This is a genomic window from Phyllobacterium lublinensis (genome assembly GCF_020164435.1).
Taxonomy (GTDB): Bacteria; Pseudomonadota; Alphaproteobacteria; order Rhizobiales; family Rhizobiaceae; genus Phyllobacterium; species Phyllobacterium lublinensis.
Genome location: NZ_JAIUDQ010000001.1, coordinates 115,344 through 172,681 on the forward strand (window position 1 = coordinate 115,344; position 57,338 = coordinate 172,681).

Below are 57,338 nucleotides of genomic sequence, written 5' to 3' on the forward strand. Positions count from 1 at the left end.
CCATCTCGATGTGCAAGCTCGTCTTCGGCGAACATTTTCTCGATCAGAACACGGTCTTGACCAGCCTGATCAATGCGAACTCGCCGATGGTTTTCGATGAAACCATGGTGGGGGCCTTGAAGGTCTACGCGCGCAACAACCAAGCGTGCATCGTTACGCCATTCATTCTCGCCGGTGCCATGAGCCCGGTGACGGTGGCGGGAACATTGACCCAGGTTCTTGCCGAGGTGCTTGCTGGCGCGTCGTTCACGCAGTTGATCCGCCCAGGAGCCCCGGTCATTTTCGGTACGTTTGCATCGTCCATTTCGATGCAGTCGGGCGCGCCGACGTTCGGTACGCCAGAGCCGTCGCTTGTTTCCTATGGCGCGGCACAATTGGCGCGCCGGCTCGGCTTGCCCTTCCGTACCGGTGGTTCACTCTGTGCATCCAAAGTATCGGATGCCCAGGCTGCCTATGAGAGCGCCAACACACTCAACTCGACACTTCTTGCCGGTACGAACTTCGTGCTGCATTCGGCCGGATGGCTCGAAGGTGGCCTGGTCTCGTCCTATGAAAAATTCATGATGGATATCGATCAGCTCGGCATGGCGCAGAAGCTTGCGGCTGGTGTCGATCTTTCGGAGAACGGCCAGGCCATGGACGCCATCCGGCAGGTCGGACCCGGAAGCCATTATCTCGGTTGCGACCACACGCAGGCAAACTTCCAGACCGCGTTCTACCGTTCGAACATTGCAGACAACAATTCCTATGAGCAGTGGCTGGCGGAAGGCGAGAAGCGCGCGGACCAGCGGGCGAATGAACTTGCTCGTCGCTGGCTGGAAACCTATGAGGGGCCGTATCTGGATCCGGCAATCGATGAATCATTGAAGGAATTCATCGCTAAGAAGAAAGCTTCGATGCCCGACGCCTTCACTTGAAAGAAGCCCGAGGATGGCCGGGCTAAAGTGGCCAATCTGATCCATAAGGAAGTCTGGGCCTCCGCGGTAAAGGGTTCAGATGAGGGATGACGCTGCCGTAGGGATGCCCGATCAAATCGCCGCCGCGCTCGAGCCATATGGTCTGGTTCAGCGCGGCGGTTTTGTTTTCGATGAAGGAAACGCGTCTTCACTCTCGGCCCGAGGATTTCGAAGCGTTGTCCTGATCGGTCACCACGGATCATCCATCTGGCCGCATTTCACAGGCTGGCGGCAGGACCATCCGGACGTGGTAGATCCGCTTGATCAATGGTCCAAGGATGTTCTGACTGCCGTGGCAGCCGAATTTGACGCAACGGCGGTGTTTCCCTCTGACCGGCCATATCTTCCGTTCCAGCAATGGGCGATCCGCGCCGAGAACTTGCGCCCTTCGCCCCTCGGAATATTGATCCATCCACTGTACGGCCTTTGGCACGCCTATCGCGGTGCGCTGCTGTTTGATCGTGTGCTCGAATTTCCTCGCAACGGCCCGCAACCTCATCCCTGTGATGACTGCCAAGGCAAGCCGTGCCTCTCGAGGTGTCCGGTGCATGCTTTCAGCGATGGCGGATATGATGTCGTTCGCTGTCGTGGCCACCTTGCTTCTGACGAGGGGCAGGCTTGTCTGCATGGCGGTTGCCTGGCGCGCCTGGCGTGTCCTGTCGGACGCGAGCACAACTACAATGCGCCGCAGATGCGCTTCCACATGGATGCGTTCGCCAAAGGCTAGAGCTTATCTACGATATAATAATACACGTTATCTTTCAATAGCTTATCATGTATATCGTTGAAAAGATATATCTTTGCCTTGATAAAAGATATATCTTTGTATAGATATTGCTTATGAAAGATATAACTAGGAGACATTCCATGTATGGTCATTGCAGTAAACATCACAACCACGGCGATCATTTTTCGCGCTTTGAGGCAATGTCAGGTTCGCATGAAGGTGGCGGCCGGTTTGGCGGGCGCGGGCGCGGCGGCCCGTTCGGACGGCATCGAGGCGGGCCATTTGGCGGCCGCGGTCCGCGCATGTTCGATCCGGGCGCGCTGCGCCTCGTCGTGCTGGGTTTGATTGCGGAAGAGCCGCGTCACGGCTACGACGTCATCAAGGCGTTGGAGGCAAAGTTCCAGGGCGCCTACAGCCCGAGTGCTGGTGCAATCTATCCCATGTTGCAGATGATGGAGGAGGCTGATCTCGTAACGTCGACCACCACCGGCAACAAGCGGCTCTATACGATTACAGACCAAGGCCTTGCCTATCTCGATGAAAACCGGGTGGAACTGGACAAGATCAATGCCCAACTAGACAACGCTTCAGGCGAAATACGTGGTGCCGCTCTGGGTGAGGAGATGCATGCGCTGAGCTTTGCGCTTCGCTCGAAGCTTCGCAGTGGCTCGCTGACGCCCGAAAAGGCAGATCAGCTACGCGAGATTCTTAAGAAGGTTCGTCGCGAGATCGAGGACCTATGAGGCCTAAGGCGTGAACTAAAAAAACCGGCGGGTCAAACCGCCGGTTTCTACGTGAGATTGGGTTAGCCCCGGCGTCCGCGACGTTCGCGCTTTGGCGTATCGTCGGCGTGTGCCGCAAGCTTGTTGCGCATTGGGCCAATCGTTTCAATGATTGTTTCGACCGTGGGGCGGGGTCCATGGATGTGGCTGTCGAGTGCCTTGCGCATCGCGGCCAGATGCTCGAACGACGTCCCACAGCAGCCGCCAACGATCTTGGCGCCACCATCAATCGCAAGGCGTGCATAGTTGGCCATCAGATCGGGCGTGCCGGAGTAGAAGATCTCGGATCCCCGAAACTCTGGTATGCCGCAATTGCCCTTGATGACGATCGTTGCCGAAGGATTGGCTTCGCTCATGTCGAGAAGCGAGGCGAGGATATCCGATGCGCCGACGCCGCAATTGGCGCCCACCGCAACCGGCCGCGCATCCAGCCCATCGACCACGCCATGGATTTCCTTGGGTGGCAGGCCCATCATTGTCTTTCCTGCAGTGTCGAACGAGCCGGTATAAACATAGGGCAGGCCAACCTTGACGGCGGCTTCTGCTGCAGCCCGGATTTCGCCAGGCGCTGACATGGTTTCAATCCACGCCACGTCAACGCCGCCAGCCTTCAGGCCCTCCAACTGTTCCGTGAATGCCGCAACCGCATCTTCTTCGGTCAATGCGCCCAGAGGGACAAGCAGTTCGCCAGTCGGGCCAACCGAACCAGCGACGATAACTTTGCGGCCAGCCTTATCAGCGACACTGCGCGCAATTTCCGCTGCCTTCTTGTTGAGCTCAAATACGCGGTCCTGTGCATGATGCAGCTTCAGGCGATGACGCGTGCCACCGAAAGAATTGGTCAGGATGATGTCTGCGCCGGCATCGACAAACCCCTGGTGCAGCGCGGTGATCTTCTCGGGCTGAGCCTCATTCCAGAGCTCGGGTGCTTCCCCTGCTTCCAATCCGCTGGCAAAGAGATTTGTGCCGGTCGCACCGTCAGCCAAAAGAATGCCCTTTTCGGCAATGAGATCGGCGAGGGGATTTGCAGCGGTCATGGCACTTCTGTTCCTGTGGGATTAATTGAATAACGATATAAAGAAGTCCTTATGTGTGGTCAATGTTCAATTGCGACAAGGGTTGCCGCTCAAGCAACCTTGAGGGAAGAGACGAAGGCCGCAACTTCATGGGCATTCACCTTGGCCACGCGGATCAACCCGTCGAAATGCCTCTGCATGGTTAGCACGGCTTCGGTCGTATAGAGCACCAGATACATTTCGCCGACGAATATGGCGGCGCGATAGGGGCCGAAGACCGTGTAGGGAACCGAATAGCGTTCCCTTCCGTCGAACAGGTAAAGCCGGAACGATGGGTAGAGTTCGTCGAGTAGCGATGCCATGTGTTGCAACTGTTCAACGCGTGCTTTGCGGGGAAGGTCACCCCAGATGCCAGAGCCGGCTGCGAAATCCTGGACAGTCTGGAACGGCATGCAGGCTTCCATGTCGGTGCCTGGCTGGCGGTTATAGTCCAGACGGAAAGCGGTCTCGCTTATCTGCGTTGTCGGATCACGATGCACCATCGACGTCTCGTAGGCGATTACAGTCTGCGTCCGCAAGAGATCGGGAATGCGTGCAGGTACATAGCGTATCTTGGTGCCGGTTGCCTCCGCATGCCATTTTACCAAAAGTGTCTGATTGTCAAAGCCTTGCTCGATCTCGAGACTTGGCCGCAATTCGCCGGTGATGCCTTCGTCCTGACTGAGCCCAAGTAGCCAGTCGAGCGAGACCGCATGGCGCTCTGCGATGTTAAGGAGGGTCTCGACGCGGGGGAGTCTCGTGGATTGCCCCGACAGAAGCTGTGAGAGTGCAGACCGGTCGATTCCGACCGAAGCAGCGAACGACGATTGGTTCTCGCCGCTACGCACCAGCAAGCTCTTGACACGCTCCTGAAACAGGCGCGAAAGATCGCGTTTGTCCATTTTTGTACTGCTTTGTTTACTTAGTACAACATTTGCGCTATTTGGTGCGCATAATCAACACTTTCTAACTAAAATAGCGTTGCTGACAGTTCCTGACAATGAGACCATGAAAAACATGGAATCAGAAAGACATACCGACATATCAGCATCCCAGTCAGCGCGACGGCGCCTCGGCATTGAGTGGCCAACCATTGGCCTGATGACCGCCTGCTACGGACTTTGGTTCATCTCTGGATACTATCTTTATCCCAGCTTGCCCCTACTGGCATTGGCCCTCATGGCGATTGCAGTTGCGTTCCATTCGTCTCTCCAGCACGAGGTACTCCACGGCCATCCGACGCGCAACGGCGCCGTGAATGAGCTCCTGGTCTCTCTGCCAATCGGTCTTGTCTTCCCTTATCGCCGCTACAAGCATCTGCATCTGAAACATCATGCAGACGAGCGGCTGACCGATCCTTACGATGATCCGGAAAGTTACTACAAAGCGCACGGGGATTGGGAAAAGCTGCCGGCACCCGTCAAAATCCTGCTCAACTGGAACAATTCGCTGGTCGGGCGCATCGTCATCGGACCTGCCCTCATGGTCGTGGGGTTCATTGTCAGCGAGGCAAGGCTGGTGAGCGGCCGCGACAACAAGGCGAGGACGGCCTGGTTGCTGCACGCTGCGGGCTTGGCGCCGACATTTGCAATCATATGGTTCGTGTTTGGCATTCCACTATGGATCTATGCGTTGACGGCGGTTTATTGGGGCCTCTCGATCATCGCCATACGGAGTTACTGCGAGCATCAATGGTCTGAGCGCCCCGATGGCCGAACGGTTATCGTGGAAAATTCACCATTGGCGCTGATCTTCCTCAACAACAACCTGCATTTTGTCCATCACAAGAAGCCGACTGTGCCGTGGTATGATCTGCCGCAGCTCTATCGAGAGCAGCGTGAGGAATGGCAGCGCATGAATGGCGGTTATGTTTTTCGCAACTATTTCGAGATCCTGCGGGCCTATGCCTTTCGCAGGAAGCAGGACGTTATCCACCCGGTTCTCCGACGGGAGCCGGCTCCAGCACGGGCCTTCCGTCCGCGGCGCCATGGCATTAGCATGCAGGGCGGCTCCACCGTTCCGATTCCTGCCGAGCCGCCGACAGAGTAAACCTACGATATGAAATTAGTGGCGGCTTTGCCGATGTATGACTGGCCGGAACGGCGCGCTGCGGTTGATGCGCAATGGGCGGGCATGCGCGACAGGTTTCGTTTGCACGGCTACGAAGCGCCCGAATATCTGACCCGCCGCAACGCTGATCTTCCGGCGGTTCCCGGCGGTATCAGGGATGCAGCGGGTACGCTTATCGCGCCTGATCCCGCCACTCTCCCGCCTGAAGAACTTGATCTGCCGGCGCTCTGGCGTCATCCGGCGCTGTTAATCGCCCAAGCCTGTTGGGGCCCAATGGAGTTGGGCCTTGGAGCGCAGGTGCGCTTCGCGGGCCAGGACGATTATACCGGAACGGAAGGCGGCGACGGCGCGTTTTACTCCAGTGCGCTCGTCATGCGGCGAGGCGAGGGTGCGATGGTTGCACCTGCGGCCGACGGCAAGGCGAATCTGCCCGTGGCGCTGATGCGGCAGAAGCGGCTTGCCTTCAACAGTCTGGACTCAATGTCCGGTTATCTGGCGCTGCAACGCGACCTCGGGCAGACGGGTGAAACCTTGGATCTGTTCGCGAGCCTTATAAGAACTGGCGGTCATCGCGAGTCGATCAGCGCGGTTGCGGCGGGTCGCGCCGACATCGCCGCAATCGACTGCAAATCCTGGGCACTGGCCCAGCGTTATGTGGAGGCGGCGAGCGCATTGGTCGTTGTCGGTTGGACGGGCAGGCGCAAGGGCCTGCCCTTCATCTCAGCATTCGAACTACCCTCGCATCTTTTCCCCTGAGGGGTCGAATGGCGGGTCGATATTCATGCGGGCCGGGCGGCGTATGCCGAGGATCTCTACCTCGAACAGTCCATTGTTTTCATTGGATGCAAGCTCGGCCGGAACGTAGCCCTGAGCCATGGAATGGCCAACATAGTGGGCATAGCCGCCGGATGTCACCCAGCCGACAACCCGCCACTCACCTTGGACTGCCCCCTTGTCGCCCTCGAAGGAAACAACGGCACCACTTGCATCAAAGCGCGGCGCGCCGACCCCATGACCCGCCTGGACGGTCCCGTAATCCTTCGGGGTCTTCGCCCAGATCGGCTCGTCGCCCATCACGTCCGCAGCGCCTTCGCCATTGGGCACATCGATCAGGAAGGAAACGCGGCGCAGCTTCGTGCTGGTGCCGGCATCAAGCTCTGCCTTTTCCCTGGCAGCTATCTCCCGGCCGATGAAATCGTTCTTGGAGAGCTTGATAAAGCGGTCCATCGACCCTTCATATGGCCCGTAAATGGGGCGCAGTTCACGGAACCATGTGGGGAAATTCTTCTCAAGGCGCATCGAAAGGAGCGCACGCATGCCGAAGTCAACGATATCAAATTCGGCTCCTTGATCCTTAATGGCCTTGTAAACCAGACGCTGGTAGGCAGGTTCCATCCAGATCTCGTAGCCGAGATCGCCGGTGTAGGAGATGCGGTTGACCTTGCACGGCGCCCCCCCGACGGCCATTTCGCGAAAATCCATGAACCGAAACGCGGTATTGGAGACGTCCTCGTCGACAAGCTTGGCCAACAGGTCGCGCGATCTTGGGCCTGCGATCGCCAGGCCGACAAGTGTCTGGTCGAAGCGGTGGATATGGACCGAGCCGTCCTTGGGCTGCTGCTTCTGAAACCAGCGCATGTGATACCGTTGCGCTGCGGACGATCCCCAGATCAGGAATCGACCATCGCCAGCCTTGGCGATGGTAAAGTCGCCAATCAGCTTGCCATCCTCGTTCAGCATCGGGGTCAGGACCAGTCGCCCGGTCTTCGGCATGGTGTTGGTCATCAGGCGCGACAGGAAAGCCTCGGCACCGTTGCCCGTGACTTCATACTTGGCAAAATTGGCGATCTCGGTAACACCGACGCCGTTCCGCGTCGCACGTACCTCATTGCCAATATGCTCGAAGTCGTTCGACCGGTGATAGGAAACGATGTCACGCGGTTCGGTGCCTTCGGGAGCGAACCAAAGTGGAGTTTCGAGGCCCCATGAATCCCCCATGACCGCGTTCTGCGCAAGCATGGTTTCGTAGAGCGGGGTGGTCTGCTGTGGCCTCGCGGCGGGCAATTCCTCGTTGGGGAAACGGATCGAGAAGCGGCGGGAATAATTCTCTCGCACCTTGGCGTTGGTATAGCGTAACGTCGCCCATTCGCCAAAGCGTGCGACATCCATGCCCCAGACATCGAAACCGGGCTCGCCGTGCACCATCCAGTTGGAAAGGGCGAGGCCAACGCCGCCACCCTGGCTGAACCCGGCCATCACGGCACATGCCGTCCAATAATTGGTGAGGCCGGGAACAGGTCCAACGAGCGGGTTGCCGTCTGGCGCGAACGTGAACGGGCCGTTGATGATCTGCTTGATGCCAGCCTTCTCGATGCCAGGAAAATGCTTGAATCCGACTTCGAGCGAAGGGGCAATGCGGTCGATATCCGGCGCCAGCAGTTCGTGACCGAAGTCCCAGGGTGTATTGACTGGCGACCATGGCTTGGCTGCCTTCTCATAGGTGCCGAGCAATATGCCGTTGCGCTCCTGGCGAGTATAGATCTCGCCCTTGAAGTCCATAACGCCGATCAGTTCACGTCCGGTGGATTTGTTGAAATCCATGACTTCCGGTACATCCTCGGTGAGGAGATACATGTGCTCCATGGCAAGGACAGGCAACTCCAGACCAACCATGCGGCCGACTTCGCGCGCCCATAGACCGCCGCAATTGACGACGTGCTCGGCCTTCACCGTGCCTTGTTCCGTAATGACATTCCAGGTTCCATCGGATTCCTGCGTCAGTTCGACGACGCGGTTGCGCAGCGTGATTTCGGCTCCCAGTTTGCGTGCGGCCTTGGCATAGGCGTGCGTTGTACCAGACGGGTCCAGGTGCCCCTCGACCGGGTCCCACATGGCTCCGACGAAGTTTGTCTCGTCCATCAATGGAAACATTGCCTTGGCTTCAGACGGGGTGATCAGTTCGGTATCCATGCCAAGATAGCGGCCGCGCGCGTGCGCCAGACGCAGGAAATCCATTCTTTCGGGCGAATCCGCCATCATGACGCCGCCGGTCAAATGCAAGCCGCACGATTGCCCCGAGAGTTCCTCGATCTCCTTGTAGAGACTGACCGTGTAGGCCTGAAGTTTGGCGACGTTGGGATCGCCATTGAGGGTATGAAAGCCGCCAGCTGCATGCCAGGACGAGCCGGATGTCAGCTCCGAGCGCTCGATCAGCATGACGTCCGTCCAGCCGGCGCGTGCGAGATGGTAGAGCACGGAGCATCCGACAACGCCGCCGCCTATGACCACTGCTTTAACGTGCGATTTCATGCGCTTATGCCTCTTTGTCGTAAATGTGATTCAATGCGTTGAGAGTTTGATTCAACTTGTCAGAAATCGGTAGGCGCGCCGCCTTCGGCCTTGCGCCTTGCGACGAAGCCATTGATTTCTTCTTCAATCGCCGGATCGATCGCCGGTTTCTCATAGGTGGCCAGCCGTTCTTTCCAGATGCGGTTGGCGCGCTCGATCGCGGTGGGCGAGCCGGCTTCCTGCCAGGTTTCGTAGTTGCGCCAGTCGGAAATGATCGGGGCATAGAAGGCAGTCTTGTAACGGGACTGGGTGTGGGCCGTCCCAAAGAAATGGCCGCCCGGGCCGACATCGCGCATGGCGTCAAGTCCAAGCGCATCCTCGGAAAGATCGAGAGGTGTCAGGAATTCGGCCACCATCTGCAGCAGATCGAAGTCGAGAATCATCTTCTCGTAGGAGCAGCACAGGCCGCCCTCCAGCCACCCGGCCGAGTGCAACATGAAATTGCCACCGCCCTGAATGGCTCCCCACAGCGAGAATACGGATTCGTAGGCCGCCTGGGCATCCACGGTGTTGGCCGCGCAGACATTGGAGGTCCGGTACGGGATCCCATAGCGTCGGGCAAGTTGACCGCCAACCATCTGGGCTTTCATATACTCGGGAGTTCCGAAAGCTGGCGCACCGGATTTCATATCCACGTTGGAGGTGAATCCGCCATAACCGACGGGAGCGCCCTTCCTGACCATCTGGGTGAAGGAGATGCCAGCCAAGGCTTCGGCATTCTGCTGGACCAGCGCCCCTGCGATCGTCACCGGAGCCATGGCGCCAGCCAATGTGAACGGTGTGACGATGACGATCTGGCCATTGCCCGACATCTGAATGATGCCTTCCAGCATTGGGACGTCGAGCTTCAGGGGTGAATTGGTATTGATGATCGTGTAGCACGACGCTTCGTTCTGCAACTGTTCGTGGCTGACACCACGGGCGAGGCGGGCTATCTCAATTCCGTCCTGATTGCGCTCCTTGCCGAGCGAATAAATGTGAAACGGCTTGTCGGTCAGCGTAGCGAGATCGCGAATACATTCGAGGTGGCGTACCGAAGGATGGATATCGATCGGCTCCACCGGATAACCGCCTGTCGCATTGATGATATTGTGCATCTGCGCCAGTTTCAGGAAATTGCGAAAATCTGCCTGATTGCCCGAACGCCGGCCGTTGTCGGTATCAGAGCAATTGGGTGCTGATCCCATCTGGGCGAAAATGAGGTTGTTTCCGCCGAAGCGGACATTGTGCGCGGGATTACGCGCATGCAATGTGAATTCCGACGGTGCATGGCCGACATATTCGAGGATCATGTCCTTGTCGAAACGAACGCGCATCGTGCCGGGCGCGACATGGGCACCCGCCTTCTTCATGATATCGCGCGCTCCGTCATGAAGAACGTCGACGCCGATTTCCTGCAATACCTTGAGTGAGGCATTGTGGATCGATTCGAGTTCGTCATCGGAAACGATCTTCGTCGGCGCGAATGGAATATTCAGCTGGCGAGAGGGCGGCTGGTCGAAGGCCCCGCTCTCGACGCTACGCGGCCGGGATCGACCTCCACGCCGGCCATGATCGCGTGGTGACGTGTTTGTTTCGATCTCAACTGCAGGTTCGCTCATTGTCCATGCCCTTCGCCCACGCCCAGGACGGGCGATGATGCCACTATCGCTAGACCTATCCCAGGGGTGCACAGCGTGAGCGACGCCAAGCGCAAGGGAAGCGACATGCCCGGATTGGGATGGATTCATTCCTGTTTCTCGCAATGTTTGTGGTTTACCCTTGCCACGCCCGCTTTTGCGTCTGGCCATTGAATGGTTGGGAAGACGGGCGGTCGTCGAAGCGCGTCTTTTGGGTAGTGATGGTGCGATCCGAAGACCGCCCGTCCGGCGACTTTTGATCGTGCCCGTTCCGCTTGGGGGGCTTCGGCGGATCGCTTGCCCTTGCGGGAAGCTCACTGCCAACGCCCCTTAAAGTGCTCGTCCAGCACGCGCCGGTCGTAGTACCGGCAGGGGAACCCTTGGACGCAACTTCCCCGGACAGCGGGTGCGTCACCCGCCATCGGAGGCGCCGGTCCTTCTCCCACTTCGAACGGCTCCGGAAGCAGTTCCCACGGGAAGGACGGCAATGAGCATAAGCGAGGTTCGGAGGGCGTGGATAAGTTTCAGGTGATTTTTTTTGCAAAGGCGCTGTGCGTGGTTCGCCCTTCGACAAGCACAGGATGTGGAGCTCTCTGGGACTGGCCATGTCGCTGTGCGTGGTTCGACAAGCTCACCACGAGGGATGTGGGTTGTGCTACATGGACAATCGTCCTCTACGCGCCGATCGCCAATGTGAGCGGTTTCGAAGCCCTGCAGTTGCTGGCTTGTCGAACCACGCACAGCGCCAAGGCAAGCCGTTATATTGAGTTGGTAGGATGCCGGCATTGATGGCAGACCCAGGATGAGGCTAACTGAGTTTGCCAAAGCGCCAAGGCAAGCCATTATCGTGAGTTGGTGCGATACCCCCAATCTCACTTGGTGAGGGAGACTGGGAGCGCTATTCTTGCCTACTCGGCTGCGGCGCGGGAGGTCAGGTGGCTGATTGGCGTGACCATCGCCTGGATCAGGCTGTTCATGCTGATTGTCCCGGTTGGCTTGCCATTGTCGTCGACGACCGTGGCGTATTGCTGGTTGGCATCGGTCATCGTCTTGGCCGCATCTTCGAGAATCGTGCCGGACCTGACGGTGACGCCGCCAGTGGCGGCCGGGGCGCCCGAATGGGTGGCGATGGTGTCAACCATGATGACGCGGCCGCGGTTCACTTCCTTGACGAAGCTCGAAATATATTCATCCGCCGGCTTCAGGACGATATCCTGGCCGGTCCCCTGCTGGACGACTTCACCATCGCGCAGGATTGCGATGCGGTCGCCAAGCCGGAGTGCTTCATCGAGGTCATGGGTTATGAAAACGATCGTCTTCTTGATTTCCTTCTGAAGGTCGAGAAGGACCGTCTGCATGTCCATGCGAATGAGTGGGTCGAGCGCGGAGAACGCTTCGTCCATCAGCAGGATCGGGGCGTCATTGGTGAGCGCGCGCGCCAGCCCGACGCGCTGTTGCATGCCGCCCGAGAGCTGGTTGGGGTAGTGACCCTCGAAGCCTTTCAGTCCGACCCGTTCAATCCAGCGTCTTGCCTGTTCTTCCTGTTTCTCACGCGACAGGCCCTGTATCTCGAGGCCATAAACGGTGTTGTCGAGCACGGTGCGGTGGGGAAGGAGGGCAAACTTCTGGAACACCATCGCCGTTTTATGCCGGCGGAACTGGCGCAGATCGTTCTGGTTCATCTTGCAAACGTCTGCCTGGTCTACGATGACCTCGCCTGCCGTGGGGTCGATGAGCCGGTTGATGTGGCGGATCAGCGTGGATTTGCCTGAACCCGAAAGGCCCATGACTACCTGTATGCAACCGGCCGGCATGTCGATGTTGATGTCGCGCAGGCCAAGGACGTGGCCATGTTGTTCGTTCAACTCTGTCTTGGACATGCCTTTCTTGACGGCGTCGACATAGGCAGAAGGTCTCTGGCCAAAGATCTTGTAGAGATTCTTGATCTTGATGCCCGCGCCTTGAATGTTGCGATCAGCCATGGACGACCTCCTGATGCTTCTGAAGACGCTTGCCATAGGCCTGACTAACGCGGTCGAAGATGATGGCAATGCCGACAATGGCAAGGCCGTTGAAAAGTCCGAGGGAGAAGAATTGCCCGTTGACGGAGCGCAGAACCGGCTGGCCCAAGCCCTGCACGCCGATCATCGACGCGATGACAACCATGGCAAGCGCCATCATGATGGTCTGGTTGATACCCGCCATGATGGTCGGAAGGGCGAGGGGTATCTGGACGTTCTTGAGACGCTGCCAGCTCGAAGAGCCGAATGCATCGGCGGCTTCGAGGACATCCTTGTCGACCAGCCTGATGCCAAGATTGGTGAGGCGGATCATCGGCGGAATGGCATAGATCACCACGGCGATGAGCCCCGGCACCTTGCCGATGCCGAGCAGCATGACGACAGGGATGAGATACACGAAACTCGGCATGGTCTGCATGACGTCAAGAATGGGGTTGACCATGCGCTGGAAACTGTCCGAACGCGCCATGACGATACCGATCGGAATGCCGATAACGATGGAGACAACCGTTCCCACGAAGATCATCGCGATCGTCTTCATGGCATCGCTCCACATGTCGAAGTAACCGATAAGGAGCAGCGTGAGAATTGTTCCGCCGACGATCTTCCAGTTGCGGCTGGCGATCCATGCGATGCCGCCGATGAGAACGATCATGATCGGCCATGGCGTCACGGTCATGAACCGCTCAGCCTGGATCAGGAAGTATTGCAGTGGTTCGAAAAAGGATTCGATGACATCGCCATATTGACGGGTGAAGGCCTTGAACCCTTCATCCATGGTCTTTTTCAGGTTGCGCAGCGTGTCGTCATTCATATTCGGGAATGAGTAGAACCAGTCCATTTGTCGGTACCCTTCTATGGTCATCCCCAGCGCTACGCCCTTGAATGACTGAAGCGGTCGAACGCAGCGGCGTTCAACCTGTCGAGAGTGGGATGCGGCGAAGCAGGGCTCCGCCGCATCTGACAATTATTGTATTGCTGCTTTGACTTTTTCTGCAGCTTCCGGCGAAACCCACTTGGTCCAGACTGCCTCATTGTTCTTGAGGTAGTACTTGGCGCCATCTTCGCCCGTCGCCTGGTTGTCAACCATCCAGGCCAGCAGCTTGTTGAATTCTTCAGTCGAAAGCTGCCGCTTTTTCAGATAGTCGAACGCTGGACCCGAGGAGTCGGCGAACTTCTTGGTTACAACAGTGTAAATATCGGAGATCGCCCAGCCATTGGGCTTGGGGTCGGGGCAATCGGCGACGACAGTGCATCGCTTCCACTCCGCCTCGTCAAACGGTACGCCATTGTCCAGCTTGACCATGGGATACTTGCCGAGGATGGCGGTTGGGCCCCAATAGTAGCCCATCCAAGGCTCTTTGCGTTCGTAAGCCTTTGCAATCGAACCATCGAGGCCTGCCGCCGAACCGGTGTCGACGAGTGTGAAACCATTCTTTTCGCCTTCAAAGGCCTTGAAGAAATTGGTCGTCGTTATCTGGCAGGCCCAACCCGACGGGCAATTGTACACTGCGCCCTTCTTTGGATCCTCTGGCGAGGGGAACAGTTCCGGGTGCTTCATGGCATCTGCGATCGTCTTGATATCGGGATGCTCATCGGCGAAATATTTGGGGATCCACCAGCTTTCCGTCCCACCCTCGGTAATCGCGGGTGCTGCGTAGACGAGCTTGTTTTCCTTGACCGCCTTTTCAAGCTGGTCGCGAACGGTGTTGAGCCAGCCCTCCGGTGCGATGTCCGGCTGACCTTTTTCGATCATCGACGTAAATGTCGGGACAGTGTCGCCAGCCACAAGCTCGGCGTCGCAGCCATAACCTTCAGCAAGGATCAGCCTGTCCAGATTGGCCAGGGCTTCAGCCGAAGGCCAGTTCATGTTGGCGATTGTAACGGTGCCGCATTCCTGTGCCGATGCCGATCCGGCATAGCCGAAAAGACCAGCGGCTAAGATAGTTGAAGCGAGCAGCTTCTTCATGTGCTTTATCTCCCACTCATTTGACAGTTCACCCGAATACGAATTCTAACTTGGTACTGCCTTACCCAGTTGTTCGCTTGTGTGCCATTTGGCATCCTTATTCCGTCAGAATGCAATGGTTTCATCGAATAAATGCGGTATATCGCGACAACGCCTATCGATATAACGACGCAAGTAAAACGAACAGGTTGCCAGATGGTTCATAGCTCATGCGGCATGGTAACAAAGGAATGAACGAAAGATCAATGCTTTAGGCAACCTTGCTTGACAAACGGTTTGACCTGCCCCGCAACCTGCCTAATTGTTACAGTTGAACATTCCTCCATTGATCAAAGGCATCCCCCATGAGAACGGCCAGGAAAAAGCAACGCCACATTGCCGACGCACAATTGGCCGCCATGGTCATCGCCATGCGGCTTCCGGTGATGGCCATGGAGAGCTTGACCGACAAGACAAGGGGGCCGGAAACCAGTCGCGCGGTGTCCGAAAAGGTTGCTGCAGCCGTGGATGGTGCAGTGTCGGCGCAACTGTCCGTCATGAACTCGGCAGCGACTTTCTGGCTGGACGTGATGAGCGGAAAATCGCCAGCGTCCCTGATCAACGCAGCTGTCAATAAAGCGACAGATGCGGCGCTGAAGCCTGGGAGAAAAACCCTGCGCGCGAATTACAAACGTCTGGTGCCAGGTGCATAAAGGCCTTTTCCGTAAGCGTCATCGTTGATTTGAAGACGGAATTTCCAAGATTGCCGGGCCCGCAAGGCCCAGTCCATCGATTTCGGCATACCACCCATGCAAATATGCAGGGTCCGGTACTGTAAATGCGACATGCCATGGCGAATTTTTATGATCAAACTTTAGGCAGAAAGCGCATTTGAGCAGCAACAACGTTTTCTCTCTTCGAGGTGCAGAAATGCTCTATATTTTCAACCGCAACGACCGCGTTCACATTTCCTGGAATGCCACCGAAAAGCGCAATGCATCTTCCAGCAATGCAAAAAGCGGCATCGCCTCCGCGCTTTCGTTCATCTGGACGCGTTCGGCCGGCTAAGACCGCCAACGCGACGTCGGATTTTTTGAAACCGCTGCCGGCAATGGCGGCGGTTTTTCTTCGTCTGTCTGATGAGCATCGGCAAAATCAAAAAACCGCCCTGTCCCGGGGAGCAGCGCGGTCTTTTGCCAATATACGCATGGCTTCCTGCCGAACGTTACGCGGGCAGAAGAACAGCTCCGGTACGCAGTACCTGATCCGGAGCGGGAAGCAGAGGCATCTGCTTACCTGTAAAGTTTTAACCGGACATCGTTACCGCGAGGTTATCGAGAGCTTAAGCAAATCTAAATTCGGCAGTTTTTCAGAATTTTCTTGAAGAGTTCAGTCCTGCCGTTTTGAATCACGCAAATAGTTGATGATGCCGGAAAAGTCCGAGGCCTCGTGACCAGCCGCGCCGAACTGGCCGTAGATTGCTTCGGCATGGGCACCGAGCGGAGTCGCTGCGCCAACACTCCTGGCGGCTTCCTGCGACAGTCGGAGATCTTTCAGCATGAGTGCCGCCGCAAAGCCAGGCTTGTAGTCATTGTTGGCGGGGGAGGTAGGGACTGGACCCGGAACCGGGCAGTAGGTGGTCAGCGACCAGCATTGGCCCGACGAGGTTGAAGCGACGTCGAACAGTGACTGGTGCGACAGGCCGAGCTTTTCCGCCAGAGTGAAAGCTTCACTGACGCCAATCATCGAGATCCCAAGGATCATGTTGTTGCAGATCTTGGCAGCCTGACCATTGCCGGCCTTGCCGCAATGCACGATACGACCGGCCATGGGCATGAGGATTGGTTCGGCACTGGCAAACGCATCGGCACTGCCGCCTACCATGAAGGTGAGCGTGCCCGCCGCGGCGCCGCCGATACCGCCAGACACCGGCGCGTCGACAGCCTTGAGGCCGTTCGCTTCGGCGATTTCATGGGCCTTGCGGGCGGAGTCGACGTCGATTGTCGAGGAATCGATGAAAAGCGTGCCGTGTTTCGCAACCTTGGCGACGGCTTCATAGACGGACAGTACATGCTTTCCCGCCGGCAGCATCGTTATAACGACATCCGCCTTTGCAACTGCCGCCTCGGCATTGGCCATGATCGTCACACCGTTGCCTTCGGCCACACTCAGGTTCTCGGGCAAGAGATCGAAGCCGAGGACCGTGTGGCCTGCCTTGACCAGATTGGCGGCCATAGGATTGCCCATATGGCCAAGACCGATAAAAGCGACAGTTGTCATCGCAATGTTTCTCCTGTTTCAGCGGCCCGTCATGTGGCGCGCGATAATGACCCGCATGATTTCATTCGTGCCTTCCAGAATCTGGTGAACACGCAGGTCGCGTACTAATTTTTCGACACCGTAATCGTGCAGGTAGCCATAACCGCCATGGATCTGCAGCGCCTGATTGGCGACGTCGAACCCGACATCCGTGACGAAGCGCTTGGCCATCGCCGACCATTTCGAGGCGTCATGCGTCTTGCGGTCGAGTTTCGAGGCTGCAGTATAAAGCAGCACGCGGGCCGCGCTCAATTCCGTCTCCATGTCGGCCAGCTTGAACTGCAGCGCCTGGAACTGGTTGATCGCTTTGCCGAATGCCTTGCGTTCAGAGGCATAAGCCACCGCCTTGTCGAGTGCTGACTGGGCGCCGCCCAGCGAGCACGCGGCGATGTTGAGGCGCCCGCCATCGAGCCCGCCCATGGCGATACGAAAGCCGTCACCTTCCTCACCAAGCCGGTTTTCGACCGGAACCCGGCAGTTCTCAAAAATGACTTGCCTCGTCGACTGGGCGTTCCAGCCCATCTTGTGCTCATTGGCGCCGAATACCAGGCCGGGCGCATCTTTGGGTATGACGAGCGCGGATATCCCCTTGGGACCATCCTCGCCTGTGCGAACCATCGTTACATAAATATCGGAATCGCCAGCTCCGGAAATGAACTGCTTGGCACCGTTCAGCACGTAGTGATCGCCGTCACGGACCGCGCGTGTCTTCAGCGCTGCCGCATCGGATCCGGAATTGGGCTCGGTCAGACAGTAGCTCGCCAGCCATTCCATGGATGTCAGGCGCGGTATGAAACGTTGGCGCTGCTCTTCATTGCCGAAGAGGTCGATCATCCAGGTGCCCATGTTGTGTATGGATATGAAAGCGGAGAACGCCGGACAGGCGGCTGACAGCGCCTCGAAGATCAGCACCGCATCCAACCGTTTCAGGCCGGAGCCGCCCACATCTTCACGGACATAGATGCCACCCATGCCGAGCGGACCTGTCTCGCGAATGACATCTGCCGGAAAATGCTTGTCGCGATCCCATGCAAGCGCATTGGGCGCCACGCGATCAGCGGCGAACGCGCGGGCCATGTCCTGGATAGCCAGTTGCTCCTCGTTAAGCTCGAACTGGCCAGCCGTCGAATCCACGCTGCTGTCCATTGTCACCTCCCTACATTTCTTATTGCCTGTCACTCTATCCCAAGCTTCCCGGTGCGCAACGTCTTCGGTGGGGCTAGGAAGAGAAAGACATATCCGCTACTCAAAGCCCATGACGCACGCAATCATGTTGCAGGGAACCGGCTCAGATGTTGGGAAATCCGTCCTGGTGGCCGGATTGTGCCGGCTTGCCCGCAATCGCGGGCTGACGGTTCGTCCGTTCAAGCCGCAGAACATGTCGAACAATGCCGCTGTCAGCGACGATGGCGGCGAGATCGGCAGGGCACAATGGCTGCAGGCACTTGCTTGCGGTGTCCCCTCGTCGGTCCACATGAATCCGGTACTGCTGAAGCCGCAGTCGGAAACCGGCAGCCAGATCATTGTCCAAGGCAAGGTCTGGGGACAGGCCAAAGGTCGAGACTACCAGAAATTCAAGGCGCAGCTTCTCGATGCCGTCATGGCGTCCTGGGAGATCGTGCGTGATGGGGCCGACCTTGTCATTGTCGAGGGAGCCGGCTCACCTGCCGAGATCAACCTGCGCGCCGGTGACATTGCCAATATGGGTTTTGCCACCCGTGCGAACGTACCGGTGGTGCTCGTCGGAGACATTGACCGGGGTGGGGTAATCGCGTCGATCGTCGGGACGCATGCTATCCTGCAGCCGGAAGACCGGGAGATGATAAAGGGCTACATCATCAACAAGTTTCGTGGCGACATTTCGCTTTTTGATGATGGCCTGCGTTCGATAACACGATTTACCGGCTGGCCATCCTTTGGAGTGGTTCCCTGGCTGAAGGACGCATCCCGCCTTCCGGCAGAGGATTCCGTTGTCCTGGAGCGGTTGGTCAAGGGCGGCGGGCGACCCCTGAAAATCGCTGTTCCTGTCCTCGACCGCATTGCCAATTTCGACGATTTCGATCCGCTCATGGCAGAACCGGAAGTGGATGTCGTCATGATTCGAAGTGGCGAAAGCCTACCGGCCGATGCGGGGCTCGTGATCATTCCAGGGTCGAAATCGACAATCGCCGATCTCTTGCGCTTCAGGGAAAATGGCTGGGATCGCGATCTCGAAATCCACCGCCGCCGGGGTGGGCATATCATCGGCATCTGCGGGGGATATCAGATGCTCGGCCGAACGGTGCGCGACCCCGACGGCATCGAGGGTAGTGTCACCGAGATCGATGGCCTCGGACATCTCGATATCGACACTGTGATGGAGCCGGAGAAAACCGTCCGCAACGTCGAGGCACATTCGCTGCAATTCGACGTGCCGTTGCAGGGATACGAAATTCATCTCGGCCGAACGACCGGACCCGATTGCCTGCGGCCAACCGTGCGCATCAATGGCGCGGCGGACGGCGCGATGTCCGAAGACCGGAAAGTTTTCGGTACTTATATGCATGGGTTGTTTGGCGCGGATGCATTTCGGACGGCATTGCTACGTTCCATGGGAATCACCGCTGACGCTTACAACTATAATGCAGGGGTTGAAACGGCACTCGATTCCATAGCCTGTCAACTGTCCGAGGTACTGGATACTGAGGCACTGTTTGCGATCAAAACACAGGGATGACGCGACCGCAGCGCTTGATGTCGCAGTTTCGTTTGACATTCCTGGCGCTTGATGAATAACGTCAATTCATGATTGGTTCCCGAACCGGCCAAAGGCCAGGGATCAAAAGGGAATGCGACGGCCGTACCCAACAGGGCGGCTTAACCGCAGCCGACCCCGCGACTGTAGAGCGGCGAGGGTCAATGTCAGTGCCAGAAGCGAAAGCGGATGGCAGCCACTGGGAAACCGGGAAGGCGGCATTGACCTTGCGACCCGCGAGCCAGGAGACCTGCCAATCATAGGGTAATAGTGCCCAGAACCGAAGGGGATCGTCCCTTCTGGCCCTGCACGGAGGTTGTTATGGCTGCTGCTCGTACTTCGACTACGATTTCTCTTCCGCTCGCATCGCGTCTGACCACGGCGGTGTTTTCACTTATGCTTGGGGTGTTCATCATTTACGGTGTCGGACTTTCACATTCCGAAACACTGCATGACACAGCACATGACACCCGCCATTCATACGGATTCCCTTGCCATTAAGGCTGGACAGGCTGAACAATCCGATTCAGCCTTCAGCGCTTAAGCATTGAAAAATCAAGATTTGTTTGCCCGGGACGTCATTGGCGTACCCGGCGGTTTGCATTAGGGATTGGGAGCAGATCTCATGTTGGTCAAATATCTCCTGGCTACAATCGTAGCTGGATTGTTTGCTGGTATCCTGTTGACACCGGCGATGTACGTGCGGAACGTTCCGCTTATTCTCCATGCCGAAGAGTACGAGGATGCCGGCGGTCACGAACATAGCCATGACGCTGCAGCGCCAGCGGCCGCAGCAGCGGAAAGCGCGGCGGTCGCGCCGCATACCCACGAGGAAGAGGCAGGACCAGAACTGCCGTTTGGACGGCTCGGCAATACATTGCTGATCAATCTGGTAGCCGGCGCCGGCTTTGCACTCGTGACGGGAGCGGCTGCGCTTCTCCTCGGCCGCAGGATTACCCTGCAGAACGGTATTTACTGGGGTCTCGCCGGGTTCTTCATCTTCAATTTCGCACCAGCCTTCAGTCTTGCTCCGGAGTTGCCGGCCATGCCTGCAGCTGATCTTGCCGCCCGGCAGGCCTGGTGGTTGATCACTGTCCTTCTTACTGCGGGCGGTGTCTATTTCATCGTGCTTCGCGAGGAGATTTGGGCCAAAATCCTGGGCGTTGTGCTGATCGTCGCGCCGCACATTTACGGTGCGCCCGAAGTTGAGGACCTTGCTTCTCCGGTTCCGCCGACACTGGCTTCAGAGTTTGCCGTGTCGACTCTCGCGACCAATCTGTTCTTCTGGGTTGTGCTAGGAACGGCACTTGGCTGGGCCATTCAACACTATGCGGCATCGGAGCTTGACGGTTGATGCCGATCCTGGAGCGCGGAGCAACGCTTGTTCTGGGCGGCGCGCGTTCCGGAAAATCCTCCTTTGCCGAGGGCCTGATCGATGCATCCAGCCTGGATGCAGTCTATCTTGCCACCGGCAGGGCATGGGATGACGAAATGTCCGAGAGGATCGGGCTACACAAAGCGCGACGAGGTCCGAACTGGACAACAATCGAGGAACCTATCGATCTTGCTGGCGTCCTGGAGAGAGAATGTCGCGACGAGAAGGCGGTCCTCGTCGACTGCCTTACTCTATGGCTCACCAATCTGATGATGGATGGGCGAGATATAGAAGAAGAGACGGCCAGGCTCGTCGGCATGCTGCCTCGCCTTGGGGGCGTTGTCGTTCTTGTGTCAAATGAGGTGGGCCTCGGTATCGTACCGGAGAACCACATGGCGCGTGCGTTTCGCGACCACGCGGGACGCCTCCATCAAGCCGTGGCGCAGGCCGCGGCAACAGTCTATTTCGTGGCGGCTGGATTGCCGCTCAAAATGAAGGGATGAATGAAATGCAGGATCAAAAGATGCTCGACGGAAAGAAAATTCCGGCGACGGTGATCACCGGCTTTCTCGGCTCGGGCAAGACGACGATGATCCGCAACCTGCTGGAGAATGCCAATGGCAAGCGTATCGCACTGATCATCAATGAGTTCGGCGATCTTGGCGTAGACGGCGGCCTGCTAAAGGGTTGCGGTATCGAGGCCTGCCGCGATGAAGATGTGATAGAGCTCAACAATGGCTGCATCTGTTGCACTGTGGCCGACGATTTCATCCCGACCATGACGAAATTGCTCGACCGTCCCGATCGTCCGGATCATATCGTGATCGAGACATCAGGTCTTGCCTTGCCGCAACCACTGGTGGCGGCTTTCAACTGGCCGGAAATTAGGACGCAGGTGACGGTTGATGGTGTGGTCACAGTTATCGATGCCGCCGCTGTGTCGGAGGGTCGCTTCGCCGACGACCACGACAAGGTTGATGCGCAGCGCGTAAAGGATGAGTCGCTCGATCACGACAGCCCGCTCGAGGAGCTTTTTGAAGACCAGATCCGAGCGGCCGACCTGATCGTCCTCAACAAGACCGATTTGATCAGCGGAGATCAACTTGACGGTGTAAAGGGTGATGTCCAGAGCCGGTCGTCGCGCACGCTCAACATGGTTCCGGCGAGTTTCGGCAAGCTGAGCAACCAGTTGCTGCTGGGCCTCGGCGTAGGCACGGAAGAAGATATCGCAAACCGCAAGTCGCACCATGAGATGGAGCACGAAGCAGGGGAGGAACACGATCACGATGAGTTCGAAAGCTTCGTGGTCGGCCTCGGTCCGATAGCGGAACCGAAGTCCTTCGTCGAGAAGCTCAAGAACGTCATTGCAGAGCACGATGTCTTGCGTCTGAAGGGCTTCGTCGATGTTCCGGGCAAGCCCATGCGTCTCGTGGTACAGGCGGTAGGATCAAGGATCGAACATTATTTCGATCGCAGCTGGCATCCCGAGGAAAAGCGCCAGACGCGTCTGGTGGTGATCGGTCTCCACGATATCGATACCGCGGCGATAGAGACAGCCATGAATGCCGCAGCGGCATAGCAGCAGGTTAGTTCAATGCATCTCCTTCTCGCTCAGAAAGGCACCATAGCCGAAGGCACGGAGGCGATCGATCTCGGCCAGACGCCGGGGGACGTGCTATTTCTCTCCGCTGCCGATACGGAACTGGCAAGTCTCGCTTCCGCACAGCGGCAGGGGACTGGAGAGGCGTCCTTGCGCCTTGCCAATATGATGGCACTGTCGCATCCGATGTCGGTCGATGCCTATGTGGAGCGAACCGCACGCCATGCCCGCCTGATCGTCGTCCGTGTCATTGGCGGCGAGAGCTATTGGCCCTATGGCCTGGAGGCATTGCACGCCTGTGCCGTCAATAATCATGTCCAATTGGCCGTGCTCCCTGGCGACGACAAGCCTGATCCCGGACTCGACCGCTTTTCGACGATCCCGCGCCAGGATCGGGACGCACTGTGGCACTACCTTCTTGAAGGTGGTGCTCATAACGCCCAGCGATTTCTGGGCTATTGCGCCGCATTGATCCATGGCGGGGACAAGCCGCAAGAAGCAGCCCCCTTGCTGAAGGCCGGCTTGTGGTGGCCGGGAAATATGGCGCCGTCGCTCTCCGAAATGCACGATCACTGGCAGGAAGGTGCGCCGGTGGCTGCCATATGCTTTTACCGGGCGCTGGTGCAGAGCGGCCAGACACAGCCCGTGGGGGCATTGATCAAAGCATTGAAGGCCAAGGGATTGAACCCGCTCCCGGTCTTCGTATCAAGCTTGAAGGATCCCGTTTCGGTGGCAACGCTGGAGGCAATCTTCGGTGACGCACCGCCTGCCGTCGTTCTCAATGCCACGGGGTTCGCAGTGTCAGCTCCGGGGGCGGCGCGCAAAGCCACCGTGCTGGAGCACGACGGTGCCATCGTCCTGCAGGTTATCTTCTCCGGCTCCAGTGTTGACCAGTGGCAAAGCTCGGACCAGGGCCTTACGGCGCGCGACCTGGCCATGAACGTGGCACTGCCGGAAGTGGATGGTCGGGTGCTGTCGCGCGCCGTGTCCTTCAAATCGGCACGGCAATATGATGAGGCGGTCGAGTCCAACATCGTGACGCATGAGCCGCGACCCGATCGGGTTGAGTTCGTCGCTTCACTGGCCGCGAATTGGGCACGGCTTCGCGCCACGACGCCCGAGGGCCGACGCATCGCCCTCATCATGGCCAACTATCCCAATCGGGATGGACGCCTCGGCAATGGCGTCGGGCTCGATACTCCTGCCGGAACGTGGCATGTGCTGAACACGATGCGGGAGCATGGCTATGCGGTCGCCAATGTGCCGCCCGATGGCGATGCCTTGATCAACCATATGATGGCGGGGCCGACCAACGCTGCAGGTGATGGGCGGGAAGTTCGTGAAACGATTTCCTTGAATCAATACAACAGCTTCTTCCAGGCGCTTCCTGAGGTGATTCAACGGGCGGTGAAGGAGCGATGGGGCGCTCCGGAGGCCGACCCGTTCTTTGCAGACGCGATGCAGGCCTTTGCGGTGCCGCTTGCGCGTTTTGGTGAAACGCTCGTCGGTATCCAGCCGGCTCGGGGCTATAACATCGATCCGAAGGACAGCTACCACTCGCCGGATCTCGTCCCGCCCCATGGCTACTTCGCCTTTTACGCTTACTTGCGTGAAGTCTACGATGCCCACGCCATCGTCCATGTCGGCAAGCATGGCAATCTTGAATGGCTGCCGGGAAAATCCCTGGCTCTTTCGGAAAACTGCTATCCGGAGGCGGTCCTCGGTCCGGTCCCGCATGTCTATCCGTTCATCGTCAACGATCCCGGCGAGGGCACCCAGGCCAAGCGCCGGTCGTCGGCGGTGATCATCGACCATCTGACCCCACCGCTTACCCGGGCGGAGAGCTACGGCCCGCTGAAGGATCTCGAAGCGCTGGTAGACGAATATTACGAGGCCTCCGGTGTCGATCCCCGCAGACTCGTTCGCCTGAAGGTGCAGATACTTGATCTGGTTCGCGACATCGGTCTCGACCATGATGCGGGCATTCATGACCACGATCCTGACGATCTTGCCCTGCAAAAACTCGACGCTTATCTGTGCGATCTGAAGGAGATGCAGATCCGCGATGGTCTGCATGTTTTCGGGCGTTCGCCAGAGGGACGTCTGCTGACCGATCTCGTGGTGGCCCTTGCCCGCGTACCGCGCGGTTCGGGACATGGCGCCGATCAAAGCCTGCAGCGCGCCATTGCCCTCGACCTCGACCTTGCCGGCTTTGACCCGCTCGACTGCGATATGGCTGCGCCATGGGTTGGTGCATGTCCGGAGATCCTGCAAGCTGTCTCCGATGCTCCCTGGCGCATTGCCGGCGACACGGTGGAACGTATCGAGCTGCTGGCGGCCAAGCTGGTGGCGGGTGAAACCTCATGTCCACCCGATTGGCAAAGTACCGGGGTGGTGCTTGAGGGGATCGAGACTAACCTTCGTCCGGCGGTTACCGTGTGCGGCGACGCGGAGATCAACGCACTGTTGAGAGCCCTGGACGGCCGCTTCATTGTGCCCGGACCATCCGGTGCGCCAACCCGCGGCCGCCCCGATGTCTTGCCAACCGGCCGGAATTTCTTTTCGGTCGACAGTCGCGCCGTGCCAACGCCAGCAGCGTGGGAACTCGGCCAGAAATCCGCCGAACTCTTGATCCGCCGTTATACGCAGGACCATGGAGAATGGCCCACGTCGTTCGGCCTCACGGCATGGGGCACATCAAACATGCGGACCGGCGGTGATGATATCGCGCAGGCGCTGGCGCTGATTGGGGTCAAACCGGTATGGGACATGGCATCCCGCCGTGTGACCGGCTACGAAATCATCCCGACCGCATTGCTCGGCCGACCACGCGTCGACGTCACTTTGCGCATCTCCGGCTTCTTCCGCGATGCCTTTCCCGACCAGATTGCACTTTTCGATACGGCGGTGCGTGCGGTAGGCGCGCTGGACGAGGATGAAAGTGACAACCCAATCGCCGCTCGCATGCGCAACGAACAGATGCGACTCGTTGCGGAAGGCAGCGATGAAAAGCTGGCGAGGCAGCGTGCTGGTTTTCGCGTCTTCGGTTCAAAACCCGGGGCGTATGGTGCTGGATTGCAGGCCTTGATCGACGAAAAGGACTGGGCGAAGCGCGATGATCTGGCAGAGGCCTGGCTGGTCTGGGGTGGCTATGCCTATGGCGCCGGGGAAGATGGTACTGCAGAGCGCGGCTTGCTCCAGGAAAGGCTCCGGACGGTGGAGGCGGTCGTACAGAACCAGGACAATCGGGAGCACGACCTTCTGGATTCCGACGATTACTATCAGTTTGAAGGGGGCATGTCGGCTGCAGTGGAATTGATGTCAGGCGAGCAACCGGTAATCTATCACAACGATCATTCGCGCCCGGAAAAGCCAGTCATCCGTACCCTTCAGGAAGAGATTGCACGCACTGTGCGTGGTCGCGTCACCAATCCGAAATGGATCGCTGGCGTCATGCGCCACGGCTACAAGGGAGCGTTCGAGATGGCAGCAACCGTCGATTACCTCTTCGCGTTCGCTGCCACCACGGGCGCTGTCGGTGACCATCATTTCGAAGGTGTCTATCAGGCATTTCTGGTGGACGAGGATGTGCGAGACTTCCTCAAGGATAAGAACCCTCATGCTTTGCGTGACATAGCGCAAAAGCTGGAAGAGGCAGTGACGCGGGGCTTCTGGACACCGAAATCCAATTCCGCGCGCTACGAACTCAGCAGCCTCGCTGCCTGACAATTTCATTTGGAAGGAGACGCCAAGTGGCTGAAAAATCGCAAAAACTGCAAAACCTGACCGAAGAGGAAATAAACGAGCGCCACGCCGACAAGATGCGCAAGAAGAAGGCGGTGCGCGACAAGATCCTGGCCACCAAGACAGATGAAAAAGGCCTCGTGATTGTCAATACGGGCAAGGGCAAGGGCAAGTCCACTGCCGGGTTTGGCGTGGTGTTTCGCGCGCTTGGGCATGGCATGAAGATAGGCGTCGTGCAATTCGTCAAAGGCTCGTGGGATACGGGCGAGCGGTGGGTGCTTGAGAAATTTCCCGAGCAGGTCACCATCTCCGCGATGGGTGAAGGCTTTACCTGGGAAACGCAGGACCGGGCTCGCGATATCGCGATGGCGCGTAGCGCCTGGGAGCAGGCCAAAGCGATGATCCTCGACGATGAAACCGAGCTGGTCCTTTGCGATGAACTGAATATCGCCTTGCGCTATGACTATCTGCCCGTGGACGAAATCATAGAGGTACTGAAACAGAAGCCGCACATGAAGCATGTGATCATCACTGGCCGCAATGCCAAGGATGAGCTTGTCGAGTTTGCGGATCTCGTCACCGAGATGGAACTGATCAAGCATCCATTCCGCTCAGGCATCAAGGCGCAGAAGGGAATTGAATTCTGATGACCGAAAGCTGGCAATTCTGGGCAGTCGTTTCTGCCCTGTTCGCGGCCCTGACCGCGATCTTTGCCAAAGTGGGCATCGAGAACATCAATTCGGATTTTGCCACGCTCATTCGCACATTCGTCATTATCGGGGCGCTCTGCCTGTTCCTGACAATCAGCGGCCAGTGGCAGGGATTGTCTACAATCTCAGCCAAGACGTGGACGTTTCTCATTCTCTCAGGGTTGGCAACCGGTGCGTCCTGGCTGGCTTATTTCCGTGCTCTCAAGATTGGCGACGCGGCCCGCGTCGCCCCGATCGACAAGCTTTCCATCGTCCTGGTGGCAGTCTTCGGCGTTGCTTTTCTTGGCGAGAAGCTATCCGGGCTCAACTGGCTCGGTGTCCTGCTGATTGCGGGTGGCGTGGTCCTGTACGAAAATTTAGAGTGTAGGCTTTCAAGACGAACTGTTGCCAATAAGTTCTGCGAGCCACGTCCCCAGGGGATTGTCCGAGTAAAGCAGCTTGGTAGCCAGCGCCAGGCAAACCACTATCAACAACGGCTTGATGATCTTCGCGCCTGATTTCATTGCCAGTCCGGCACCTACACGTGCGCCGGCGAATTGTGCCAGGCCCATGAGCAAGCCGACCTTCCAGTTGATGACGCCGAGAACGGCAAATGTAGCAAAGCCACCGAGATTGGAGGCGAAGTTCAAAAGCTTGGTATGGGCCGTCGCCTTGAGCAGGCCGTATCCGGCCAGCGAGACAAAACTCAGCATGAAGAACGAACCGGTACCCGGACCGAAAAGTCCATCATAGAAACCAATAAGCGGAACAATCGTAACGCCGAACAGGAAGGGTGTGATGCGCCGGGCGCGGTCCAGATCATCCATATTGGGTTTGAGCGCGAAATAGATGGCGATGGCAATCAACAGGAGGGGCAGGAACGCTCGCAGCACGTCGCCCGGCAGCAAGCCTGCCAACAATGCGCCGCAAGCTCCGCCGAGCGCCGACATCAATGCCGAGGGCAGTTGCGCCTTGAGGTGTACATGCCCTTTCTGGGCATAGGCAATTGTTGCAGAAGCGGAACCGAACAATGACTGCAGCTTGTTCGTTCCAAGTGATTCAACCGGCGAAAAGCCGGCCAGCAGCAGTGCCGGAACGGTTACAAGACCTCCGCCTCCTGCAATGGAGTCTATGAATCCTGCGACGAAGGCAGCAAAAATCAGAAGTAGGGGGATGTTCTCGAAGAAGGCGGACATGGTGATGGACACTCAGTGAAACGCCGCGGACCATAGTCAAATTTTCGCGATTGGCGAGTGGTTTCGGGCCTCCGACAACCGCTGGATACGAATAGCAGGCTAGTGTGTTGTTTCGGCACTTGAATTCGATGCCCTGCGCTGCAATCAATCATCTCATGATAGTTGGGGGTACAATGAGCGAAAGCATTATTGATCGGATTACCGCTTATCTCGGCACCAAGAGCGCTGTGCAGAAAGTTGCCGATGATCCGGTACTCACAGCCGAACTCCTGCTGTTGCTGCACGTTGCATTGGCCGACGGGAAAACCGATGAAACGGAATACGCTGCAATACTGGGAATTGCTGCCAGCGATTTCGGCATTCCGGCTGACGAGTTTTCCGAGGTAGCCGAATATCTCAAGGATTTCGGCTACGAGACCACGAGCAAACAGGCTGCGCTTGCCTTTGCAGACGTCCCGTTCGATCGCAAGGTTCAGCTGCTGCGCCACCTTCTGCTGATTGCCAATGCCGACAATGACCTTGATCCCAAAGAGGCCAATCTGATCCGCATGACGGCGAAGCTCCTGGGCGTGACACCTGAAGAATTACACAAGAAGCATTGATGGCCGAGCCGATCTACGCGCTCGGCCTCGGATGCGAGCGCGGATGCGACCCACAGGAGCTATTTGCGCTGGTGGAAGATGTCTTGAGCGCGGCGGGAGTTGTCGGAAGCGATGTTTCCGGCATTTATTCAATCGATCAGCGTCTGAGTGAACCGGCAATCATCCAAGCGGCGGCGAGATTGGGCTTGTCATTCATGGTTTTCAGCGCGGAAGCCTTGGAAGAGCAGACGCCGCATCTGTTGAACCCGTCAGAACGGGTATTTGCACTGGTGGGTTGCCACGGCGTGGCGGAATCGGCGGCGCTTGCAGCGCTGCGACCAGATGGCGTACTGGTGATTGGAAAAACAAAATCCGCTCACGCAACGGCGGCACTTGCTGTGAAGAGATAACAGGTTCAGACAATGATAGTTCATTTTATCGGCGCAGGCCCTGGCGCGCCTGACCTCATCACGGTCCGCGGGTTGAAGCTGATCCAATCCTGCCCAGTCTGTCTTTATGCCGGTTCCCTCGTTCCGTCGGAAATGGTGGCGGAGGTGCCGGCGGGGGCAAGGGTGGTCGATACCTCATCGCTCACGCTCGATGAGATCATTGCGGAATTCGAGCGCGCCCACGCGAACGGTCAGGATGTGGCGCGCGTTCACTCTGGTGATCCGTCGATCTACGGCGCGGTCGCGGAACAAATGCGGCGTCTCGATGCCCTGGGCATTGATTATGACGTCACGCCCGGTGTTCCGGCATTCGCCGCGGCGGCCGCTGCCCTTAAGAAAGAGCTGACCGTTCCCGAAGTTTGCCAGACGATCATCCTGACGCGCACCTCAATGAAATCATCGGCCATGCCCGAGGGAGAGGAACTCGCAACGCTGGGTAAATCAGGCGCGACGCTAGTCATTCACCTGTCGATCCGCAATCTTGCACGCATCGAGGCCGAGCTCGTTCCGCTTTATGGTGCCGACTGCCCCGTGATTGTTGCCTACCGTGTGGGTTGGCCGGACGAGCAGTTCATCCACGGCACACTGACTGATATTGCGGAGAAAGTACGTTCAGTGGGATTGAGCCGCACTGCGATGATATTTGTCGGGCGCGGGCTATCTGCGGATGCGTTCCGGGACTCGGCGCTCTATCACAAGGACCATAGCCATAGTTTGCGCTCACGTTCGGAATGATCCCAACGTATCGCTGACGAACTGACCGACGCTCTCAACATCCGGCAGCGTGTGAGTGAGGGGACGGTGGGGCCGATCGATCATGATGACTGGCAGGCCAAGGTCGCGGGCTGCCTTGATCTTGGCGTAGGATGCGGATCCTCCCGAGTTGCGGCAGACGATATGCGTCAGGCGCTTCATCGTCAGAAAATCGGTTTCTTCCTCGACATTGCCGGGCTTCGACAATTCGAGTTCGAAATCGATGAGATCGAGAGGCGTTTCCGGCGGATCAATCATACGAACGACGAAATGCACGTCGCCGCGGCGGGAGAAAGGCGCGATGTGCTGCCGCCCAAGCGCAAGCAGCACGCGTGCTCTGGCCGGGATGGCCGACACGGCTTCCTCCATCGACGTGACACTCGTCCAGCGGTCGCCCGGCCTTTTGTGCCATGCCGGACGCTCGAGACGCACAAACGGAACTTGTGTCGACGCAACTGCGACGAGGGCGTTGTCCGATATCTGTGTGGCGAAGGGGTGTGTGGCGTCGATGAGAAGGGCGACATTCTCTCGAGCAATGTATCCGGTCAGGCCCCTTGCACCACCGAAACCGCCGACGCGGACCTCTCCATCAGGGCTCTGCGGATTGCGCGTGCGTCCTGCCAGCGAGGAAATCACGCGATATCCCTGTGCGACGAGCCGGGCCGCAAGCCTGGCGGCCTCTGCGGTGCCGCCGAGGATAAGGATGGGCTGATCAGACACGGGCAATCACTGTCCCCTTGCGGTCGATCACGATGACTTCGACGTCCACCGGTGCACCCTTGAGGGTGGCGAGCGCGGTTTCCCTGGCCCTTGCTGCAATGGGGGCCGCGAGATCGAGGCCGAGTTTCGTCGTCAATTCAAGCACTTCCTGCGCAGTGTTGGCATCCAGAATCCGCTGTCTCATGCTGGCATCAAGCCCAAGCCGCTCCGCCTCATCTGCCAAAAATGCCATGCTCACCTGACTGCGTCCCGAATGAAGATCAAGTGCGCCTTGCGCCAGTTTGGTCAGCTTTGCAAAGCCGCCCGCAATGGTCAGCCGGTCAATCGGATGGACACGCAAGTATTTGAGCAGTCCGCCGGCAAAGTCACCCATGTCGAGCAGTGCGATCTCGGGCAGGTTATAGATTGCCTGCGCTGCATCCTCGGACGTTGAACCGGTAGCAGCCAGGACATGCTTCAGGCCCGCTGCCCGCGAAACATCGATGCCGCGATGGATCGAGTGGATCCATGCCGCACAGGAGAAGGGATGAACGATGCCTGTGGTTCCCAGGATCGAGATACCGCCGACGATCCCAAGCCTCGGGTTCCAAGTCTTCCTGGCAATTTCCTCGCCTTCAGGAACGGAGATGGTAATCACCAAGTCTGCCGGAAGATCATGCTGCGCGCATATTTCCTCGCATATTTTCGTCATCATTGCCCGTGGAACAGGATTGATGGCTGCTTCGCCGGGCGCTATCGGCAGGCCGGGCAGGGTAACAGTACCGACGCCTTCGCCGGCAACGAACTGAATGCCGCTTCCGGGCGGTGCCGGGAAGACAGTCGAGATTATGGTTGCGCCATGCGTTACATCAGGATCATCACCGGCATCTTTGACAATGCCTGCCATGGCATAGCCTTCACCGATCGATTCGATTGCCAGCTGAAAGTGGGGCACCTCGCCCTTGGGCAGGATGATCGCGACGGGATCGGGGAATTCACCGGTGATAAGGCCGATCAGCGCGGCTTTCGTCGCGGCAGTTGCACAGGCACCTGTTGTCCAGCCCCGGCGCAGCGGACGCTCGCTCGTTTCCTCGGGTTTTCGCAGTCCTGCGTCGGGTTCATCACTCATGCCGACCTTATAGCTCAGCTTCGGCAACCGTTGCATGATTTTTCCGATAAGTTCATGCTTGTGGTCAGAAATTTTATGCTATGCGAAAAGCAATCAGTATCGAGCGGTGGGCGGCGCAATGAAATCAAAACTGCCAAAATTTGAGGCAGGGCATGTCTGGCTGGTCGGGGCAGGGCCGGGTGATCCCGGGCTTTTGACATTGCATGCGGTGAACGGCCTCGAACAGGCGGATGTGATTGTCTACGATGCGCTGGTCAACGAGGATTGCCTGTCGTTTGCCGGACCGGATGCGGTACTCGAATATGCCGGCAAGCGTGGCGGCAAGCCATCTCCGCAGCAGCGGGATATTTCGCTCCGGCTGGTAGAGTTGGCACATTCTGGAAAGCGTGTACTGCGCTTGAAGGGTGGCGATCCCTTTGTTTTCGGACGCGGCGGCGAGGAGGCACTCACGCTCGTTGAACACGGGGTACCGTTTCGCATCGTTCCCGGTATTACCGCTGGAATTGGCGGCCTGGCCTATGCCGGTATCCCGGTCACGCATCGCGAGACCAATCAGAGCGTAACCTTTCTCACAGGACATGACGCAACGGGTCTCGTGCCCGACCAGATGGATTGGCACAGCATTGCCAAGGGCTCATCAGTCATCGTCATGTACATGGCGATGAAACATATAGGGCTCATAGCTTCGCGCCTGCTTGCCGCCGGACGCTCGAAAGATGAACCCGTTGCCTTTGTCTGCAATGCCACGACCGGCGAGCAGAAGGTGCTCGAAACGACATTGGCGAAAGCCGAACTCGACGTCGAGCAATCCGGTTTGCGCCCTCCTGCGATTGTCGTCGTGGGAGAAGTGGTGCGCTTGCGCGCCGCCCTCGACTGGCTGGGCGCAATCGAGGGCAGGGTGCTGAAGCAGGATCCGCTTGGAACGCGCCGGGAGAAGGACGCGGGATGAAGGGCTTGATCATCGCCGCACCAGCTTCGGGCAGCGGCAAGACCACGGTCACATTGGGACTTCTACGCGCGCTGCGTAATCTCGGAGCCGAGATTGCCCCGGCAAAAGCCGGGCCGGACTATATCGATCCCGCCTATCATAAAGTCGCAAGCGGCGTGCCTTGCATCAATCTTGACCCGTGGGCCATGCGGCATGACCTTCTGAGTGCATTGGTGTCGCGTCATACGGAAGGTGGCAAGATGCTTGTCATCGAGGGCATGATGGGTCTGTTCGATGGCGCGCTCGATGGACGGGGTTCCTCGGCAGACCTCGCAACGCGTTTGTCCTTGCCCGTCATTCTTGTCCTTGATTGTGCCCGCCAGTCGCACTCCATCGCCGCTCTTGTCAGCGGCTTTCGCGATTTTCGCCGCAATGTGATGATCGCCGGGCTCATACTTAACCGTGTGGGCAGCAGCCGCCACGAGGCCATGTTGCGATCAGCCCTGCAGCCGGTCGGAATACCGGTACTCGGCGCGTTGCCACGCGACGCGAGGTTGCAACTGCCCGAACGACACCTTGGACTTCTCCAGGCCGGCGAACATCCCGATCTCGATGCTTTCATTGACCACGCCGGTTCGGTCATTGCTGAAAGAATCGATTTGAACCGTGTCCGGCAGATCGTCAGCCGCTCTGGCTCCGCCGAGTCCATGGCCAATATTTCGCGCATACCACCGCTCGGACAACGTATCGCCGTTGCCCGCGACAATGCCTTTGCATTCTCCTATGAGCATCTGCTTGATGGCTGGCGGCGGCGCGGAGCCGAGATAAGTTTCTTTTCACCGCTTGACGACGAGGCGCCGGCAACAAGCAGCGACGCGATTTATCTTCCGGGCGGCTATCCCGAGCTCTATGGTGACAGACTTGCCGCGGCTGTTCATTTTGCAGATGGCATGAAGCATGCGGCCGCCAGAGGAGCGCTCATTTATGGGGAGTGCGGGGGATATATGGTTCTCGGCGACGGGATCGAGGATGCGGCGGGCAACCGACACGGGATGCTTGGACTCCTGCCGCTTGAGACCAGTTTCGCCAAGCGCAAGTTGCATCTTGGCTACCGCAGGGTCGAGCCGCTTGGCGCATTGCCATTCGACCTGCCACTGACCGCACATGAATTCCATTATGCGAGTATCATGCGGGAAGGTGGTGCGGAACGTGTCTTCCGGGTGAAAGATGCGCTGGGTGAGGATTTGGGTGAAGCGGGTTTGCGCGTTGGGTCCGTCTGCGGCTCGTACATGCACATCATAGATTTGGCGGGATAGAGCCTGGGACAATAATGCAGATTGAACATGGCGGCGCGCTCGATCGCGCGATTGCACGATTTGGCGGCGAGTATGGTTCCTGGATTGATCTGTCCACGGGCATCAATCCTGAAGTGTTCCCGCTGCCGTCAATCGGATCGGAAATCTGGAATCGTCTCCCCGATGAGAAGCTGCAAGCCTCGGCGCTCCAGGCGGCGAGGGAATATTATTGTGCGACGCCCGAGGCGGGAATTGTTGCCGCGCCAGGGACGCAGGCACTCATCCAGGCAATGCCTGATCTGATTGCAAAGGGCGAAGTCGCGATCATTCGCCCGACCTATCAGGAACACGAGCGTTCCTTTCTTCTGGCGGGATGGACCGTCTCGAACTGCCAAACCGTGGATGCAATTCCTGTATCGGCGAAAGTCGCCGTAGTGGTCAACCCGAACAATCCCGATGGACGGATCGTGGCCAAGGACACGCTGCTGGAACTTGCGGAGAGCATGGCACGCAAGGGCGGGTTTCTTATCGTGGATGAGGCCTTTGCCGATCCTCATCCCGAGGTGAGTGTTGCCGCCCATGCAGGCATGGACGGGCTGGTCGTTCTCAAATCCTTTGGCAAGTTTTTCGGCCTCGGAGGCCTGCGGCTCGGCTTTGCGTTGTCAACGCCCGCCGTCTCCCGGGCACTCGCGCTACGTCTGGGACTATGGGCCGTATCCGGTCCGGCACTGGCCATCGCGATACACGCGTTTTCCGACAAGGAGAGATTGTCGGCCTATGTCCAGCGGCTGAAAAATCGCCGTACGCTGCTCGGCAAAGTTCTCTCCGGGGCCGGGTTATCGGAGGTTGGTGGGACGATGCTGTTTTCGCTCGTCGAGCATGGCAAGGCCACCATGCTTCACGAAGAGCTTTGCAAGGGATACGTTCTCACTCGAAAATTTGGTTATGCTCCACGATGGTTGCGTTTTGGCTTGCCTCTGGACCAGGATGATGCGAGCCGGCTGCAACATCGTCTTGGTATTGCCACAGGAGCGGTATCAAGCTGATACTATGATTCAACGGGATCGAATCTTTCATGGAAATCAATCTCTTGATTCTGTTTCTTGCCTTGCTCGCCGACCGGTTTTTCGGTGATCCTGACTGGTTGTGGGCCAAAATTCCGCATCCGGTTGTCGTCTTTGGCCGAGCCATAGACTTTGCAGACAAGCGCCTCAACAAGTCGACAAATTCGGATTATGAGAGACGGCGTCATGGATTTGCAGCCATGCTGATCTTGCTTGTGGTGGCTGCGCTCGCCGGTTTTTTTGTCCACTTGGCGCTGCGGACCATTTCGCCCATTGGCGAACTTATTGAAGCGCTTATCGTTGCAGTGTTCCTGGCACAGAAGAGCCTTGGTGATCACGTGTCGCGTGTTGCTGCAGCTTTGCGCGAAGAGGGCATCGTCGGTGCCCGAAAGGCTGTTTCAATGATCGTTGGACGGGATCCCGAATCCCTCGATGACGCTGCAGTCAGCCGGGCGGCAATAGAAAGCCTGGCGGAGAATACGTCCGATGGCATCATTGCCCCGGCCTTCTGGTACGCGCTGTTTGGATTGCCGGGGCTTTTTGCCTACAAGATGCTGAATACGGCGGATTCGATGATCGGTCATCTGAACGACCGGCATCGGGACTTCGGCCGTTTCGCTGCCAGGCTGGACGATCTGGCAAACTGGATCCCGGCAAGACTGACGGGGCTACTGATTTCTGCGGCTGCCTGGATCGTGCACGGTTACGATGCGGCGCAGCGCTCCTTCAATGTCATGATGCGGGACGCGCGCCTGCATCGCTCGCCGAACGCGGGATGGCCGGAGGCGGCAATGGCGGGGGCAATCGAAGTGGCGCTGGCTGGCCCCCGCGTCTATGGCGGCGAGATCGCCAATGAGCCGATGTTGAATGGGGCGGGCCGGCGTGACGCCGGGGCGGACAACATCGAGGATGCATTAGACATCTTCAATGTCGCCACGGCGACATTTACTGCCATCATCTTTGCGATTTTCCTTGTGGGGCTTTTGTTCTAGCGCAGCGATGACAGCTCAGCCCTGTTCGCCGATACGGCGGGCGAGGGCCTTGTGCAGATCGGGCGAAGCTTCGACAAGCGCGCGGCCGGCCTCGGATTGGGGATGGCGGAGTACATCCTCCGTTCGACCGTGTTCGACGATCTGTCCATCAGCCATCACCATGACCGTATCGGTAACGGCTCTGGCAACAGACAGATTGTGCGTTATGAACAGGTAGGCGATGCCGAGCCGACCATTGAGATCGGCAAAGAGGTCGAGAATCTGGGCGCGGATGGACACGTCAAGCGCCGATACGGGTTCGTCGGCGACGATCAGTTTCGGTTCGGTGATGATGGCGCGGGCAATGGCAAGGCGCTGGCGCTGGCCACCGGAAAACTCATGCGGATACTTGCCCCTGTCTTTGGGGGCGATGCCAACACGCTCCAATGACCTGTCAACGCGCTCGCGCTTCTCGGCCGCGGAAAGTGGCCGATCGAGCAGGTAAAGCGGTTCGGAGACGAGTCGTTCTGCCTTGTGGCGAGGATTGAACGAACCATACGGATCCTGGAAGACCACCTGCATGTTCTGGCGTATCGGTCTCAGGGCGATTTCGTCGAGCTGGTCTATGCGCTGGCTTGAGAACCGTATTTCACCACGGCTCGGCTTGTCCAGCGCCAGAATCATGCGGGCAAGTGTGGATTTGCCGCACCCAGAGCGCCCAACCAATGCCATCGACTGACCGGGTTGAAGGTCGAAGCTGACATCGTCCACCGCTCTTGTATCCTCGTGTCGGGAGAACAGGCCGGCACGTTGGCCACGATAGCTGCGTCCGAGATTGCGAACCGAAAGGAGAGCGTCGTGGGGTGGGCGGTAGCGTGGGGTCGTTCGTTCGGGAATGTGCATGGAAGCTTGAGCGAGCTGGCGCGTATAGGGATGAGTCTGCTCAGTCAGTATCCGCGTGGTGTCGCCACTGTCCATCACCTCTCCGTGGCGCAAGACGGTGATCGAATGGGCGATGTCGGCAACGACTGCCAAGTCATGACTGATCAGCAAGAGCCCCATTTTTTCTTCATCGACAAGGCTCTGCAACAGATCGAGGATCTGCGCCTGCAAGACGACATCGAGGGCGGTCGTGGGTTCGTCCGCAATCAACAGTTTGGGCTTCAGCGCGCAGGCAATCGCGATCACGACCCTCTGACGCTGGCCGCCGGAGAGTTCGTGCGGATAGCGGTCGAGCGGGAATTTTGATGATGGCAGGCCGACACGATCGAGAATGCGGCGTGTCCGCTCTTCTGCAATGGCGCGGCTCGCTCCCGTATGCAACCGGATTCCTTCCGAGACCTGTTCGCCGATGGTCTTGACAGGATTGAGAGCGGTCATCGGCTCCTGGAACACCATGCCAATGTCATTGCCGCGCAGCCCGCACATTTCGGCTTCGCTGGCGGCCATGATGTCTCTGCCGTTGAAATGAATCTGTCCAGCTGGTACGGCGCCGGCGGGCAGCAGTTTCATGATGCTGAGCGCAGTCAGCGATTTACCGGAGCCGGATTCACCGACCAGGGCCCGAATTTCTCCTGCATTCACAGCAAGATCGATGCCCTTCAATGTTTCGACGGGTCCGATTCTCAATGAGAGTTTTCTGACCTCGAGCAGCGTCATCAGCGTACCTGCTGCAACTTCGGGTCAAGAACATCGCGCAGGCCATCGCCGAGCAGGTTGAGGCCCAGCACCGTGAAGACGATGGCGAGGCCGGGAAAAACCGCCATGTGGGGGGCAATACTGATCATGGTCTGCGCTTCGAACAACATTCGTCCCCAGCTCGGCATGGGTGGCTGCGAGCCAAGCCCAACATAGGAAAGCCCGGCTTCCGCAAGGATGCCGAGGGAGAACTGGATGGTGCCCTGTACAATCAGAAGGTTCGTCATGTTGGGCAGGATATGCTCGACGGTGATGCGTGCTGCACCCTTGCCGGATGCGCGCGCCGCAAGAATATATTCGCGCGGCCAGAGCGACAGGGCAGCTCCTCGCGCGACACGGGCAAAAACCGGGACATTGAATATCCCAATCGCGATAATGGCGTTGATGGCACCAGGGCCGAATACCGCGGTTATCAAGACGGCCGAAAGTAGCGCCGGGAATGCGAAGACCAGATCGTTGAAGCGCATCAACAGCTCGTCGATGATGCCGCCGCGGGCTGCGGCCCATAGGCCGAGCGGCACGCCAACGCCCGCACCGATCATGACGGAGACGAAGGCCACTGCGATGGAATTGCGGCTGCCGACCATGATCATGGAGAGGATGTCGCGGCCAAAGTGGTCGGTTCCGAGCCAATGGGCCACTGACGGTGGTTTCAATTTACCGGCGATATCGAACGTGCCGACCGCATAGGGAGTCCAGAAGAACGAAAGTGCCGCCATCAAGGCCACAGTGCCCGTAATGAGGAGGCCGACCAGGAATGATCTGTTCGCAAGCGCCTTGAAGAGACTTTCCCGCCATGCGGTGGCGCTGATCATGAACGGCTCCGCAAACGGGGGTCGACAATGGCATAGGAAAGGTCGACCAGGAGATTGACCACAATAACCGTCGCGACCAGCAGCATGACGACGCCCTCGACGACGATCAGGTCGCGCTGGGTGATCGCCTGGAACACGAGCCGGCCCAAGCCAGGAAGGTAGAACACATTCTCGATGATGATCGTGCCAGCGAGGAGGAAGGCAAACTGCAGGCCGAGGATGGTGAGGACGGGGATGAACGCATTGCGCAAGGCGTGGTCATAGAGCACCCTGCGGCGCGTAAGCCCTTTGGCGCGGGCGGTGCGGATGTAATCTTCGCCAAGCACGTCCAGCAGAGCGGAGCGCGTAACGCGTGCGAGGATTGCCGCTTGCGGCAGGGCGAGTGCGATGGATGGCAGGATCAGCGATTTCAGGCCCAACCAGACGCCGGCGTTCCAGCCGGGGAACCCGCCTGCGGGGACCAGGCGCAGCACCACGGCGAAAACATAGACGAGGAGGAGGGCAAACCAGAAATTCGGTATTGCAACGCCGATCTGGGCCACGCCCATCGAGGCCGTATCGGCAATTGACCCGCGCCGGGAAGCGGAGAACACGCCAACCGGGATGGCGATGGCAGTGGACAAGGCCAGTGATATCAGGGCGAGGGGTAGGGATACCGCTATTCGCTCCGCGATCAGGCTGATGACGGGGACAGAATATGTGAACGACCGGCCAAAATCACCGGTCAGGAGCCCTCCCAGCCAACGGAAATAGCGCTCAAGCAATGGTTGGTTGAGGCCCATCTGCTCCTGCAGGGTCCGGACAGCGTCGTCCGTGGCATTCATGCCCAGCATCAGCCGCGCAGGGTCGCCCGGTACGACCTCAAGGATGGAGAAGACAACAATGGAAGCCGCCAGCAGCGTGACAATGCCAATCAGGATACGCTTGGACGCGTAAACTAGCATTGACCGACCGTACCGAACGGAATCACTCTGCCCATCTTACGGCAGTAAGGTCATTGGCCTGGATCGGACCGTTTTCCCAGAGCCCCTCGATCTTCGCATCCCATACGCCGGTCTTGGGCAACTGGAACAAAAAGGCGGCGGGCACATCTGCTGCAAGGATCTTCTGCGCCTGCTGGTAGAGCTCCGTGCGCTTTTCGGCGTCAGACGTTGCTTCGATCTGCTTGACCAGGTCCTTGAAGGCCGGATTGTCATAGTTGAAGTAATAATCGTCGCGCGCAAAGATGTTGAGATCGTTGGGCTCGGTATGTGACACGATCGTCATGTCGAAGTCCTTGCCCTTGAATACCTGCTCTAGCCATTGAGCCCATTCCAGCGGGACAATCTCTGCTTCGATGCCGATCTCCCGCAATTCCGCTGCAATGATTTCGCCGCCCCGCCGGGCATAGACAGGGGGCGGGAGTTTGAGCGTTGTCTTGAAGCCGGCGGCCTGGCCCGCCTCAGCCAGAAGTTTCTTCGCAAGTTCCGGATCGTAGGCCGTTTCCGAAGTCAGATCGAGGTAGGCTGGATGATGGGGTGGAAAGAACGAGCCTATCGGCGTTCCGAGCCCAAACATTGCACCGTCGACCAGTGCCTTTCGGTCAATGGCATGGGCGATGGCCTGGCGCACCTTCAGATTGTCGAAGGGCGGCTTCTTGTTGTTCATGCCCAGCACAGTTTCGCCTTCGGTCGTGCCGATTACCACCTTGAAGCGGGGGTCGGCCTGGAACTGGGCGATGGTTTCATAGCTTGGAAACACCGGAAAGGCCTGCACATCTCCCGCCATGAGGGCAGCGGTTGCGGCTGCAGGATCGGGGATAACGCGGAAGGTTGCCGTGTCGAGCACGGCGGGCGTGCCCCAGTAGCCAGGATTCCTGGAGATGGCGATCTGCGAACCCTTTGCCCAGGAATCGAATTTGAACGGCCCCGTGCCGATGGGCTTCTCCTTGTTGGTCTCGGCACTTTCGGCCGCGACGATTACGGCATCACCCCAGCCCATATTGTAGAGAAAATCACCATTCGGCTGCTTGAGCGTGATCTTGACCGTCGTCGGATCAACCACATCAACCGTGTCGATGGTGGCGAACAGTCCCTTCTGCGCATTGGTGGATTTTTCGCCTCGCGCCCGATCCAGCGAGAACTTGACATCCTCGGCGTCAAAGGACGTACCGTCGTGGAATTTTACATCCTTGTGCAGCTTGAATGTAAAGATCTTGCCGTCATCGGACAGTGTCCAGCTTTCGGCAAGCGCAGGAAGTACTTCGCCTTTCGGTCCGATCCGAGTCAGGCCTTCAAAAATATTGGCATAGACGATCTCGTCGATCGCTGCTGCCGCGCCAGCCGTGGGATCAAGATGCGGGGGCTCCAGCACGATGCCAAGCACGAGGTCGGTCTTTGCAGCAAAGCACGCTGTGGAAGAGAGCAGCGCAATGGCGCCCCCCATGAGTGCCGACTTCCAGATATTCAACATCAACATCTCCCCTGACTTGCCGCTCAGATCGATCCCGAGAGCAATATTTTCAATCCGTGCGCCATCACCTTGGCCGATTCGATCATGTCTTCAATGCCAACATATTCGTCTGGCCTGTGCGCGAGGTCGAGAATGCCCGGACCATATGCAATGCAATCATGCAGCCGCCCGATACGCGCTATATGCTTCTGGTCATACGAGCCAGGCGAAATCACATAGTCGGGCTCCTTGCCCAACACAGTACGAATACCCTGGGCAACAGCAACGGCAACCGGTGCGTCGCGCTCGGTCATCAATGGCTGAACCTCCATGATGTCGCGAATATTGTAGTGGAATTTCGGCCGCTCCCACTGCAGCCGTTCGAGGATCGACGTGACTTCACGCTTCACCTCCTCGATATCTTCTTCGAGCAGGAAGCGGCGATCTATCGTCAGTCGGCATGAATCGGGGACATTGGGCGAGGGCAGTCCGGAGAAATCGTCGGTCTGGCCGCCATGGATCGAATTGATGTTCATCGTTGACCGGCGCGCCCCTTCGGGAACCACCGGCATGCGTGTCTGCTTCCGGTCGAGCGCCGGAAAGAGTTCCTTCTCAAAGGCATCGAGCACCGCCCCCATGTGGCGAACAGCGCAATCTCCCAGAAACGGCATCGAACCGTGGGCGATCTCGCCTTTGGTTTCTATTTCCGCCCACCACACGCCACGATGACCGAGACAGATGCGGTCCTTGTTGAGCGGTTCCGGGATGATGACGTGATCGACACGCGGCTTGGAGAAGAAACCCTTCTGCGCAAGATAGGCCACCCCGCCGAAGCCACCGGATTCCTCATCGACCGTTCCGGATATTTCAATAGCGCCGGCAAAATCGGGATAGACCTCCAAAAAAGCCTCGGCAGCGATAATCGACGAGGCAAGGCCGCCCTTCATGTCGCAGGCACCGCGACCATAAATCCTGCCGTCCTTCACGACACCCTCAAAAGGATCGACGGTCCAACCTTCGCCTGTTTCCACCACATCGATATGGGAATTGAAATGCACCGTTTCGCCGTGGGACCGCCCATCGAAACGCGCGACGACGTTGGTTCGAGGGTAGCGATCGGTGTCGCCGGGCGTACCTTCACCGCGAATCAGTTGCGTCTCGAACCCGATACTTTGCAACCGGTGCGCGAGATATTCGGCGCATGGCGTATAGGCCTCTCCAGGTGGATTCACAGTCGGAAAGCGGATCAGATCGCGCGTCAGAGCGATCAGGTCATCACGTCGCTTATCAATCGCGCGGGATAGTTTTTCGTCCATTCCCACATCAAATCAGTGGATGTCCCGATTTGGCAAGAGCCAACTTGTTGCGCCGGTCCATGCCGTTTTCCTGGTGAGATGTCGTTTGTGTGTTTGGTGGTTTGGAATTGTTCTTATAGAACATGCCTAAGCATATGATCCGCGGGGCACATCGATAATGAACCCAGAACCACACCTTGCCCTTTCGGAGCCGGTTGGTGAAGAAGTTCGCAAAACCACCTGCTACATGTGCGCCTGCCGTTGCGGTATCGATGTCCATCTGAAGGATGGCAAGGTCCGCTACATCGAAGGCAATCGTGATCATCCAATCAACAAGGGTGTGCTGTGCGCAAAGGGTTCCGCCGGGATCATGCAACATTACTCGCCAGCCCGGTTGCGTGCCCCGCTGCTGCGGACGGGACCCCGCGGTTCTGGTGAATTCAGAGAAATCAGCTGGGACGAGGCCTTGTCACTGGCCGTTGATTGGCTCCAGCCGGTGCGCCAGACCGCGCCGCAGAAACTGGCGTTTTTCACCGGACGTGACCAAAGCCAGGCGCTGACCAGCTTCTGGGCGCAGAATTTCGGCACGCCAAACTATGCCGCGCATGGCGGCTTTTGCTCGGTGAACATGGCGGCGGCTGGTATCTATACAATCGGTGGCGCATTCTGGGAGTTTGGCGCACCGGACTGGGACAAGACGAAGCTGTTCGTACTGTTCGGTGTTGCGGAGGATCACGATTCCAATCCGATCAAGATCGGCATCTCCAAGTTGAAGAAGCGTGGGGCACGATTTATTTCGGTCAACCCTGTGCGCACGGGATACTCGGCGATCGCCGACAACTGGATCGGTATCAGGCCCGGTACAGATGGTTTGTTGATCCTCGCCATCATTCACGAGCTTTTTCGTGCCGGTAAAATCGATCTCGATTATCTGCAGCGCTATACCAATGCGCCATGGCTGGTGATCGATGACGAAGGCAAGGAGGATCACGGCCTTTTCCTGCGTGACGATCTCGGCAAGGCCATGGTACGCGATCGCACGACCGGCGCCCTGGTGCGGTTTGACGAACCGGGCCACCGCGCAGACCTTAATGCTGATTTTGTCACGGATGATGGCCGGAAGGTCCGCAGTGTCCTGCGATTGATGGCAGAAAAATACCTTGATCCGAAATATGCGCCGGAAGCGGTTGTCGCCGAAACTGGAATTCCGGCAGCCGACATCCGTGGACTGGCCGCCGAAATCGCCCGCGTTGCGTTTGAGGAAGAAATACGCATCGAGCAGCCCTGGACCGACATGAAGGGCGAGCAGCATGAGGCGATGATCGGACGTCCTGTCAGCTTTCATGCCATGCGCGGCATCTCTGCCCATTCAAACGGCTTCCAGTCGGCGCGAGCACTGCATGTGCTGCAGACGATCATAGGCTCCATCGATTGCCCGGGCGGCTATCGCTACAAGCCACCATACCCGAAACCCGCAACGGCACATCCGCGGCCGCATGGCCGGTCCGAGCACGTGAAGCCAGGGCAGCCACTGGCAGGACCCCATCTCGGCTATCCGCTTGGTCCCGAAGACCTGCTGGTCGACGGCGAGGGGAGTCCGCAGCGCATTGACAAGGCGTTCTCCTGGGAAGCACCGCTTTCCGCCCATGGCATGATGCATATGGTTATTGCGAACGCCTATGCCGCCGACCCATACCCGGTCGACGTGCTGTTCCTCTATATGGCGAACATGGCGTGGAATTCGTCCATGAACACCCGCAGCACGATCGAGATGCTGGAGGCGCGCGATGAAGCAACCGGCGAGTACAGGATCCCGAAGATCATCTACTCGGATGCCTACTCCTCCGAGATGGTCGCCTATGCCGATCTCGTGCTGCCGGACACGACCTATCTCGAGCGCCACGACTGCATTTCCCTGCTCGATCGCCCTATCTCGGAGCCGGAGGCCGCATGTGACGCCATCCGATGGCCAGTACTTGAGCCAGATCGCGATGTACGTGGTTTCCAGTCCGTGCTCATCGAGCTTGGCGCCCGTCTGAACCTTCCGGGCTTCGTCGATGAAAGTGGCCTTCCACTCTACAAGGACTATGCCGATTATATCGTCAATCATCAGCGCAAGCCGGGCATCGGACCACTATCCGGTTGGCGCGGCGTGGATGCGCAGGATGAAGGGCGCGGCTCCCCGAATGCCGATCAGTTGAAAAACTATATCGATAATGGTGCTTTCTTCATGAAGCACATTCCGGATGAAGCGCTGTATTTCAAGCATCACAACGCCGCCTACCAGCAGTTTGCTATCGACATGGGCTTCTTCGATGCGCCGCAGCCAGTCACCATTCAGCTTTACGTCGAGACACTGCAGAAATTCCGCCTTTCGGCACTCGGCTACCGCCAGCCTTTCGCACCCGAACAGCACAGGCAACGTTTGCTTGATTGTTTTGATCCGCTGCCCGACTGGTACCGGCCATTCGAGGAACAGGGTGTCGATACTGCGCAATATCCCTATCATGCGATCACGCAGCGTCCCATGGCCATGTATCACTCCTGGGGCTCGCAAAACGCGTGGCTGAGGCAGATCCATACGACGAACCCGCTCTACGTGCCTGGGCAGATTTGTGACGAGCTCGGTCTCAAAAACGGAGACTGGGCTTGGGTCATCTCCCATCACGGGCGGATCAAGTGCGAGATCGCAAGGACCGACGCGGTTAACGGGCGCACAATGTGGACATGGAATGCAATCGGCAAACGCAAGGGAGCCTGGGCCCTCGACCCGAAATCTCCGGAGGCGACGAAGGGTTTCCTTCTCAACCATCTCATTCACGAGTTGCTGCCGCCACGCGCCGACGGCATGCGCTGGTCGAACTCGGATCCGGTCACTGGGCAAGCCGCCTGGTACGATCTGCGCGTGCGTATCGAAAAAGCCGACGCCGGGACGGAAATCAGCGAGCCCCATTTCAGCACGATCAAACGGCCCGGCAGCCAGCAACAGCCTGCAGATGAACTGCGCTTTGGTCAGGAGTGGACAAGCAAATGACCAGCCTGCCGCAAAACCCCACCGCGACCAAACTCGGACTGGTCATCGACCTTGATGTTTGCGTCGGTTGTCATGCCTGCGTGATCAGCTGCAAGGAATGGAATACTGGCGGCTATGGCAATGCGCTATCGGATCAGCATCCATATGGGTCGGATGTGTCGGGCACTTTCCTTAACCGCATTCACAGTTTTGAAGTGGTCCCGGATGGTGGCGAGATCGTCGGTGAAGCCGGTGTGGCGCGCATCGTCCATTTCCCCAAGTCCTGCCTGCACTGCGAGGACGCGCCTTGCGTAACAGTCTGCCCGACCGGCGCTTCCTACAAGCGCGCCGAGGACGGCATCGTTCTCGTTGATGAAGACAAATGCATTGGCTGTGGTCTCTGTGCCTGGTCTTGCGCCTATGGCGCGCGCGAGATGGATCTGGCGGCCGGCGTGATGAAGAAATGCACGTTGTGTGTTGACCGAATCTACAATGAGACCCTGAAGCAAGAGGATCGTATGCCCTCCTGTGTCAGGACGTGCCCAGCCAATGCCCGACATTTCGGCGACCTTGGCGATCCGGCTTCTGATGTTTCGATCATGGTGGCGGAACGGGGCGGCTTCGACCTCATGCCGGAACAGGAGACGCGGCCTACCAACAAGTATCTGCCGCCCCGTCCGCGGAAATCCCTGAGTGACATTGCTCCGATCGTGCCGCTTGCCGAGAACTCCGATGGCGCGCGCGGCTTTTTTGCATGGCTCGACAAGACGCTGGACCGGATCTAGTTCATGCATCCAGCCGCGTCGATCATTGTCTTCACCACTTTGTCAGGTCTTGGCTACGGGCTCGCGGTCGTGCTCGGCCTTGGTTTTCTTGGTCCATCATTGCTGTCATCCAAGATTGCCTATGTCCTGTCGCTGACGCTGATCGGTGTTGGCTTGCTGTCGTCGCTCCTGCACCTCGGTAATCCCCAGCGTGCATGGCGCGCATTGAGCCAATGGCGCTCCAGCTGGCTGTCACGTGAAGGGGTGATGGCAATTGCCACGTTCGTGCCGCTGACATTGAGCACGACGCTCGCAATTTTCGCCAACAGACACGATACAGTCCTCGGTCTCATCACTGCTTTCGGATCGCTCGTTACCGTCTATTGCACGTCGATGATCTATGCGTCGCTGAAGACCGTGGACTGCTGGCACACGAAACTGACACCATTATGCTTCCTGCTGTTTTCGCTGGCGGGTGGATTTTTGCTTGCCAGCGCCATAGCCGGTGGCAACGCGCTGGTCGTCGAGTTGCTTGCGCTGCTGTTCGTCCTTCTGGCCCTTGTTGCAAAAATGGTGTGGCGCAAGCATGCCGCAACACGCCAACCCCGTTCAACGCCTGAAAGCGCGACCGGGCTCGGATTTATTGGCAAAGTTCGGCTGTTCGAACGCCCGCATGCGCTCGACAACTATCTGACCCGAGAAATGGGCTTTCGCGTTGCACGCAAACATGCTGCCAAGCTCTGGGTGGTCGCCTTCGTCTGTGGTGCGATCTTGCCCATTTTGGCGCTGCTGCTGAGTGTGGCGATCGGAAGCGGGTTGTCGGCGCAACTCATCCTTTGCGCCGGAATCCTGGCGCACCTGCTTGGCATTCTTGTCGAACGGTGGCTGTTCTTTGCGGAAGCCAGGCATGCCGTGATGAATTATTACTGAGATCAGTTCCAGCGTTTGTGGAACCACATCCACTGACCAGGATATTCGCGCACCCAGGCTTCGACCTTGTCGTTCAGTGCCTGTACGGTTCGGGCAACATCGACGGCGCCCTTTTCGTCACGGGGCAGCTCCATCTTTTCCTCCAGCTCCAGCCGGAACCGTCCGCCGGGCAGGCGTACACAGCGAGCCGGATATACATCGCAGTCATATTGACGGGCGAGCTTGGCAAGCAGCGGGTTGGTCTTGCAGGGGCGGTTGAAGAATGTCGATGGAATGCCGCGCCGGAATTTCTGGTCAACCAGCATGCCGACATTGCCATTGTCATTGAGCACGGTGGCAAGGGACCAGGCCGCGCCGGCCTTCGAGGGCACGAGGTGGCCCATGTTGGTGCGACGCGCGCCCAATATTCTTCTTGCCACAAACGGATTGTTTGGCGGGCGAAAGAGAGCAGTGACATTCAGGTCGAATGTGGCTGCACAAATGGGCAGGAGCTCGAAGTTGCCAGTATGGCCGGTGAAGAAAATGTGCGGGCGATCCTTCTCTTCGAGCAGGCGTTCGAATATCCCGCGTCCCTGCACCTCGATAAGACCCGTCTTGTCGCTGTGTGGGTCGTAGTCGAAGATGGCGTCAAGAAAGACATATTCGGCGGTCAGCCGGGCCATGTTGCCCCACATGTCGCGCGCAATGTCCTGTAACTCTTCCTCGGATTTATCCGGATAGGCCTTGCGCAGGTTGTTCATTGCCACGCGGTGACGCCCCATGAGCGGGCCGATCTTGCGGGCTGCAGAGTCTGTGAAGTCCATGGCGGCCTTGGCCGGCAGGCGTCGCAAAAGCCACAAGACGCCGAAAATCACATTCGCCGACAGCCAGTAGTTGAATTTCTTCAGCCGCTGGGTCCAGCGGAAGAGGGCAAGCTTGGTATTGAGTTTCATGTGAGATCAGTTGATGCGCAGGATAATCTTGCCGAAGACGTCCCGGCCTTCCATCCGCTTGAGCGCCGTATCAATATCATCGAAGCCAACTTCAGTATCGATAACGGGATGCACCAGTCCGCGTGCCATCTTCTGCATGGCATCGGCCATGTTTTCCATACGGCAGCCAAACGAGCCAAGCAGTTTCAGCTGCTGCTGGAACAGCATCATGAGGTTCATGCTGGTGGAAACGCCCGACGTTGAGCCGCAGGTGACAAGGCGTCCGCCGCGCCGCAATGAAAGCATGGAACCGGCCCATGTGTCTGCGCCGACATGTTCGAAGACAACATCAACGCCCTTTTTCTTGGTGAGCTTGCGCACGACACCTTCGAAACGGTCTTCGCGATAGTTGATGACATGGTCGGCGCCAAGCGCCTTGGCTTTTTCGATCTTGTTGTCGGAGCCGACCGTGGTGATGACCGTGCAGCCGATTTTCTTGGCAAGCTGGATAGCTGCCGAGCCGATTCCCGACCCGCCGGCATGAACGAGGATGGTTTCGCCCGGCTCCAGCTTGGCATTGTCGAAAAGCATGTGCTCAACGGTGCCGAAAGTGACGGGCGCTACCGCCGCGCCGATTTCATCGACGCCGGGAGGGGCTGGAACCAGCAAACGGGCGCGGAGGTTCACTTTCTCCTGTGCAAATCCGTCAAGATGAAAACCGTGTACACCGGACACGTGTTCACAAAGATTGTCGCGGCCTTCGCGGCATGGGCGGCACAGACCGCAGGTTTGGGCACCATAGATGGAGACCAGCTGACCTGGCAGGAGGCTCACGCCCGGACCAATCGCATCGACGACGCCTGATGCTTCAGCGCCGATTGTGAGCGGCATCTTGCGCTTGGCAAATGCCATGCCGCGCCAGCCCCAGACATCGATATGATTGAGCGCAACAGCCCTGATGTTGACCGTGACTTCACCCGGACCGGGCGGGGGCGGGGGCGCAATATCGACGATCTCGAGTTTGCGGTCTTCAATCAGCTGTAATGCGCGCATGTTCTGTCCGTTTCCTGTTCAGGTCACGGATTAGTTCGGTTCTGCCGTCATGACAAGACACGTATTTTGTCCGCCGAAGCCAAATGAACTGGAAAGTACCGATGAGACACGCGCTTCGCGTTTCACGTTGGGCACAACGTCCATGATGATCGCTGGATCCGGATTGTCGTAATTGATCGTCGGCGGGATCGTCCCTGTCTGGATGGTCAATACGGAAAATACGGCTTCGATCGCGCCGGCCGCGGTCAGCGTGTGGCCGATCATCGACTTGTTGGACGAGACCGGCATCGATGAAATTCGTTCGCCGAAAACTGTCGACAACGCCAGATACTCCATCTTGTCATTCTCTGGTGTCGAGGTGCCGTGCGCATTGATGTATTCAATGGCGTCTTCCTTTATTCCGGCGTCATCGAGCGCGGCGCGGACGGCGCCGATTGCGGGCGACCCATCGGGCTTCGACCGGGTGCGATGGAAATCGTCGGCCTTCTCACCGCAGCCACGCATGATGCCAAGAACATTCGCACCGCGCGCTACCGCGGATTCGAGCGATTCCAGCACCATCGCGCCGGAACCTTCGGCCATGACAAATCCGTCACGATCCTTGGAAAACGGCTTGGCGGCCTTGTGGGCAGGCTCATTCTGCGTCGATAGCGCCGAAAGCAGAGAGAACCGGATCAGCGATTCAGCCGATACGGAGCCGTCAGTGCCGATCGAGAGCACACGATCGCTTTCGCCGCGCCGGATTGCCTCCACGCCAAGCTGGATGGCCGTTGCACCGGAGGCACAGGCGGTAGAGAGCGTAACGGGCAATCCGCGCGTTCCAAACTTGTCGGCCAGGCATTCTGCGATGTAGCCGAACTCAATGGTGTTGAACATGTCGACCTGCGGTCCGCGCCGGCAGGCGGCAAGCAGGAGATCATAGCCGGGTTCGCCTTCCGACTTCACAAGTGCATCAAGTGCAAACCGGTTACGCCACTCGAGTTCGACCGGCGGCGCCGCAAGGAAGAGTGGTCCGCCAAAATCACCAATGGGCAGACCCGCTTGAGCAACGGCTTCTTCGGCTGCCAGCGAAGCCAGTTTCTCTGACAATGCCGAGGCACCCTGGTTGCTTTCCTCAAGAAAATCGACGGTTCCAGCAATCTGCGTGCGCAGATTGTCCAGCGCAAATCGGGTGATCGTGTGAATGCCTGAGGTTCCGGACGTCAAGGCTGCCCAGTTGTCCTCCTTACCCTGCCCGAGGGAGGAAACGACGCCCATGCCGGTGATGGCGACAAGCGGACGGCCGAGATGATCGGTATATTGGGACATGTCGATATCCTTTATACGCTTACGAGACGGGCAACGCCTTCACCCCGGCTTCCGCCGATGGTGGTCGCAAGCGCGGTTCTGACCTGTGACGGTCCAACGCTTTCATTGTCGGCATCAATCGGCGGGAAAGCCGTACCCTTGAAAACATTCAATGCAGCCAGCGCAACAACGAGCGAAAATTGACCCTCCCGGAGATGGCCAAGTTTGCCGGCGATCCCGCGTACGGCGACATCGGGAAATCTATCGAGCGCGGCTTTCTCGGCTGCGGTGATGCCCTTGGCTCCGCACGCTCCGGAAATGATCAGGTCCGCCGCTTGGGCAGCGCCTGCGGCTTTCAGCAGCCCGGCAACGGCCTCAGTCAGATCCTCACGGGAGCGGCGGATCTGACTGCTGTAAACGGCATCGATGGCCGCGTAAGCCCGCGCGCCGCGCTTCTTTGCGTGGTCCAGACTTTCAAGTACAAGGAAAGCGCCGCCTGAACCGGTAACGACGCCACCGCCTGCACCGTTCTCGCGCTGCCATAGAGGTGCCCAGCCGTCGGTTTTCAGCAAGCCATTGAGCTCATAGCCCAGCAGCATGTCGGGGTGCTCGGTATTGTAGGCTCCGCCGACCAGCGCGTGCGTGCTCTGTCCCGAACGAATCCGTGCGACCGCGGTATCAATGGCTGACACGCCGGAACCTTCTTCTCCCATGAATGTGCGGGAGGAGCCTGTGACCTTGTGGACGATGGAGATGTTGCCTGCCAGCAGATTGGAGAGCTGTGCGAGGAAGAGCGTTGGCCGCAGTTCCGTCGTCAGCTTCTCATTGAGCATCGTACCGAGATCGTTGCGTACGCGGCCTTCAGTCAGGATCTGCTTGTCTACGGTGACATCGCGTTCGCCGCCACCTGCTGCCACCACCATGTCCATCGTAGCGCAAAGCGCCTCGTCATCCTTGATGCCGGCATCCTGAAGCGCAAGACCTGCCGTATAGGTGCCAATACGCTGCCAGGTTTCCATCTGGCGCTGGTCGCCGCGTTTGGGAATCTGGTTGTTCCAGTCAACTTCAACCAATGGATGGATCGTGTAAGGCTTGAACGTCTCGCTGTCGACACGAGGCTCGACCTTGTCACTGAAAGCCTGCCAGTGCGCTTCCACGCCTTCGCCCAGCGATGAAATCAGTCCGATACCAGTGATAACGACGGTGTTGTTCTGCATTGTCTCGCAACACCGTCAGTGCGGTGCATCCAGTTTGGTGGAGAGATTGGGCCCCTGCCAGGAACTGCCCGTAATCAGGCAGCCTTGGCAGCGACGAGTTCGTCGATCTTGGCGCAGAGGTTCTTCAACACGAAGTATTCTTCGGTCGGAACCTTGCCGTCATTGACTTCCTGCGTCCACTGCTCGAGCGGAATCTTGATGCCGAAGGCCTTGTCGATCGCAAAAACGATGTCGAGGAAATCTAGGCTATCGATGCCCAGATCGTCAATCGTATGGCTTTCCGGCGTAATGGAGTCGCGGTCGATCTCACTGGTTTCGGCAATGATATCGGCGACTTTGTCGAATGTTTCGGACAATTGATTTTCCTTTGCTTCCGGTGCCTTGGATGAGGCACTGATGTCTGATGAGCCGGTATCTAGCGTTTTTCACGGCTCAGGGAAAGACCAAAGCGTGCATGCTGCTTAGTCGAATATGATTCTGCCGGCAACGTGAATCGTTTCGCCGTCCTCGCCCGGGCTGACCACGACCGCCTCGGTCGGGCGCGGCGCAATGCCCGTCAGAGCCGTTATATTGGCACGGTCGCTAAGCATTACCAGATTGCCGGAACTTTTGAACGCGGTGATCACAGCCCGGATTTTCTCTAATTGCGATTGCTTTGCACTGTCGTCATCCGGCACCGGATCCAGCGGCGGGAAGATCTCTGTCGGAACCGATCCGAAAGAAAGCCGGGCGGTTTCGCGGGCGTTACAGGTGGAACTGGTCAAAACCTTGTCGATTCGCACGCCGCGGGCTGCAATGCGCGCTCCAAGCTTCTGGGCAAGCTGACGGCCCCGATCCGAAAGTGTCTGCGTGGCGGAGCAATCGAGGGAATCATCCACCGCAGGACTCAAGGTTCCGGACGCATCGGCGCCTTGAATGAGGACCGTGTAACCGCCTCGCGCCAATCTCGCCCAGGCGGCATCCGTTGCGAACGCTGGTGAAACGATCAGGCATGCGCTCGATGACAGAGCCAATGCAAATAGTGCCCGGGTGCATAATCGTTTCAACATCAGTCTCCCTTAACAGCGAGATGGTGATTGGGGATAGAAAAATAAAGTGAAGACTTTGGAACAGCTTGCGCCATGCCCTCTGCAAGCCTATTGCGGGTGACGATGGGTTTGATTCAGACAATCATTGTCGTCTTCGGGGTGATTGCCATCGCTTATGCTGCAGCGCATTTCAAGCTGCTGGATGAGCGTGTGGGTGATGGCCTTTCAGATTTCGTGTTCATGATCGCTGCACCGTTGCTGCTCTTCAGAACCATGGTGACAGCCGATTTTCACGGCGCGGCACCATGGCATTTATGGATAGCGTATTTCGCCGGGGTCGTCGTTGCCTGGGCAGCGTCGGACCTGGCAATCAAGATCATGTTCGGCCGTGATAATCGCGCCGGCGTTGTTGCCGGCGTTTCGGGAGCCTTTTCCAATCTGGTATTCCTCGGCATGCCGCTCATGTTGGGTGTGTTTGGCCAGGAAGGCTTTGCAATCCTGTCGCTGATAGTCGCGGTTCACATGCCGATCATGATGGCAGCGTCCATTACGCTGCACGAAATTGCCATGCGACGTGATGGAGTTTTCGAAGGCGAGGCGCATCTTGGCGTTGTTGTGCTTGGTTTCTTCAAAAGTCTCCTGCGCAACCCTTTTGTACTCGGCATCCTTGCCGGCTGGATATGGCGACTCACCGGACTGCAGATGCCGGTCATTGCCGACTCGCTTATCCAGACATTGGGAAGCGTTGCAGGTCCGGTAGCATTGTTTGCCATGGGCATGGGACTGAAGAAATTCGGCGTGACTGGGCACATCGCCGCGTCGCTCGTCATGTCGGCTATCAAGCTGTTTATCATGCCGGCAGTCGTATTGGCCGTTGCAATGTTGATCGGCCTGCCGCCTTTTACCGCCAAGATTGCCGTGGCTTCGGCGGCGCTTCCTGCCGGTGTGAACTCCTATCTCATTGCAACACGCTTCGGAACGGGGCAAGCGCTTGCTTCAAATTCCATGGTCATGGCTACCGCGTTGTCGGCGGTCACCATGGCGTTCTGGATATCAGTCGTCACGCATATCTTCGGTTGAGTGAAGCCTGTTGCAGCTTTTGCCAAAAAGGCGCAGGGTAGCTCATCGCCTTGACCAAGGCGCATTGCGATGCGCAATGCAGGGTTATCCTTCACGGAACTCACGATCAGCAATAACCCTTAGAACGCAGGGAGAAGTATGATGTTGCAGAAATCCAGCCAGTTCATGAAACAGGCAAACCTCATCAATGGAGAGTGGGTGGCTGCCGACTCGGGCAAGACGATCGACGTCATCAACCCTGCGACCGGTTTGAAGATCGGGACTGTCCCCAATGCTGGAAAGGCCGAAACGCAGCGGGCAATCGCGGCGGCGTCCGAAGCCTTCAAGACGTGGCGCAAGACATCTGTGCTCGACCGCGCCAAGCTCATGCGCAAGCTGCATGATGCCATCCTGGACAATCAGGATGCGCTGGCAGAACTCCTAACGCTTGAGCAGGGAAAGTCGCTGGCTGAATCCAGGGGCGAGGTTGGCATGTCGGCCGCCTATATTCTCTGGTATGCGGAGGAAGCACGCCGAACATATGGCGACGTTGTTCCTTCCCCTTGGGCCGACAGACGCATCCTGGTCACGAAAGAGCCAGTTGGTGTCATTGCCGCCATCACACCATGGAATTTTCCGTCGTCCATGCTGGCCCGCAAGATCGGACCGGCATTGGCGACCGGCTGTACCGTTGTCGTGAAGCCGGCGACGCAGACCCCGTACTCCGGCCTGGTCTGGGGAGCGCTTTGCGAGGAGGTCGGCATTCCCAAAGGTGTCGTCAACATCCTGACCGGTTCGGCCACCGAGATCGGTGGTGAAATCACCAGCAATCCCCTTGTGCGCAAGATCACCTTCACGGGATCGACGGAAATCGGCAAGATTCTGATCAAGCAGGCGGCCGATACAGTCAAGAAAGTATCGATGGAACTTGGCGGAAATGCACCGTTCATCGTGTTCGACGATGCCGATGTGGATCGCGCGGTGGAAGGCGCAGTAATTGCGAAGTTCCGCAATTCCGGTCAGACCTGCGTCTGCACCAATCGTTTCCTGGTCCAGTCGGGTGTTTATGACTCGTTCATCGAGAAGTTTGCCGCTGCAACCGAGAAGCTCAAGGTAGGCGACGGCCTTGAGGCAGGAACCCAGCAGGGTCCACTTATCGATGAAAAGGCGGTCGAGAAGGTCGAGGAGTTCATTGCCGATGCCAGACAGAAAGGCGGCAAGGTCATTACTGGCGGCAAACGCCATGAACTTGGCGGCAGTTTCTTCGAACCAACCGTAATTGCCGATGCCAAGCCCGATATGCTGTTTACCACGGACGAAATCTTCGGCCCTGTTGCTCCGGTCTACAAGTTCGAGACGGAACAGGAGGCGATTGATCTTGCCAACAACACCCAGTTCGGCCTTGCGAGCTACTTCTACACGCAGGATCTTGGGCGTATGTTCCGCGTGTCCGAAGGACTGAAATATGGCTTGGTCGGGGTGAACGAAGGCATGATCACGACTGTCGAGGCCCCGTTTGGCGGCACCAAGGAGTCGGGCCTGGGGAAAGAGGGCGGACACCAGGGCATCGAAGATTATCTCGATACAAAATATGTCTGCGTGGGCGGCTTGGGGCTGTAAATGAACACCGAGATTTTTGGCCATACAACGAATGGCGAAGCAGTCCATCGCATTACGATCTCAGGCGGCGGGCTGACGGCAAAAGTTCTGACATGGGGCGCAGTCATCCAGGATTTGCGCCTCAAGGGTCATGAAGCTCCCCTGGTCCTCGGATATCAGGATTTTGAAGATTATCCGGCCCATTCGCCCTATCTGGGAGCGACTGTCGGTCGCTCGATCAACCGCATTCGCAATGGTGAGTTGACCATCGACGGCGCAACTTACCAGCTGGAGAAGAATTTCCGCGGATTGCACAATATTCATGGCGGCAGTGAAGGCACAGGCCACCGAAACTGGGAAGTCGTGGCTGTCGGTGCGGATTACGTCACGCTTACGGTCCAGCTTGGCGACGGCGAAATGGGTTTTCCGGGCAATCTCACGATTACCTGCACTTACATGCTCGAACCAAAAGGAACCTTGGCTATCCGTATGGATGCGGTCACCGACAAGCCGACCATTTGCAACCTTGCCCACCACAGCTACTTCAATCTCGATGATGGCGGCGCGACCGAGGCGCTCGATCATCAGGTCAAGATCGGCGCGGATGCCTATCTTCCGGTTGACAGCGATCTCATCCCCGACGGCAGGGTCCTCCCGGTAGCCGGAACGACACACGATTTCCGCGAGTATCGCCCGATCCGGCTTGAGGAACATGGCGATCAGGTTGTCTATGACAACAACTTCTGCCTTTCGAGCCAGCGCCGGCCCTTGCGAACCGTGGCTTGGGCAAAAGGCGAGCGCTCAGGCGTCGAGATGACCGTATCGACCACCGAGCCCGGCTTGCAGTTCTATGCGGGAAATACGCTCGGCGGACGGCCGCCTGTCGGCCTGACCGGCAATACTTACGGCAATTATGCGGGATTTTGCTTCGAGGCTCAGGTTTGGCCCGATTCCACGCACTTTTCCTATTTCCCACAGGCGATACTGCGGCCCGAAGAAACCTACAGCCAGATGACCAAGTATGGTTTCAAGAGGGCGAAAGCCTAGGGTCAGCCCTGGGCTTTAAATACCTTGCGCGCTTCGTCCATGGGGGCAAGTGCGCCATGAAACTCCACGACGCGCGCCGCAACCCTATGGGCGTGGGCGGCCGCAGCCACCGGATCCAGATTGGCAAGACGCGCCGCGATGTAGCCGCCGTTGAAGCTATCGCCAGCGCCGGTCGTGTCCACGGCCTTGGCGTGCGAGGCGGGGACCGGCGTCCTTGTCCCGTCAGCCGAAACCAAGGCAGGTTCCGTACCATCCTTCACTACGATCTCTCGCACGCCATAACTTGCGATCCGGTCTGCCGTTTTCGCCGGCGTTGCGTCGCCGAACAGTGCGTTTTCGTCAGGGAACGTTGGAAGGGCAATATCCGCGACATGGAAAGCGTTGCTCAGGACCTGTTTTGCCGTTTCCGCGTTCTCCCAGAGGCGGGGACGATAATTCGCGTCAAAGACAACGAGTGATCCATGCCGGCGTGCGTTGCTGACGGCATTCAGTACATTCTGACGGCCCTTGGGGCTCAAGATTCCCATGGTAATGCCGGAGAAATAAATCATCTGGCGGCCGTCGAGACTCCTGGCCAAAGCGTCCGGATCGTCCGCGAGGTGGCGTGCGGCCGAATCGTTGCGCCAATAGGTGAAGGAGCGCTCAACCCCAGTGAGTGTGATGGCGTAGAGGCCCGGGCGCGCACCCACGATGGTTGGACTGTGAGCGGTGCTGATGCCGTTCTCGCGCAAGAATGTCTTTTGCTTGACCGAGAACGGGTCATCGCCAAAGGCCGTCACATAATCCACGGCGTAATCAGGATCGGCGAGGGCACGGACATACCAGGTGGTATTCAGTGTATCGCCCGCGAATCCCATGCGCCACTGGTCGCCGTTGGCACCCGAAAGTTCAATCATGCACTCGCCAATGGCTGCAAACCCGCTCATGAATACACTCCACGTCTCATTCGACGCGACTGATATACGAGTGTTTCGCCGCTGTCATTTCTTAAAAGTAGTGCGCTTAGGACCGGGCTGTCATATTCGATTGGGCGTGGCATGCTAGTCGACGCAGGCATTTTGCAGGAGAACCGAATGGCGCGGATAACGACGATCGATCAGCTGGAAGCAATTTACAGCGGGATTACCGAAGCATCGACCG

52 protein-coding genes, 1 pseudogene and 1 riboswitch (2 of these 54 cut by a window edge) are annotated in these 57,338 nt (G+C 58.1%); of the genes and pseudogenes, 29 read left to right on the forward strand and 24 right to left on the reverse strand.

Features of this window, described 5'->3' with window-relative positions; translation table 11 throughout:
* From K9U38_RS00550 to K9U38_RS00560, 3 genes are all read left to right on the forward strand, one after another.
* Positions 1-917, forward strand: partial view of a trimethylamine methyltransferase family protein gene (locus K9U38_RS00550; RefSeq protein WP_224492391.1) — the 3' portion only. Its footprint begins 670 nt before the window's first position; 917 of the gene's 1,587 nt are visible here — the last part of the coding sequence; its start codon lies off the left edge, out of view; its stop codon occupies positions 915-917.
* A 103-nt stretch (positions 918-1,020) separates the two neighbouring features.
* The gene (locus K9U38_RS00555) at positions 1,021-1,683 is read left to right on the forward strand and encodes a hypothetical protein (protein WP_224492392.1); all 663 of its coding nucleotides are present in this window, start codon (positions 1,021-1,023) and stop codon (positions 1,681-1,683) included.
* Between the two features lie 140 nt (positions 1,684-1,823).
* Positions 1,824-2,426, forward strand: a complete 603-nt coding sequence (locus tag K9U38_RS00560; RefSeq protein WP_224492393.1) for a PadR family transcriptional regulator — start codon at positions 1,824-1,826, stop codon at positions 2,424-2,426.
* Between the two features lie 62 nt (positions 2,427-2,488).
* On the opposite strand, the gene bmt is transcribed toward K9U38_RS00560, so the two are convergent.
* Positions 2,489-3,502 carry a betaine--homocysteine S-methyltransferase gene (gene bmt, locus K9U38_RS00565; RefSeq protein ID WP_224492394.1) on the reverse strand — a complete coding sequence of 338 codons (1,014 nt, stop codon included), beginning with the start codon at positions 3,500-3,502 and terminating at the stop codon, positions 2,489-2,491.
* A gap of 89 nt (positions 3,503-3,591) precedes the next feature.
* Entirely contained in the window at positions 3,592-4,422 is an 831-nt protein-coding gene (locus K9U38_RS00570; RefSeq protein WP_224492395.1) for a helix-turn-helix domain-containing protein, read from the reverse strand.
* A gap of 115 nt (positions 4,423-4,537) precedes the next feature.
* Between K9U38_RS00570 and K9U38_RS00575 the strand changes: the two genes are divergently transcribed.
* Positions 4,538-5,569, forward strand: coding sequence for a fatty acid desaturase (locus K9U38_RS00575; protein ID WP_224492396.1), 1,032 nt, complete (start codon positions 4,538-4,540; stop codon positions 5,567-5,569).
* 9 nt (positions 5,570-5,578) lie between these two features.
* Positions 5,579-6,346, forward strand: coding sequence for a PhnD/SsuA/transferrin family substrate-binding protein (locus tag K9U38_RS00580; protein ID WP_224492397.1), 768 nt, complete (start codon positions 5,579-5,581; stop codon positions 6,344-6,346).
* On the opposite strand, the gene K9U38_RS00585 is transcribed toward K9U38_RS00580, so the two are convergent.
* The 5 genes from K9U38_RS00585 to K9U38_RS00605 all read right to left on the reverse strand — a co-directional run bounded on the left by K9U38_RS00585 (position 6,323) and on the right by K9U38_RS00605 (position 14,547).
* Positions 6,323-8,899, reverse strand: a complete 2,577-nt coding sequence (locus K9U38_RS00585; RefSeq protein ID WP_224492398.1) for a GcvT family protein — start codon at positions 8,897-8,899, stop codon at positions 6,323-6,325. The two genes, K9U38_RS00580 and K9U38_RS00585, sit on opposite strands and share 24 nt — an antisense overlap.
* 59 nt (positions 8,900-8,958) lie before the next feature.
* Positions 8,959-10,539, reverse strand: coding sequence for a trimethylamine methyltransferase family protein (locus K9U38_RS00590; RefSeq protein WP_224492399.1), 1,581 nt, complete (start codon positions 10,537-10,539; stop codon positions 8,959-8,961).
* Between the two features lie 926 nt (positions 10,540-11,465).
* Complete coding sequence (locus K9U38_RS00595; RefSeq protein ID WP_370631809.1) at positions 11,466-12,524, reverse strand: quaternary amine ABC transporter ATP-binding protein; 1,059 nt, start codon at positions 12,522-12,524, stop codon at positions 11,466-11,468.
* Between the two features lie 7 nt (positions 12,525-12,531).
* Positions 12,532-13,419: an ABC transporter permease gene (locus tag K9U38_RS00600; protein WP_224492401.1), complete on the reverse strand. Its 888-nt coding sequence runs from the start codon at positions 13,417-13,419 to the stop codon at positions 12,532-12,534.
* Positions 13,420-13,545: 126 nt separating this feature from the next.
* Positions 13,546-14,547, reverse strand: a complete 1,002-nt coding sequence (locus K9U38_RS00605) for an ABC transporter substrate-binding protein (protein WP_224492402.1) — start codon at positions 14,545-14,547, stop codon at positions 13,546-13,548.
* 344 nt (positions 14,548-14,891) lie between these two features.
* Here K9U38_RS00605 and K9U38_RS00610 point away from each other — a divergent pair, with 344 nt between their 5' ends.
* A complete protein-coding gene (locus tag K9U38_RS00610) occupies positions 14,892-15,239 on the forward strand; it encodes a hypothetical protein (RefSeq protein WP_224492403.1) in 348 nt (115 codons plus the stop codon).
* Between the two features lie 217 nt (positions 15,240-15,456).
* Positions 15,457-15,594, forward strand: a complete 138-nt coding sequence (locus K9U38_RS00615; protein WP_224492404.1) for a hypothetical protein — start codon at positions 15,457-15,459, stop codon at positions 15,592-15,594.
* A 321-nt stretch (positions 15,595-15,915) separates the two neighbouring features.
* Here the strand turns inward: K9U38_RS00615 and mmsB are convergent, their stop codons facing one another.
* Together mmsB and K9U38_RS00625 are read right to left on the reverse strand one after the other, a co-directional pair.
* Positions 15,916-16,806, reverse strand: coding sequence for a 3-hydroxyisobutyrate dehydrogenase (gene mmsB, locus K9U38_RS00620; RefSeq protein ID WP_224492405.1), 891 nt, complete (start codon positions 16,804-16,806; stop codon positions 15,916-15,918).
* 18 nt (positions 16,807-16,824) lie between these two features.
* Complete coding sequence (locus K9U38_RS00625; RefSeq protein ID WP_224492406.1) at positions 16,825-17,991, reverse strand: isobutyryl-CoA dehydrogenase; 1,167 nt, start codon at positions 17,989-17,991, stop codon at positions 16,825-16,827.
* A 109-nt stretch (positions 17,992-18,100) separates the two neighbouring features.
* Here K9U38_RS00625 and K9U38_RS00630 point away from each other — a divergent pair, with 109 nt between their 5' ends.
* The 8 genes and pseudogenes from K9U38_RS00630 to K9U38_RS00665 form a co-directional block, all read left to right on the forward strand.
* The gene (locus K9U38_RS00630) at positions 18,101-19,561 is read left to right on the forward strand and encodes a cobyric acid synthase (protein ID WP_224492407.1); all 1,461 of its coding nucleotides are present in this window, start codon (positions 18,101-18,103) and stop codon (positions 19,559-19,561) included.
* Positions 19,562-19,617: 56 nt separating this feature from the next.
* Positions 19,618-19,851: riboswitch (cobalamin riboswitch) on the forward strand.
* 49 nt (positions 19,852-19,900) lie between these two features.
* Positions 19,901-20,080 (forward strand): CbtB domain-containing protein, encoded by a 180-nt coding sequence (locus K9U38_RS00635; protein ID WP_106710117.1) that lies wholly within the window; start codon positions 19,901-19,903, stop codon positions 20,078-20,080.
* Positions 20,081-20,204: 124 nt separating this feature from the next.
* Positions 20,205-20,933 carry a CbtA family protein gene (locus K9U38_RS00640; RefSeq protein WP_224492408.1) on the forward strand — a complete coding sequence of 243 codons (729 nt, stop codon included), beginning with the start codon at positions 20,205-20,207 and terminating at the stop codon, positions 20,931-20,933.
* Entirely contained in the window at positions 20,933-21,457 is a 525-nt protein-coding gene (gene cobU / locus K9U38_RS00645) for a bifunctional adenosylcobinamide kinase/adenosylcobinamide-phosphate guanylyltransferase (protein WP_255606851.1), read from the forward strand. The genes K9U38_RS00640 and cobU overlap by 1 nt, the downstream gene beginning before the upstream one ends.
* Before the next feature lie 20 nt (positions 21,458-21,477).
* The gene (gene cobW, locus K9U38_RS00650; RefSeq protein ID WP_224492843.1) at positions 21,478-22,533 is read left to right on the forward strand and encodes a cobalamin biosynthesis protein CobW; all 1,056 of its coding nucleotides are present in this window, start codon (positions 21,478-21,480) and stop codon (positions 22,531-22,533) included.
* 15 nt (positions 22,534-22,548) lie between these two features.
* Positions 22,549-26,280, forward strand: a complete 3,732-nt coding sequence (gene cobN, locus K9U38_RS00655; RefSeq protein WP_224492409.1) for a cobaltochelatase subunit CobN — start codon at positions 22,549-22,551, stop codon at positions 26,278-26,280.
* 26 nt (positions 26,281-26,306) lie between these two features.
* The gene (gene cobO / locus K9U38_RS00660) at positions 26,307-26,945 is read left to right on the forward strand and encodes a cob(I)yrinic acid a,c-diamide adenosyltransferase (RefSeq protein ID WP_224492410.1); all 639 of its coding nucleotides are present in this window, start codon (positions 26,307-26,309) and stop codon (positions 26,943-26,945) included.
* Positions 26,945-27,355 (forward strand): annotated as a pseudogene (locus tag K9U38_RS00665) (EamA family transporter); the annotation flags it as partial. The gene cobO and the pseudogene K9U38_RS00665, both read left to right, overlap by 1 nt.
* Positions 27,356-27,379: 24 nt before the next feature.
* Here the strand turns inward: K9U38_RS00665 and K9U38_RS00670 are convergent.
* Positions 27,380-28,183 (reverse strand): TSUP family transporter, encoded by an 804-nt coding sequence (locus K9U38_RS00670; RefSeq protein WP_224492844.1) that lies wholly within the window; start codon positions 28,181-28,183, stop codon positions 27,380-27,382.
* Between the two features lie 173 nt (positions 28,184-28,356).
* Between K9U38_RS00670 and K9U38_RS00675 the strand changes: the two genes are divergently transcribed.
* From K9U38_RS00675 to cobM, 3 genes are read left to right on the forward strand one after another with little or no spacing between them, the layout of a single operon-like run.
* The gene (locus K9U38_RS00675) at positions 28,357-28,785 is read left to right on the forward strand and encodes a tellurite resistance TerB family protein (RefSeq protein ID WP_224492411.1); all 429 of its coding nucleotides are present in this window, start codon (positions 28,357-28,359) and stop codon (positions 28,783-28,785) included.
* Positions 28,785-29,174, forward strand: a complete 390-nt coding sequence (locus K9U38_RS00680; RefSeq protein ID WP_224492412.1) for a cobalamin biosynthesis protein — start codon at positions 28,785-28,787, stop codon at positions 29,172-29,174. The genes K9U38_RS00675 and K9U38_RS00680 overlap by 1 nt, the downstream gene beginning before the upstream one ends.
* Positions 29,175-29,186: 12 nt before the next feature.
* Complete coding sequence (gene cobM / locus K9U38_RS00685; RefSeq protein WP_224492413.1) at positions 29,187-29,948, forward strand: precorrin-4 C(11)-methyltransferase; 762 nt, start codon at positions 29,187-29,189, stop codon at positions 29,946-29,948.
* On the opposite strand, the gene K9U38_RS00690 is transcribed toward cobM, so the two are convergent.
* Together K9U38_RS00690 and K9U38_RS00695 are read right to left on the reverse strand one after the other, a co-directional pair.
* Entirely contained in the window at positions 29,934-30,686 is a 753-nt protein-coding gene (locus tag K9U38_RS00690; RefSeq protein WP_224492414.1) for a cobalt-precorrin-6A reductase, read from the reverse strand. The two genes, cobM and K9U38_RS00690, sit on opposite strands and share 15 nt — an antisense overlap.
* Positions 30,679-31,794, reverse strand: a complete 1,116-nt coding sequence (locus K9U38_RS00695) for a cobalt-precorrin-5B (C(1))-methyltransferase (protein ID WP_224492415.1) — start codon at positions 31,792-31,794, stop codon at positions 30,679-30,681. Before K9U38_RS00695 ends, K9U38_RS00690 begins: the two co-directional genes overlap by 8 nt.
* Positions 31,795-31,912: 118 nt before the next feature.
* Here K9U38_RS00695 and cobA point away from each other — a divergent pair, with 118 nt between their 5' ends.
* The 4 genes from cobA to cbiB are packed head-to-tail and all read left to right on the forward strand — an operon-like array spanning position 31,913 to position 36,073.
* Positions 31,913-32,743: a uroporphyrinogen-III C-methyltransferase gene (gene cobA / locus K9U38_RS00700; protein ID WP_224492416.1), complete on the forward strand. Its 831-nt coding sequence runs from the start codon at positions 31,913-31,915 to the stop codon at positions 32,741-32,743.
* On the forward strand, positions 32,740-34,038 hold the full coding sequence (locus K9U38_RS00705) for a cobyrinic acid a,c-diamide synthase CobB (protein WP_224492417.1): 1,299 nt from the start codon (positions 32,740-32,742) through the stop codon (positions 34,036-34,038). The genes cobA and K9U38_RS00705 overlap by 4 nt, the downstream gene beginning before the upstream one ends.
* A gap of 14 nt (positions 34,039-34,052) precedes the next feature.
* Complete coding sequence (gene cobD / locus K9U38_RS00710; protein WP_224492418.1) at positions 34,053-35,063, forward strand: threonine-phosphate decarboxylase CobD; 1,011 nt, start codon at positions 34,053-34,055, stop codon at positions 35,061-35,063.
* A gap of 29 nt (positions 35,064-35,092) precedes the next feature.
* The gene (gene cbiB / locus K9U38_RS00715; RefSeq protein WP_224492419.1) at positions 35,093-36,073 is read left to right on the forward strand and encodes an adenosylcobinamide-phosphate synthase CbiB; all 981 of its coding nucleotides are present in this window, start codon (positions 35,093-35,095) and stop codon (positions 36,071-36,073) included.
* 15 nt (positions 36,074-36,088) lie between these two features.
* Here cbiB and K9U38_RS00720 read toward each other — a convergent pair whose 3' ends face one another.
* The 5 genes from K9U38_RS00720 to K9U38_RS00740 are packed head-to-tail and all read right to left on the reverse strand — an operon-like array spanning position 36,089 to position 42,311.
* Positions 36,089-37,711 (reverse strand): ABC transporter ATP-binding protein, encoded by a 1,623-nt coding sequence (locus K9U38_RS00720; protein ID WP_224492420.1) that lies wholly within the window; start codon positions 37,709-37,711, stop codon positions 36,089-36,091.
* Positions 37,711-38,565 (reverse strand): ABC transporter permease, encoded by an 855-nt coding sequence (locus K9U38_RS00725; RefSeq protein WP_224492421.1) that lies wholly within the window; start codon positions 38,563-38,565, stop codon positions 37,711-37,713. The genes K9U38_RS00720 and K9U38_RS00725 overlap by 1 nt, the downstream gene beginning before the upstream one ends.
* Positions 38,562-39,509: an ABC transporter permease gene (locus K9U38_RS00730; RefSeq protein WP_224492422.1), complete on the reverse strand. Its 948-nt coding sequence runs from the start codon at positions 39,507-39,509 to the stop codon at positions 38,562-38,564. The genes K9U38_RS00725 and K9U38_RS00730 overlap by 4 nt, the downstream gene beginning before the upstream one ends.
* Positions 39,510-39,531: 22 nt before the next feature.
* On the reverse strand, positions 39,532-41,013 hold the full coding sequence (locus tag K9U38_RS00735) for an ABC transporter substrate-binding protein (protein WP_224492845.1): 1,482 nt from the start codon (positions 41,011-41,013) through the stop codon (positions 39,532-39,534).
* 26 nt (positions 41,014-41,039) lie between these two features.
* Positions 41,040-42,311 carry an acetylornithine deacetylase/succinyl-diaminopimelate desuccinylase family protein gene (locus K9U38_RS00740; RefSeq protein ID WP_224492423.1) on the reverse strand — a complete coding sequence of 424 codons (1,272 nt, stop codon included), beginning with the start codon at positions 42,309-42,311 and terminating at the stop codon, positions 41,040-41,042.
* Positions 42,312-42,468: 157 nt separating this feature from the next.
* Here K9U38_RS00740 and K9U38_RS00745 point away from each other — a divergent pair, with 157 nt between their 5' ends.
* The 3 genes from K9U38_RS00745 to K9U38_RS00755 are packed head-to-tail and all read left to right on the forward strand — an operon-like array spanning position 42,469 to position 46,997.
* The gene (locus tag K9U38_RS00745; protein WP_224492424.1) at positions 42,469-45,324 is read left to right on the forward strand and encodes a molybdopterin oxidoreductase family protein; all 2,856 of its coding nucleotides are present in this window, start codon (positions 42,469-42,471) and stop codon (positions 45,322-45,324) included.
* Positions 45,321-46,088: a 4Fe-4S dicluster domain-containing protein gene (locus tag K9U38_RS00750; RefSeq protein WP_224492425.1), complete on the forward strand. Its 768-nt coding sequence runs from the start codon at positions 45,321-45,323 to the stop codon at positions 46,086-46,088. Before K9U38_RS00745 ends, K9U38_RS00750 begins: the two co-directional genes overlap by 4 nt.
* A 3-nt stretch (positions 46,089-46,091) precedes the next feature.
* Positions 46,092-46,997 carry a dimethyl sulfoxide reductase anchor subunit family protein gene (locus K9U38_RS00755; RefSeq protein ID WP_224492426.1) on the forward strand — a complete coding sequence of 302 codons (906 nt, stop codon included), beginning with the start codon at positions 46,092-46,094 and terminating at the stop codon, positions 46,995-46,997.
* A gap of 2 nt (positions 46,998-46,999) precedes the next feature.
* On the opposite strand, the gene K9U38_RS00760 is transcribed toward K9U38_RS00755, so the two are convergent.
* From K9U38_RS00760 to K9U38_RS00785, 6 genes are all read right to left on the reverse strand, one after another.
* The gene (locus K9U38_RS00760) at positions 47,000-47,929 is read right to left on the reverse strand and encodes a lipid A biosynthesis lauroyl acyltransferase (protein ID WP_224492427.1); all 930 of its coding nucleotides are present in this window, start codon (positions 47,927-47,929) and stop codon (positions 47,000-47,002) included.
* A gap of 6 nt (positions 47,930-47,935) precedes the next feature.
* A complete protein-coding gene (locus K9U38_RS00765) occupies positions 47,936-48,961 on the reverse strand; it encodes a zinc-binding dehydrogenase (protein WP_224492428.1) in 1,026 nt (341 codons plus the stop codon).
* Between the two features lie 30 nt (positions 48,962-48,991).
* Positions 48,992-50,269 (reverse strand): beta-ketoacyl-ACP synthase, encoded by a 1,278-nt coding sequence (locus K9U38_RS00770; RefSeq protein ID WP_224492429.1) that lies wholly within the window; start codon positions 50,267-50,269, stop codon positions 48,992-48,994.
* An 11-nt stretch (positions 50,270-50,280) separates the two neighbouring features.
* Positions 50,281-51,465 carry a beta-ketoacyl-ACP synthase gene (locus K9U38_RS00775; protein WP_224492430.1) on the reverse strand — a complete coding sequence of 395 codons (1,185 nt, stop codon included), beginning with the start codon at positions 51,463-51,465 and terminating at the stop codon, positions 50,281-50,283.
* A gap of 74 nt (positions 51,466-51,539) precedes the next feature.
* Positions 51,540-51,821 (reverse strand): acyl carrier protein, encoded by a 282-nt coding sequence (locus K9U38_RS00780; RefSeq protein WP_224492431.1) that lies wholly within the window; start codon positions 51,819-51,821, stop codon positions 51,540-51,542.
* 105 nt (positions 51,822-51,926) lie between these two features.
* Positions 51,927-52,511: a histidine phosphatase family protein gene (locus K9U38_RS00785; RefSeq protein WP_224492432.1), complete on the reverse strand. Its 585-nt coding sequence runs from the start codon at positions 52,509-52,511 to the stop codon at positions 51,927-51,929.
* A 105-nt stretch (positions 52,512-52,616) separates the two neighbouring features.
* Here K9U38_RS00785 and K9U38_RS00790 point away from each other — a divergent pair, with 105 nt between their 5' ends.
* From K9U38_RS00790 to K9U38_RS00800, 3 genes are all read left to right on the forward strand, one after another.
* Positions 52,617-53,573 carry an AEC family transporter gene (locus K9U38_RS00790; RefSeq protein ID WP_224492433.1) on the forward strand — a complete coding sequence of 319 codons (957 nt, stop codon included), beginning with the start codon at positions 52,617-52,619 and terminating at the stop codon, positions 53,571-53,573.
* 141 nt (positions 53,574-53,714) lie between these two features.
* Positions 53,715-55,172 (forward strand): NAD-dependent succinate-semialdehyde dehydrogenase, encoded by a 1,458-nt coding sequence (locus K9U38_RS00795; RefSeq protein ID WP_224492434.1) that lies wholly within the window; start codon positions 53,715-53,717, stop codon positions 55,170-55,172.
* Positions 55,173-56,198, forward strand: coding sequence for an aldose epimerase family protein (locus tag K9U38_RS00800; RefSeq protein ID WP_224492435.1), 1,026 nt, complete (start codon positions 55,173-55,175; stop codon positions 56,196-56,198).
* A 2-nt stretch (positions 56,199-56,200) separates the two neighbouring features.
* On the opposite strand, the gene K9U38_RS00805 is transcribed toward K9U38_RS00800, so the two are convergent.
* Complete coding sequence (locus K9U38_RS00805; RefSeq protein WP_224492436.1) at positions 56,201-57,124, reverse strand: sugar kinase; 924 nt, start codon at positions 57,122-57,124, stop codon at positions 56,201-56,203.
* 147 nt (positions 57,125-57,271) lie between these two features.
* On the opposite strand from K9U38_RS00805, the gene K9U38_RS00810 reads away from it, so the two are divergent.
* Positions 57,272-57,338, forward strand: the 5' end (the start) of a protein-coding gene (locus tag K9U38_RS00810) for a pyridoxamine 5'-phosphate oxidase family protein (RefSeq protein WP_224492437.1). 545 nt of this gene lie beyond the right edge of the window; 67 of the gene's 612 nt are visible here — the first part of the coding sequence; it begins with the start codon at positions 57,272-57,274; its stop codon lies off the right edge, out of view.

Excerpts from the sequence above, each read along its gene's own strand:
- K9U38_RS00555 (WP_224492392.1), top strand. The coding sequence starts at position 1,021 with ATGCCCGATCAAATCGCCGCCGCGCTCGAGCCATATGGTCTGGTTCAG.
- K9U38_RS00560 (WP_224492393.1), top strand. The coding sequence starts at position 1,824 with ATGTATGGTCATTGCAGTAAACATCACAACCACGGCGATCATTTTTCG.
- bmt (WP_224492394.1), bottom strand. The coding sequence starts at position 3,502 with ATGACCGCTGCAAATCCCCTCGCCGATCTCATTGCCGAAAAGGGCATT.
- K9U38_RS00570 (WP_224492395.1), bottom strand. The coding sequence starts at position 4,422 with ATGGACAAACGCGATCTTTCGCGCCTGTTTCAGGAGCGTGTCAAGAGC.
- K9U38_RS00575 (WP_224492396.1), top strand. The coding sequence starts at position 4,538 with ATGGAATCAGAAAGACATACCGACATATCAGCATCCCAGTCAGCGCGA.
- K9U38_RS00580 (WP_224492397.1), top strand. The coding sequence starts at position 5,579 with ATGAAATTAGTGGCGGCTTTGCCGATGTATGACTGGCCGGAACGGCGC.
- K9U38_RS00585 (WP_224492398.1), bottom strand. The coding sequence starts at position 8,899 with ATGAAATCGCACGTTAAAGCAGTGGTCATAGGCGGCGGCGTTGTCGGA.
- K9U38_RS00590 (WP_224492399.1), bottom strand. The coding sequence starts at position 10,539 with ATGAGCGAACCTGCAGTTGAGATCGAAACAAACACGTCACCACGCGAT.
- K9U38_RS00600 (WP_224492401.1), bottom strand. The coding sequence starts at position 13,419 with ATGGACTGGTTCTACTCATTCCCGAATATGAATGACGACACGCTGCGC.
- K9U38_RS00605 (WP_224492402.1), bottom strand. The coding sequence starts at position 14,547 with ATGAAGAAGCTGCTCGCTTCAACTATCTTAGCCGCTGGTCTTTTCGGC.
- K9U38_RS00610 (WP_224492403.1), top strand. The coding sequence starts at position 14,892 with ATGAGAACGGCCAGGAAAAAGCAACGCCACATTGCCGACGCACAATTG.
- K9U38_RS00615 (WP_224492404.1), top strand. The coding sequence starts at position 15,457 with ATGCTCTATATTTTCAACCGCAACGACCGCGTTCACATTTCCTGGAAT.
- mmsB (WP_224492405.1), bottom strand. The coding sequence starts at position 16,806 with ATGACAACTGTCGCTTTTATCGGTCTTGGCCATATGGGCAATCCTATG.
- K9U38_RS00625 (WP_224492406.1), bottom strand. The coding sequence starts at position 17,991 with ATGGACAGCAGCGTGGATTCGACGGCTGGCCAGTTCGAGCTTAACGAG.
- K9U38_RS00630 (WP_224492407.1), top strand. The coding sequence starts at position 18,101 with ATGACGCACGCAATCATGTTGCAGGGAACCGGCTCAGATGTTGGGAAA.
- K9U38_RS00635 (WP_106710117.1), top strand. The coding sequence starts at position 19,901 with ATGGCTGCTGCTCGTACTTCGACTACGATTTCTCTTCCGCTCGCATCG.
- K9U38_RS00640 (WP_224492408.1), top strand. The coding sequence starts at position 20,205 with ATGTTGGTCAAATATCTCCTGGCTACAATCGTAGCTGGATTGTTTGCT.
- cobU (WP_255606851.1), top strand. The coding sequence starts at position 20,933 with ATGCCGATCCTGGAGCGCGGAGCAACGCTTGTTCTGGGCGGCGCGCGT.
- cobW (WP_224492843.1), top strand. The coding sequence starts at position 21,478 with ATGCTCGACGGAAAGAAAATTCCGGCGACGGTGATCACCGGCTTTCTC.
- cobN (WP_224492409.1), top strand. The coding sequence starts at position 22,549 with ATGCATCTCCTTCTCGCTCAGAAAGGCACCATAGCCGAAGGCACGGAG.
- K9U38_RS00670 (WP_224492844.1), bottom strand. The coding sequence starts at position 28,183 with ATGTCCGCCTTCTTCGAGAACATCCCCCTACTTCTGATTTTTGCTGCC.
- K9U38_RS00675 (WP_224492411.1), top strand. The coding sequence starts at position 28,357 with ATGAGCGAAAGCATTATTGATCGGATTACCGCTTATCTCGGCACCAAG.
- K9U38_RS00680 (WP_224492412.1), top strand. The coding sequence starts at position 28,785 with ATGGCCGAGCCGATCTACGCGCTCGGCCTCGGATGCGAGCGCGGATGC.
- cobM (WP_224492413.1), top strand. The coding sequence starts at position 29,187 with ATGATAGTTCATTTTATCGGCGCAGGCCCTGGCGCGCCTGACCTCATC.
- K9U38_RS00695 (WP_224492415.1), bottom strand. The coding sequence starts at position 31,794 with ATGAGTGATGAACCCGACGCAGGACTGCGAAAACCCGAGGAAACGAGC.
- cobA (WP_224492416.1), top strand. The coding sequence starts at position 31,913 with ATGAAATCAAAACTGCCAAAATTTGAGGCAGGGCATGTCTGGCTGGTC.
- K9U38_RS00705 (WP_224492417.1), top strand. The coding sequence starts at position 32,740 with ATGAAGGGCTTGATCATCGCCGCACCAGCTTCGGGCAGCGGCAAGACC.
- cobD (WP_224492418.1), top strand. The coding sequence starts at position 34,053 with ATGCAGATTGAACATGGCGGCGCGCTCGATCGCGCGATTGCACGATTT.
- cbiB (WP_224492419.1), top strand. The coding sequence starts at position 35,093 with ATGGAAATCAATCTCTTGATTCTGTTTCTTGCCTTGCTCGCCGACCGG.
- K9U38_RS00720 (WP_224492420.1), bottom strand. The coding sequence starts at position 37,711 with ATGACGCTGCTCGAGGTCAGAAAACTCTCATTGAGAATCGGACCCGTC.
- K9U38_RS00725 (WP_224492421.1), bottom strand. The coding sequence starts at position 38,565 with ATGATCAGCGCCACCGCATGGCGGGAAAGTCTCTTCAAGGCGCTTGCG.
- K9U38_RS00730 (WP_224492422.1), bottom strand. The coding sequence starts at position 39,509 with ATGCTAGTTTACGCGTCCAAGCGTATCCTGATTGGCATTGTCACGCTG.
- K9U38_RS00740 (WP_224492423.1), bottom strand. The coding sequence starts at position 42,311 with ATGGACGAAAAACTATCCCGCGCGATTGATAAGCGACGTGATGACCTG.
- K9U38_RS00745 (WP_224492424.1), top strand. The coding sequence starts at position 42,469 with ATGAACCCAGAACCACACCTTGCCCTTTCGGAGCCGGTTGGTGAAGAA.
- K9U38_RS00750 (WP_224492425.1), top strand. The coding sequence starts at position 45,321 with ATGACCAGCCTGCCGCAAAACCCCACCGCGACCAAACTCGGACTGGTC.
- K9U38_RS00755 (WP_224492426.1), top strand. The coding sequence starts at position 46,092 with ATGCATCCAGCCGCGTCGATCATTGTCTTCACCACTTTGTCAGGTCTT.
- K9U38_RS00760 (WP_224492427.1), bottom strand. The coding sequence starts at position 47,929 with ATGAAACTCAATACCAAGCTTGCCCTCTTCCGCTGGACCCAGCGGCTG.
- K9U38_RS00765 (WP_224492428.1), bottom strand. The coding sequence starts at position 48,961 with ATGCGCGCATTACAGCTGATTGAAGACCGCAAACTCGAGATCGTCGAT.
- K9U38_RS00770 (WP_224492429.1), bottom strand. The coding sequence starts at position 50,269 with ATGTCCCAATATACCGATCATCTCGGCCGTCCGCTTGTCGCCATCACC.
- K9U38_RS00775 (WP_224492430.1), bottom strand. The coding sequence starts at position 51,465 with ATGCAGAACAACACCGTCGTTATCACTGGTATCGGACTGATTTCATCG.
- K9U38_RS00790 (WP_224492433.1), top strand. The coding sequence starts at position 52,617 with ATGGGTTTGATTCAGACAATCATTGTCGTCTTCGGGGTGATTGCCATC.
- K9U38_RS00795 (WP_224492434.1), top strand. The coding sequence starts at position 53,715 with ATGTTGCAGAAATCCAGCCAGTTCATGAAACAGGCAAACCTCATCAAT.
- K9U38_RS00800 (WP_224492435.1), top strand. The coding sequence starts at position 55,173 with ATGAACACCGAGATTTTTGGCCATACAACGAATGGCGAAGCAGTCCAT.
- K9U38_RS00805 (WP_224492436.1), bottom strand. The coding sequence starts at position 57,124 with ATGAGCGGGTTTGCAGCCATTGGCGAGTGCATGATTGAACTTTCGGGT.